This is a genomic window from Bradyrhizobium sp. 76 (assembly GCF_023073025.1).
Classification (GTDB): Bacteria; Pseudomonadota; Alphaproteobacteria; order Rhizobiales; family Xanthobacteraceae; genus Bradyrhizobium.
Map to the genome: position 1 here is coordinate 1 of NZ_JADPIS010000065.1, position 41,101 is coordinate 41,101.

34 protein-coding genes and 5 pseudogenes are annotated in these 41,101 nt (G+C 58.1%); 21 read left to right on the forward strand and 18 right to left on the reverse strand.

What is annotated here, in order from left to right; all coding sequences use genetic code 11:
• The first annotated feature begins 479 nt into the window (after positions 1-479).
• A complete protein-coding gene (locus IVB48_RS15605; protein ID WP_247400665.1) occupies positions 480-1,166 on the forward strand; it encodes a transglycosylase SLT domain-containing protein in 687 nt (228 codons plus the stop codon).
• 740 nt (positions 1,167-1,906) lie between these two features.
• Here the strand turns inward: IVB48_RS15605 and IVB48_RS15610 are convergent.
• Both IVB48_RS15610 and IVB48_RS15615 read right to left on the reverse strand, forming a co-directional pair.
• The gene (locus IVB48_RS15610; RefSeq protein WP_346658991.1) at positions 1,907-2,155 is read right to left on the reverse strand and encodes a PilZ domain-containing protein; all 249 of its coding nucleotides are present in this window, start codon (positions 2,153-2,155) and stop codon (positions 1,907-1,909) included.
• Positions 2,156-2,663: 508 nt separating this feature from the next.
• Complete coding sequence (locus IVB48_RS15615) at positions 2,664-2,891, reverse strand: hypothetical protein (RefSeq protein ID WP_247400667.1); 228 nt, start codon at positions 2,889-2,891, stop codon at positions 2,664-2,666.
• A gap of 516 nt (positions 2,892-3,407) precedes the next feature.
• Here IVB48_RS15615 and IVB48_RS15620 point away from each other — a divergent pair.
• Entirely contained in the window at positions 3,408-3,656 is a 249-nt protein-coding gene (locus IVB48_RS15620; protein ID WP_247400668.1) for a hypothetical protein, read from the forward strand.
• A gap of 2,220 nt (positions 3,657-5,876) precedes the next feature.
• Positions 5,877-6,068 (forward strand): hypothetical protein, encoded by a 192-nt coding sequence (locus IVB48_RS15625; RefSeq protein ID WP_247400669.1) that lies wholly within the window; start codon positions 5,877-5,879, stop codon positions 6,066-6,068.
• A 1,860-nt stretch (positions 6,069-7,928) separates the two neighbouring features.
• Here the strand turns inward: IVB48_RS15625 and IVB48_RS15630 are convergent.
• Positions 7,929-8,240 carry a hypothetical protein gene (locus IVB48_RS15630; RefSeq protein WP_247400670.1) on the reverse strand — a complete coding sequence of 104 codons (312 nt, stop codon included), beginning with the start codon at positions 8,238-8,240 and terminating at the stop codon, positions 7,929-7,931.
• A gap of 326 nt (positions 8,241-8,566) precedes the next feature.
• Here IVB48_RS15630 and IVB48_RS15635 point away from each other — a divergent pair, with 326 nt between their 5' ends.
• Both IVB48_RS15635 and IVB48_RS15640 read left to right on the forward strand, forming a co-directional pair.
• A complete protein-coding gene (locus IVB48_RS15635) occupies positions 8,567-8,731 on the forward strand; it encodes a hypothetical protein (RefSeq protein ID WP_247400671.1) in 165 nt (54 codons plus the stop codon).
• Between the two features lie 963 nt (positions 8,732-9,694).
• Positions 9,695-9,871 (forward strand): hypothetical protein, encoded by a 177-nt coding sequence (locus IVB48_RS15640; RefSeq protein ID WP_247400672.1) that lies wholly within the window; start codon positions 9,695-9,697, stop codon positions 9,869-9,871.
• A gap of 334 nt (positions 9,872-10,205) precedes the next feature.
• Here the strand turns inward: IVB48_RS15640 and IVB48_RS15645 are convergent, their stop codons facing one another.
• Positions 10,206-10,610: a hypothetical protein gene (locus IVB48_RS15645; protein WP_247400673.1), complete on the reverse strand. Its 405-nt coding sequence runs from the start codon at positions 10,608-10,610 to the stop codon at positions 10,206-10,208.
• A 4,515-nt stretch (positions 10,611-15,125) separates the two neighbouring features.
• Here IVB48_RS15645 and IVB48_RS15655 point away from each other — a divergent pair.
• The 3 genes from IVB48_RS15655 (at position 15,126) to IVB48_RS15665 (ending at position 16,722) form a co-directional block, all read left to right on the forward strand.
• On the forward strand, positions 15,126-15,629 hold the full coding sequence (locus IVB48_RS15655; RefSeq protein WP_247400674.1) for a hypothetical protein: 504 nt from the start codon (positions 15,126-15,128) through the stop codon (positions 15,627-15,629).
• Between the two features lie 254 nt (positions 15,630-15,883).
• A complete protein-coding gene (locus IVB48_RS15660; RefSeq protein WP_247400675.1) occupies positions 15,884-16,111 on the forward strand; it encodes a hypothetical protein in 228 nt (75 codons plus the stop codon).
• Between the two features lie 110 nt (positions 16,112-16,221).
• Positions 16,222-16,722, forward strand: coding sequence for a hypothetical protein (locus tag IVB48_RS15665; RefSeq protein ID WP_247400677.1), 501 nt, complete (start codon positions 16,222-16,224; stop codon positions 16,720-16,722).
• Between the two features lie 812 nt (positions 16,723-17,534).
• Here the strand turns inward: IVB48_RS15665 and IVB48_RS15670 are convergent.
• Entirely contained in the window at positions 17,535-17,723 is a 189-nt protein-coding gene (locus IVB48_RS15670; protein ID WP_247400679.1) for a hypothetical protein, read from the reverse strand.
• A gap of 768 nt (positions 17,724-18,491) precedes the next feature.
• Positions 18,492-18,797, reverse strand: coding sequence for a hypothetical protein (locus IVB48_RS15675; RefSeq protein WP_247400680.1), 306 nt, complete (start codon positions 18,795-18,797; stop codon positions 18,492-18,494).
• A 337-nt stretch (positions 18,798-19,134) separates the two neighbouring features.
• Between IVB48_RS15675 and IVB48_RS15680 the strand changes: the two genes are divergently transcribed.
• Positions 19,135-19,347 (forward strand): hypothetical protein, encoded by a 213-nt coding sequence (locus tag IVB48_RS15680; RefSeq protein ID WP_247400683.1) that lies wholly within the window; start codon positions 19,135-19,137, stop codon positions 19,345-19,347.
• Positions 19,348-19,391: 44 nt separating this feature from the next.
• Entirely contained in the window at positions 19,392-19,616 is a 225-nt protein-coding gene (locus tag IVB48_RS15685) for a hypothetical protein (RefSeq protein ID WP_247400687.1), read from the forward strand.
• A 28-nt stretch (positions 19,617-19,644) separates the two neighbouring features.
• Here the strand turns inward: IVB48_RS15685 and IVB48_RS15690 are convergent, their stop codons facing one another.
• Complete coding sequence (locus IVB48_RS15690; RefSeq protein WP_247400689.1) at positions 19,645-19,950, reverse strand: hypothetical protein; 306 nt, start codon at positions 19,948-19,950, stop codon at positions 19,645-19,647.
• A 1,285-nt stretch (positions 19,951-21,235) separates the two neighbouring features.
• On the opposite strand from IVB48_RS15690, the gene IVB48_RS15695 reads away from it, so the two are divergent.
• The 4 genes and pseudogenes from IVB48_RS15695 (at position 21,236) to IVB48_RS15705 (ending at position 22,380) form a co-directional block, all read left to right on the forward strand.
• Positions 21,236-21,532, forward strand: a complete 297-nt coding sequence (locus tag IVB48_RS15695; protein ID WP_247400690.1) for a hypothetical protein — start codon at positions 21,236-21,238, stop codon at positions 21,530-21,532.
• A gap of 75 nt (positions 21,533-21,607) precedes the next feature.
• Positions 21,608-21,739, forward strand: a pseudogene (locus tag IVB48_RS41365) (ATP-dependent DNA ligase); the annotation flags it as partial.
• Positions 21,740-21,957: 218 nt separating this feature from the next.
• Entirely contained in the window at positions 21,958-22,041 is an 84-nt protein-coding gene (locus IVB48_RS41370; protein ID WP_346658992.1) for a hypothetical protein, read from the forward strand.
• A 177-nt stretch (positions 22,042-22,218) separates the two neighbouring features.
• The gene (locus tag IVB48_RS15705; protein WP_247400694.1) at positions 22,219-22,380 is read left to right on the forward strand and encodes a hypothetical protein; all 162 of its coding nucleotides are present in this window, start codon (positions 22,219-22,221) and stop codon (positions 22,378-22,380) included.
• Here the strand turns inward: IVB48_RS15705 and IVB48_RS15710 are convergent.
• On the reverse strand, positions 22,377-22,790 hold the full coding sequence (locus tag IVB48_RS15710) for a hypothetical protein (protein ID WP_247400696.1): 414 nt from the start codon (positions 22,788-22,790) through the stop codon (positions 22,377-22,379). The genes IVB48_RS15705 and IVB48_RS15710 overlap by 4 nt on opposite strands.
• Before the next feature lie 19 nt (positions 22,791-22,809).
• Positions 22,810-23,031, reverse strand: a complete 222-nt coding sequence (locus IVB48_RS15715; RefSeq protein WP_247400698.1) for a hypothetical protein — start codon at positions 23,029-23,031, stop codon at positions 22,810-22,812.
• Positions 23,032-25,543: 2,512 nt separating this feature from the next.
• On the opposite strand from IVB48_RS15715, the gene IVB48_RS15720 reads away from it, so the two are divergent.
• Positions 25,544-25,774, forward strand: a complete 231-nt coding sequence (locus IVB48_RS15720; RefSeq protein ID WP_247400700.1) for a hypothetical protein — start codon at positions 25,544-25,546, stop codon at positions 25,772-25,774.
• 1,088 nt (positions 25,775-26,862) lie between these two features.
• Here IVB48_RS15720 and IVB48_RS15725 read toward each other — a convergent pair.
• Positions 26,863-27,045 (reverse strand): annotated as a pseudogene (locus IVB48_RS15725) (hypothetical protein); the annotation flags it as partial.
• 540 nt (positions 27,046-27,585) lie between these two features.
• Between IVB48_RS15725 and IVB48_RS15730 the strand changes: the two are divergent.
• Positions 27,586-27,849 carry a hypothetical protein gene (locus IVB48_RS15730; protein ID WP_247400701.1) on the forward strand — a complete coding sequence of 88 codons (264 nt, stop codon included), beginning with the start codon at positions 27,586-27,588 and terminating at the stop codon, positions 27,847-27,849.
• Position 27,850: 1 nt separating this feature from the next.
• On the opposite strand, the pseudogene IVB48_RS15735 reads toward IVB48_RS15730, so the two are convergent.
• Positions 27,851-28,949, reverse strand: a pseudogene (locus IVB48_RS15735) (IS3 family transposase).
• A gap of 124 nt (positions 28,950-29,073) precedes the next feature.
• On the opposite strand from IVB48_RS15735, the gene IVB48_RS15740 reads away from it, so the two are divergent.
• From IVB48_RS15740 to IVB48_RS15750, 3 genes are all read left to right on the forward strand, one after another.
• Positions 29,074-29,382, forward strand: coding sequence for a hypothetical protein (locus IVB48_RS15740; RefSeq protein WP_247400720.1), 309 nt, complete (start codon positions 29,074-29,076; stop codon positions 29,380-29,382).
• Positions 29,383-29,620: 238 nt separating this feature from the next.
• Complete coding sequence (locus IVB48_RS15745) at positions 29,621-29,785, forward strand: hypothetical protein (RefSeq protein ID WP_247400704.1); 165 nt, start codon at positions 29,621-29,623, stop codon at positions 29,783-29,785.
• A 1,101-nt stretch (positions 29,786-30,886) separates the two neighbouring features.
• Complete coding sequence (locus tag IVB48_RS15750) at positions 30,887-31,093, forward strand: hypothetical protein (RefSeq protein WP_247400706.1); 207 nt, start codon at positions 30,887-30,889, stop codon at positions 31,091-31,093.
• A 1,123-nt stretch (positions 31,094-32,216) separates the two neighbouring features.
• Here IVB48_RS15750 and IVB48_RS15755 read toward each other — a convergent pair.
• Positions 32,217-32,576, reverse strand: a complete 360-nt coding sequence (locus IVB48_RS15755) for a hypothetical protein (protein ID WP_247400708.1) — start codon at positions 32,574-32,576, stop codon at positions 32,217-32,219.
• A gap of 673 nt (positions 32,577-33,249) precedes the next feature.
• Positions 33,250-33,560 (reverse strand): annotated as a pseudogene (locus tag IVB48_RS15760) (DNA ligase); the annotation flags it as partial.
• A 263-nt stretch (positions 33,561-33,823) separates the two neighbouring features.
• Between IVB48_RS15760 and IVB48_RS15765 the strand changes: the two are divergent.
• On the forward strand, positions 33,824-34,150 hold the full coding sequence (locus IVB48_RS15765; protein WP_247400710.1) for a hypothetical protein: 327 nt from the start codon (positions 33,824-33,826) through the stop codon (positions 34,148-34,150).
• A gap of 68 nt (positions 34,151-34,218) precedes the next feature.
• Here IVB48_RS15765 and IVB48_RS15770 read toward each other — a convergent pair whose 3' ends face one another.
• The 5 genes and pseudogenes from IVB48_RS15770 to IVB48_RS15785 all read right to left on the reverse strand — a co-directional run.
• Positions 34,219-34,431 carry a hypothetical protein gene (locus IVB48_RS15770; protein ID WP_247400722.1) on the reverse strand — a complete coding sequence of 71 codons (213 nt, stop codon included), beginning with the start codon at positions 34,429-34,431 and terminating at the stop codon, positions 34,219-34,221.
• A 556-nt stretch (positions 34,432-34,987) separates the two neighbouring features.
• Positions 34,988-35,122 carry a hypothetical protein gene (locus IVB48_RS41175; RefSeq protein ID WP_256468894.1) on the reverse strand — a complete coding sequence of 45 codons (135 nt, stop codon included), beginning with the start codon at positions 35,120-35,122 and terminating at the stop codon, positions 34,988-34,990.
• A 713-nt stretch (positions 35,123-35,835) separates the two neighbouring features.
• Positions 35,836-36,201: a hypothetical protein gene (locus IVB48_RS15775; RefSeq protein WP_247400712.1), complete on the reverse strand. Its 366-nt coding sequence runs from the start codon at positions 36,199-36,201 to the stop codon at positions 35,836-35,838.
• Between the two features lie 1,095 nt (positions 36,202-37,296).
• Entirely contained in the window at positions 37,297-38,913 is a 1,617-nt protein-coding gene (locus IVB48_RS15780; protein WP_247400714.1) for a phosphoenolpyruvate carboxykinase, read from the reverse strand.
• A gap of 924 nt (positions 38,914-39,837) precedes the next feature.
• Positions 39,838-40,128, reverse strand: a pseudogene (locus IVB48_RS15785) (transposase); the annotation flags it as partial.
• A 292-nt stretch (positions 40,129-40,420) separates the two neighbouring features.
• On the opposite strand from IVB48_RS15785, the gene IVB48_RS15790 reads away from it, so the two are divergent.
• The coding region (locus tag IVB48_RS15790; RefSeq protein WP_247400716.1) for a GDP-mannose 4,6-dehydratase at positions 40,421-41,101 on the forward strand (681 nt) is incomplete at its 3' end.

Sequence of the window (41,101 nt, forward strand, 5' to 3'; positions counted from 1 at the left end):
CGAGCTCAGACTACTCGCTCGCTTCAATGCCTCGTTCCGCCCCGCTGCAGGGGCATGCTTCGAGCTATCAAAGTGCCCTCCGCAGCAGTGCCATGCACGTCCGGCCAGTGACCGATGCTTCCTCGCCTATGATCCCATCTCGACCAATACCTGACCGATCGTAACTAAGGTGGGGCGCAGTTATCAAGGAGCAACGAAGACGGTGCTGCTGCAAATTGGGATTTCCGACCTCCCTGGCGAAGCGCTAGCTATTGGATGAGGTCACCAGCTCCCTTCGCATCCCCAAGTTACCTAAAGAGACTTGTTTCCAAACAGGAGGTCATCGTAGCATTGCCTGACGCCCACAAAGTCGCCTGAAGCCGATGAAAGTCTGTGCTCGGTTCTGCTGGAATACACACCCGGCGCCGCTCTGTCTTACGGCACTAGTGCTTGTGACTATTCCAGTCCCAGCTAGGGCAGGGGACGGCGCCCCAGTCGACGTGGCCAGGAAAGCCGCCACACCGGAAGCAGTCGAAACTTTATCGGCTGGCGTTTCAGAGCGGTTTCCGGCTCGTGCATCCGTTCGTGCCCTGATCGAGAAGGAAACGGTAAAGACGCAATTGCCCGCCGACGTCGCCGAAGCGGTGGTCTTTGTAGAAAGCCGCTACGATGCCGGTCTGGTCGGTCGTGTCGGTGAGGTCGGGCTAATGCAGGTCAGGCCGGAAACGGCTGCCATGCTGGGTTTCGCCGGGCCACAGGCCGAACTGGCGGAACCGGAGGTCAACATCCATTATGGCGTGACCTATCTCGCCAAAGCTTGGCGGTTGGCCCAAGGCGACTTGTGTCGTGCCCTCATGAAATATCGGGCAGGGCACGGTGAAGAGATCATGACAACCCGCTCCACGACGTACTGCCACCGCGCGCGCAACCGCCTCATCGCCATGAATTCGCCATTCGCGTCCCCTGGCGCCATGCCTGCGGTCCCTCCGGGTCCGGAGCCCCCGCGGGTAACGGCAAGCGCGAAGCCCCAAGCACTATCGTTGCCTGCGAGCCCGGCCGATGTCTATGCAACGTACCAGCACGGCACGGCCGCGGCGAGCCGCGCATTCTGGGCGGTGCACGAAACTCGTGTCCGCGCGATCAATGCGTCGCTCGAAGCCAAATGGCGGCGCGTCGCTGCGCGGTAGGCAGTCATCCCTCACATCCGAACTCTACCAAGGCAAACCCGGTTAGATATCGCCGACGCGAGGCTGCTCGGTGTCCATGCCGCTCTACTCCACGACGCCGTCGAGAAGGCTTATGTCGCGACGAGACGTAGCCTGTTATAATCGAGGTGAGACATAACGACATTAAAACCCGAGCTGTGGGAAATGCGAGAGACATCTGATGCCGGTGGCAACGCCAGCGGCATAGGAGGAGGCGACAATCGCCACAGACGAGGGGGCGGCATCGGCAGGATGGCCGGCAGCTACTACGATGAGACTCGCAAGGAACTCGAGGCGGGATCGGCCACCAGCATGATCGTGTATTCGGGCAGAAGGGCTCAGGGTTGCAGACAAAGCTCCTCAAGGCCCAGCGGCGGTCGCTCGATACTCGGTGCCAGCAGGCGTAGCTCGCCGTTCGATCAACCCCCTGCCGAGGTGCGTATGTTTCGTTTTCGGCGAGTCAGGAACTTGAGAAGAGTGCACCCACTCTCCCCGCCAACAAGAAACTGCCGATGGAAAGAATTAAAGGTCGGGCGTGACAATGTTTCAGCTCGCTCCTTGCGGCGCGGTTCCTGAAGGGCACCTTCGACGATATGTTCATCTCAAGGCCGCATCTTCGCACCGTATTCTTGAAATTCGGTAGCCGAAGGGGGGGTGCTCAGTTGGCGTGATAGATGATTCGAGGCCGCTGATCCAAGTCCACTCGTAGCTGTAAAAGAACCTTAGTCGGTGAACTCGACCCCAATCCGACTCCCGCTTTTCCAGACCAACCTGCATTTCCGGATGACGCGGTCTTTCTCCAGGCTGAGTTTGAAGCGGTCTCGGAGGAAGCTCGCATTAGGGAGCTCGATGGCTGCGCCGTGAACAGAAATATCGATGACGCAGCATCTGATGCTGGATCCATCGCCGCAGATGTGCGCGGCCTCACTGACCGCGCTGCGCTCTACTCGCCGCCGTTCGTTCATCATCATCCTGAGGACGGCTACGCCGCCCTGCTCATCAGAGGTGAGCTCTCCCGCTGCACATTGCCTTCGATCAAGTATGCGGCGTCGCCGTCGAGCTCAGACAGCCGAGCGAGCAAATCCTGTAGCCGAGCAGGAAATCTTGCGTCAATGTGCAGCATTTGACCGAGCCGCTCGCCGATCTCGTTGCAGACTGCGTAGATGTGTTCTTGTCCCGCTGTGATAGGCGAAGCCGTGCGCATCCGCTGTCCCTGTCCTGCTTTTTCCGCAGTAAACAATGGGATCTCGTACGAGAGGTTAACGCGATTGGCTTAGTCGGCGAGCTGGTGAACAGGTGATGAAGGAGACGCTTTACTAACCGTTCTTTTTACCTTTCCGGCGGGTCGCCCGGCGCGGCAGACGCGCAGAGGAATTAGGCTGGCGCCCTCGCTGCGCAAGGCTCAACCTGAACTTCGCCCGCGCTGCGCTGGCAGGGGTAGAGTGCCACATCTTCTAAAGTAACACGCCGTCTTTGGCTCTATCTCACCTGCATCGCCTCCACCATCACATAGAGCAACATAAAGACCGGCAAGAAAACGAAGAACCAAACGACGTCAGGTTCAGGCCGAGAAAATTCGGGGTTGGGATCGGTCGCCGTCCCGACGGCACTGCCGGCATCGACAACTTTGAATGCATGCGCTTTGCCGGTCGGTTTAGGAGACGTCGGACCGCTGTTTCGCGGCGGGCGAACTGGTTTGCCACTCACTCTGTGTCCCCCATGACTTCGGGCGCGACCATGTGCAGGGTTTTGTGCACGAGCCACATGTCAACGTAACCGGTTTTGTTTATCCACTCGTGCGGGCAGGGAGGCCAGGCGGCATCGATCTCCAAGCGGCAATGTCAGGTCTCGGGTGCCCGGCCGCCGGCCCATTCTCTCTCGTTTTTGCTGCGATCATGGCGTGCCGCTTAATCAAAGCGGTGAGTTTTCTGGATTCGCTAAGCCACGGTGTTCCCGGTTGATAGGCCCAGTCGTGAATTGGGGGTTCACTCTGGCGAGCAGTGCCTAACTTTTCGCGTTTTTGATTTTGGCTTCAGTTATCCATTTCATTTTCGCAGGTGAACGGTGTCGAGGATTTTCCGAATAAGCACAGCGGTGGGAGCGTGTCATCGACAAACTGATCGGGCGAGCCGGCGGCTATCAGGGTGATACCCTCTGCCTGGAGAAGCTTCCATCCGTCTCCTGCACGATGAGTCGCGGGCAAAGCGGCTGGCAGTCTCCACGATGATCGTGCGAACACCATTGCTTGCGATCATTTCCGAGGGCGCCCATGAAGCCCGGCCGCACATCGATCATGTCGCTTCCGGCCACGGCGGGATCGTCGACCACGCGGCGATCTTGTACCCGGCTCGATTGGCGTGCGCTTGGATCGCCTTGCGCTGGCGCACCACGTTGTCTTTGTCCTCTCCGACGTTCGAAGCCGAACTCGTTCTGGTGTACCCCATTGCGGGCTTCCGCTGGCGTTTCTCCTGATCCGACATGGATTTGCATTTCATCTATGCAGATAACTTGAAAAGAACTGTACTGGCCGAGCGTCGCTTCAGCTCCACCAAAACAGGGATGGGAGACGGGTAGGGCCAGTTGGCCGATAATCGACGGATCACCGCTCCTCCGAGCCGGAGGAGCAAGCTATTGGATGATTTGCAATTTACGTTTGGCCCAGGCTCGGGTGATTAGCTACCGTGACAAGCTACATTGCTGCGACTTGCGACCACGCTCCACACTAAAGGGCAGGGGCGGCAGCGGGCGGCTCTGTTCTTAGCCTTTCATGGGAAGTCGAGCCTAAGTGGCGAGGCGGGCATCTGCCGCAGCACACCGCGGCCCGCGGCCTCCGCTGCTACCGTCCCGCGCGATCGGCGCGGCCAGCTAAGGTATTAGGATGGTTTGCGTCGTTGCTGCAACTGAGGTGCAGCCGGGCTAGGCGTACAATCAAATTGTGTTACCCATTGGGCGGTGGCAGTTCGGACCTCACGTAATAGATGAGATACCGGAAATCCTGCATCACCGAGTCGGGCGCGTCGCGCGTTGTCGGCATCAGTGGGCGGCATCAAGTTCGCCCAAAGCCGTCGATTTTGGCGCGAAAGAATCGTGGCCGGTTTCGGCCATCAACGATGGTCCGGAGACCGTTCCGGCCACCAAGTCAAGCTCTGCTCCAGGCGCTGGTCCGGCCCCGGCAGACGCCTCCGGGGCGGCGGAGGAGCGCAAGCGCACCGGGCGCGCCGGGGCTCACAACCGCTTCGAGCATTGTGTCCGGCAAGGTGACCCCTGGCGTGTTTCCGCTGATCTGACGGATCATCCCCGTGAATATTATGGCACCCACGAGGCAGATGGCCTGCAAGGCTTTCATTGGCCGAGCTCCGCGGGGAGAATGGCTGCGGCCCGCGGATGGTCAAACGAACCGGGAAAAAATGAGGTCAAATATGCGCTAGCGCCGCTCGGATCAACAATAAGCCAAAAACCTTCCGGCTGCGAATTGATCGAATTCGGTCAGGCGCTTTGAGCGAACGCATCGCCGGGGCTGGCCTGTAGCGGGCCTTCCCCCCAAGCACAAGGCCGCGTATGTTCCCCACGGCCCCCTCCCATCAGCTAGCTGCGCCGATTGCGTTAATGTCGGGTTGAAGCTCGCTGGTCACAGCCAGCGGGTGTTTCTATGTCTAGGCCGTCGCGCGAAAGCTGGGGATTGACTCTGGAAGAAGAGGGAACATGCTATTCCAGCGTCGAAACATTTTTAGGGGAGGATTCAATGCGATTGGTTTCTTTATCAGTTACATTGTTGCTCGCTTTGTTGTCGTCGCACACCCTAGCTCAGCAGTCTCCAGGAACAACCGGTGATACAATCGGTCGTCCTCCGCCGATCCCGGGCCCGCCACCGATTTCCGAACCATCATCAACGACGCAGCCTGCACCAGCGGCTTCGACGCCTCCGGCCAGCGATACGGCGTCCAAAGGCTACACCGGGGCATATGCGCCGGCCGGTCCGTCAACGCCATATTCTACCGGTCCATTACCAGAGATTGACACAGGAACCGGCCGAACCATCGTTGGACCTGACGGCGCAACGAAAATGGTGAGAGCCGTCCCATGCGGCAAATTCGCTCGTGAAACTGACGGCTTCACGACCTGCGTTGGGATTCCGGATACACGCGGGAAGGCGAAGAAGAACTAAAGCGCCGGCGCTGATCCAATGAGAACCCGCATCCGGCAACGACTGGCGGCGCAGCCGAGACGGCTGCGGCCTCTGCCACTTAGATAGGCTCGCGAACCGCCCATTGTCGCATAGGCTGCGAGCCGCGACCGGCACTCCCGGTTGCACAGTCCAAACAAACTCCCGCCGGCTCACCAGGTTGGCGGGTTTTCTTTGCACCTGGAAAATTTACGGGTGCGCCGGTTTACTCGGTAGCCGGCAGGCAGCGTGACCGAGCGGGGTTAGAGACGGCCTTACGAGGAGCCGATCCATGCAATTGGCCGCCAGCTGATGACACAGCTGGAAGCAGGCGAATACATCGAAGAAAGAGCACGAAGCGGCGGAATGGCGAGCGGCGATGGAAGCCTTGCTCCTGGTGGTGGAGCGCGGCGGCCTGACATTTTCGCGCGGATTGGCATCATGCGCGCATTGAACCGGCATCACGTCCCGGAGTTCAACCCGAAGGGCAAGGAGCCGCATTGGGGCGGGCGCAAGCTGAAGAGGGATCAATGACCGTCTGGATTTATGATCAGGGCGAGGACATGAAGGTCTTCGCGACCGAGGAGATTGCACAGGCTTGGCTCGACGAGAACGATCCGGATGGCGTCGCCTTCGAGTACGAGGTGATCGGCTCATCTGACGCTGAAGAACGCAGAACAGGTAGCGAAACCGCCGTGTGTATTCAATTTTTTTACACGTGATCAGAGCGAGTACATACCCGCTGACCTGAGCCAGTGGGCCTATGTTTGCGGGTTGCACAACGTTTCTGCGCGCTAGTGACGCGGATTCTTGGCCGACACCTCAACCTGAGCCTCGCTCTATCCACCTGCGCAGCCCCTGTCGAGTGCACCGGCAGGGGCTTGTTTCGAGGCCCACCAGCGCGAGTTGCTATTGCTGCTTAATCGAGACTCAGCTCTCATTCTGATCATCAAATTGCTCGCGGGGGGCAATCGTGAACGGCGAGGCCGGATGCACGGTTTGTTGTCAAGCTCGACTGCTCAGGGCTATTTTTCCTGTGGCCGAAGGCTACGAGCTAAAGTTTTATGAATGCGCGAGCTGCGGCAGCGATCTATGGCTGGTCACTAGATCGTCCAGATCATCCAAGCCCAAGCGGCATAGGGGGAGGTCTCTTCCAAATACACATCTGAAGACCTCTAGACTTCGCTAAAAGGTGCTGCTCGAGCCGCAGTTAATCCAAAGCCGAAAAGCCAGCCAGCGTGAAGGCCCATGCCACCGACAGGCCCTTTGGCGTTCCAGTTGAAGTCCGGACGCACGCGGGCGCCGATCGCGGAGACACGGCCGCGGTTTGCAGGGGTCGGGGGGTTATTGCCGGGGCCGCTCTGCCAAATGGGGGAAGCCAGCAAGTCAGCAAATAGCTGACTGGGAACACGGTTCCTACCGAGGAGGTGGTCCGGAGTGCTGGCACCATATTAATTGCTGGATTTAGTCCGTTGCTGACAAGGGCACCACATGTCTCTTACCCTTCCGGGAAAAGCCCATACATTGATGGTCGCAATCCCTTCACGCGGACTCTTGAGGGAAACGTAGGCTGGTGAATTCCACGAGCCGTGAATAGCCTCTATTGATGAAACCGAACAGGAAGACTGGTCCGTTGTCCTACTCGCCTTCGAACACTTCTACCGTGGCGCCCGACTTTGTCGCCGACCATCAGCGGAACGACCGCTTCTTGATATTTTGATAGTGCGCTTGGTCGCTGATCGTGACTCGGACGACGAAATAGGCGGTCAAGATACCGGATCCCGAGCGGGTGACGGCGAGCACGAACCCCAAGCACTACCGTTGCCCGTGAGCCGACGTCTGCACGGCACGGTCGCGGCGAGCCGCGCATTTCTGGCGAAGGTCATGTCCGCGCGATCGCTGCGAGACTCGAAGCCAAATGGCGGCGCGTCGCTGCGCGGTAGACAGTCAGACGTAAAACAGGTCGCACGGACGAAATGGTTTTCGCTGTCACCTCTGTCACAAACGCGAAAACCAGAATGGGCATAATGTCTTCGACTCTATTAGACGGACGCATCATAGATCGCGCCGTTCGCACGGCCATACTCTTTGCTCTCTTTCAGCTATGGTCGGCTCAAGGCAACAGTGCGGAGATTGAAGACAACGGGAATCGTCCTTGTTATAGGCAACGGTGCTTATGACCAACGCTCTTTCCAATCCCGTCAATGATGCGTAGCCGGCCGTCAAGGCATTCGCCGATAGTTGGCGAAGGCTGCGCCGGGTCGCCGCAGCCTTGCATACGCAACGACCATGCTTCGTCCTCCTCTCCGCCCGTCTCTTGGGCCGCGCAGCTATGATGCGGGAGCCGCGTGTGGGACCCGCCGAACGCTCTTAGCGTTGATGTCCCAAGCCAATGCCCAACACCAAGGCTTTCTGACGAAGAGCACCAATCGTGCGCATCATCTGCTTCGATACCTTCAGCACGGGTTTCCGTTGCTATCTCGCGGCCGTCTGGCATACGATCCGAGCGTCGAACGCGGCGGACCAGCCCATGCCTTCCCCAGCAAATCGTGGCCCCGGCATCATCAACCGCACATAGGTCCCTACGTGCAGGTCGAGCCCACCCTTCTTGACGGCCTAACTGATGCCGGCGCCAAACTCGTGCCTTTGCTGCCGAGCGTCATGAAGCGCGTGTCGATCTTTTCGATGTGCATACGGCCGTTCTGGACCGCCTCGAGGCCTGAAGTGAGCTGAAGGAGCTGGCGGGCGGCAGCTTCCGGATTGGCAAAAGGGCATTCAATGACGTGCTTCATGGCGCCTGACTCGCCGCGACTGTCGTGCCAGTTCGGGACGATATGCACAGATCCTGCGGCGCCGCATCCTGAGCAGACCAGGCGCAGGCCGATGCGCGACAACGGCTGATCTTGCGGAGTGTGTAGCTGCGCGTCGGCCCGGCGATAACAACGGCCATTCATGCACTGGATGCTGCAGGTCACATGGCCGTCAGTCAGCCATTCAGCAGGAGAGCGTGGCGGATAGTGGCCGGCCCATTTTGAGTAAGGGAGCAGGGATTACTCCTGCGAAGCGCAATCAAACTAAGTCGCCCTGCGGCCGGCTAAAGCGTCCAAGTTTACCAGACTTTAGGCCGACAGGGCCAGTGTAAGAACCTCGAGTAACATCTAAATCTTCTAGAATGCCACCACCGCCACCCAACGTTCCCAGCTATCTTGAACGAGCCGCCATGGACGCGATCCGCGGCGATCCGAACTATCACGCTAGTCGGGCGATTATTCTAAAGCTCATGCGCAAAGGTTGGGTCGAGACGAAGGCCGGAAAGGGGGTACGGAAGTACCAGATCACCTCCACGGGCGAAGAGGCGTTGAAAGCCAAGATGCGGACTTATTGACGGGAGGCATAGCGCCGTGTCAACGACGTATAATTCGCTTGTGTCTCTATCACTCTCTTTCTGCGACGCACCGGACTGCTCGCCAGCGGCTGCGCAGTTGGATCGGCCGAATGACTTGCATTACTTCAACAACTGAGCAAAGAGCTGCCCACTCCTTCTACTCGCTCGACCCTGCTGCTTTTTAAACCGCTGCAAGCGAGCGTAAACCGCTTGACGAGTTCGGCCCAGCCGCTCGGCAGCCAACTCAGCTGTCGCCCCTGCGTCGAAGAGCGAGAGTAACTCCGCTTCTTCGTCGGGCAACCACGGGCGTGTACCGGAACGATTGTTCGTCATTCGTGAGCCTGCAACACTCAACCGCGCGCCGGCGCCGGCCGCCGCGGTTGGTCAGGAATTCGGTTTGGTCGTTCGAGCCGCGTAGGTGTCGGCAATCGGCTGGGCTCTGGCAATCGATTATCGCGCACCATCCACGCCGCTAGCCGAGCATAGCTCCGCCTAAGGGCAGGTACGAACCAACCAAATGCGTCCTCATGATCCATGCCGCATGACAATACCCATGAACCATTTAGAAAAGATTGCCGGGTTGTTCCCGATCCGTAACTGATCGTTAACGATGCAGTGGCAACAAACGGCCACGGGAACCGAACGCCCCGCTTGAACGACACGTCAAGACATCGGTCGGCAGGAAAAGCGCGAAGTCGATCTTTAATCAGTATCACCGGTAAATGCTCGATCCTCTTCGTGACCGCGACTGGGTGTTTTCTCGAAGCTTCGCAATCACCCCGGAATAACGCTCGCATGGATGGACAAACGCTCAGCGGGCGAAGGTGTCGAATATCGTACGACCGAAACCGGTCTGACAGAACTTAGCCGGCCACGATAGCCCGCTAACCGGTGGGAAGCGGCGCACTTGTCAGGAGCTATTGAATTGATCGTCGCGAGTTACGTGAAGGTGCGGGACCGTGCGTGCTGACGGAATTGCTGGCACGTCGGCGCAAGGTGCTTGCTGAACTGCGAGCTGTATCAGGCATCAACCCCGAAAACGCGGTAAGAGCGATCCAAGATGAACTGGCGGTGATTGAAGCCGGTCTAGAAGAACTTAAACCTCCGCTCGGTTCATCGCCTGAGAACGAGTGGGGCTAGAGATGCGCGTTAACAGGATTAATGTGGACAAAATCGGCCGCATAACGGAGCCGGGTCGATATAAGTGCTTTTTCGGATATCTCACCGTCACGTCTGTCTGACGACTTCGATGGGGTGGGCGCGCTATCCGCACGCGTCATTCACGTTGGTCCCGGTGGCCCACACTGTTATATCCGTGGGCGAAGAATGTAGGTTGGGCACGTTCGAAAATCGTACCTGAACAGTAGGCAGTCTGCTGTCGTCGCCTACGCGTCGCCATAGCCATCGGAAGCGGTCAAGAGCGGGAGGCATTTCGTGCTATGCTTACTTGGGGGTACGAATGCGAGAGCCCTCTCTATCCAGACCGCTTTGCGACTTCGGCGATGAGCAAATCCCGTTCCTGCCACTGTGCCTTTTGGGTCTCGATCAGGGTGTCGAGGATGGAAAACGCGAGAGCGAGATCGCGCCCTTCGCGCTTCAGCTGAGCGATGACCCTCTCTTGATGACTGATGTGTTCATCGCCTTCGCGAAGACGGCGTTCGGCTACGACCAAACGCTTATGCAGGCGCGAAAGCGGCCGCTCCTGCGGCGGCTCCGGCTCAAAGCGGGCGAGACGCCGCGGACCGCACCAAACCTCAATCGGGTCGGTCGCCACCGCGGCAGAGCCAAGCTGTAGAGCCTCTTCGGCAGAATTGCAGTCGATCTCTTGCGCTTCCAGTGTCCTACCGCAGTCGTCGAGCGTGAAAATATAGCAGCGCATCAAAGCTTCGCAGCTGGTGTTTAGTCGGGAATTCGGTCGCGGCCGAGACGTTCCTTTTTAGGCATTCACCGCCTTAAACCTTCCGCCGTCCCTTCTCGTTCCGAAATTAATTCTGACGCGGATATCAAGCTTAACTTGAAGCTTCAGTTGCGGCGACGCTTGCGGGATAGCTTTTGCGCACCGCACATTGTCCCGTCCGGGAACACTTAAGGCGGAGCCGTCTCCATCATATTCGACGCGGCGGCTTCGTTTTACCCACCGAGGCCGCCTCATGCGCAGACTGCTATTGGTCATCTTCGGCGTCTAGTTTTTGGATCGCCCTACTGGTCGCAATCGTCACAGCGATCGCGCGTCTCGGCACCGAAGCGAAAGAGCGCCGCGCGCAGAGTGTGGCGGCTCAGCATTCCAAGCTCCGCTGAACTCCGATTCCACCTACATGAAGATTTGACTTTCCGCCGCGACATCAAGCTTAATTCGCGTCTTCGATTGCACCGGGGCGGTGGAACGCTAACGTCTGTACCGAACATTTGCCAGACCTTTGTTCACCAGGCGATCTTCAGCGCGCCTCCCGCTCGGCGCGTCGATCTTGTTGTTCAGAGCTAACGATGCGAATCCAGATTGGCAAAGCAGGCGTACCATGAACCGCTTGATCTGGTCGAGATGCGTCGACAGATTATCTCTCTGCGAAGCGGCACTCTGACAATCTCCTGGTTACGTACCTCCTGAACAGACTGCTGAACAAGATTGCCTGTCTCCTTGAGCCGGCGAGCCCCGCTCATGCGGAAAGTGTTACGCGAAGCGTTCGCCCGAACAATGAGCGATGTAGAGAGCATCACAGGAGACAGGAGATGGCCACAGCGCGCCGGATGGTAAGCCTAATGAATAGATCAGATTGCAGAAGGGGATCGGTAGGTGAAGCTAACCTGTAGTCGCTGAGGTGCCGACGTATCGCGTAAACGGTGCCTTCGCGGCAAGGGGTTGCCGCCGTCATAACTGGCGGCCCCGCCCGATGAGCGCCTAGTGAGCACGTTTCACTGGTCGGGGCAGGGATGACATTCTCGGAGAAAACCGGTGGGCAAACGCGAGCACTGCGGCTTCGTCGGTTTCCACGGCAATCTTCTATGCGAGGATCATATCGCCGACCGCCGGTGGACGTTCGGCAGCGAAACACCAGCCGATCGCGGGCTGCCCAGCTACGTTGAGCTCTGGTGTAGGCAAGGCTTCACTCGTCTTCCGCATTTTTCCGCGCACACTCGCCCCCCAAAAACCCCAAGGGCTAACATTTCCCATCAACTCACATGTGACGACGCTGAGCTTTGCTCCATTTCGGGAGTACTTCGCGCAAGGCGGCAAACGGTTTCGTTCATCAAGGCGTTATCCAGAGGGCACAGACCGCACGACGTAAAGGGGCCGCAGCAGGGGGACTGCTGCAGCCCAGCACGGTCAAAAAATTCCGGGTGAAAAGATCTAAGTGAAATATGGAGCCAGCCCCGGTGAATAGACCGTACCGCAGCATTTTTGGCTTGCAATATGATCTAGTTCACAAACGGCAGCAGGCTTGACAGGCATCCGAGTGTGGGAGGACCCGCCGGGGCTGGCTCAGCTGGCGGGCCTCAACCACATGCACAAGGCCGCGTATGTCCCCCACGGCCCCGTCCCAACTGCATTTTGGACTACCCGGATTAAAAAGCAGTGTGCAGCATGATCCGGCTGTCGACGCTTGTGTCGGCAGACCCCTCGGCCCCCGCGCTGGTTAGGTGCGGACCCCACGCTCGGGGGCCGACTTGATCACTGCGCAACCTGTCCGGCCTGGCTGCTGAAAAACGCTTGAGTGTAATGAACCTAACACTCCCCGCGTCGACACATGTTTAAGCAATTCATGCTTCGCTGAAAACGGTCACGGCCGCCCCGTGACCGGGCGGCCGTGTGCCGAGCGTTCCTCAACCTACCCCAGGCGAAGTGCACGGCCGCCACCTGTTACCAACACTTGCGCTTCAGCGCAAAGGGGACTTCCTTGGAATCGGTGGTGGTGTCTTCTGCGCAACAACTCACTGGTGCCTGGGACATTTAGGGGCAGCTACGCGCTCTAGAGGTCGCAAATCCGCGGGGTGCCGCTACTGAAATCCGGTTTAACGTCAGCACCTCGGTTGCCGCGTCCTGCGCGAACGCAGGGCGGCTCGATATCGGACAAGCGCACATCGTCGGGCGATCGGCGCAAAGAGCAACGTTATGGCTGCAATGGCAGTAGACCAGGATGCCGCGTAGGCCCATTTCGCGCATTTCGCCAAAAGTGATCTTGAGCGGTCAGCCGTCCGCTTGGGTAGGCGTGTGGCGTCGTTCAGGGCGAGACATGCCGCCATCAAAGCGGCACCGTGAGTACATCGCAAATTATCGATTCCTAGTAGGTCAGGCTGCGCTTCCACTACTGGCTTTTGTCGGGTGGATGGGCCGCATCCTCGAAGGATATTTACGATTTTTCTTGGTGGTTCTCTGGATCGACGGCTTCTCAGCCGGTTGCCAGTGCACGGCACTGGCGCCGGGAGTCTGAGAACGTGGCCAGAAACCATGCGCGACGGCCATTCCTTATGGATCTTGTATAAGCGGGGCTGCACAAACATGAACGTGGCCGCCCGAACAGAGACAGGTTGCTGTAAAAGAGGCGCTCGAACGGAATATGATCGCGCCGATCGCATGCGCTGGCGTTTCAAATCGGAAAATCGGACGGCCGGAATGATGATGGCCCGCAGCCGCTCAACGTGAGCAAGGGCGTATCGGCGACCGCGACGTCGCGCGCCGCCACAGGGTCCTTGCTCGGCCAAATCTACTGGTCCTGGAGCTGATCGTAGATGATCGCGATCCAGGACGCTGTAGTTGGCGAGCCGCAGCCGCTCGTTGACCATGCAGGACGGCTCGATCGAGCTGATCACTATGGCTGTTGAAATTCTTTGGCTGATCAGGAGGGCGGCACCGACCCGAGTTGCACTCTGTGGAAAAAACTACGGTTCTAAGGGTATCAAAATGACCGTTGTAAGGACCGCAGCATGAAGGCCGCAGCAGGGGTACTGCTACGGCCCAGCGCGCTCAAAAAAATCCGGTTGGAAAAGATCTAAGTGGATACGAAGCCAGCCCTGGTGAACCGATCATACCGGGCCACTGGGCAAGGGAAAAATGATCTACTTCAAATATCAAAACTATGCTGAGGGAGAGCGCCGCCGGGGCTGGCTTGCTGGCGGGCTCTCACCCCGAGCACAAGGCCGCGTATGTCCCCCACTGGCCCCGTCCCAAGCAACACGCTACGCAGCCGCCGCTAACAAAGTGTAAACCTAGTTCCGTTCATATTCTTCGGTCGCAATGGTGAACTCGCTGCGACCTTCGGCTGGAAGCCCGCTAGCTAACGCACCTGGCGGGCTTTCTTTCTTTTCGAACCAGTCTGATGAACCATCAAGCATTGCCTGCATGAAGAGAAACGACAAACCTAGAAAGTGGACCGATGCAGAGGTGCAACTCCTGCTCGAGCTCTCGCGCGAAGGCGCTGGCGCGGTTCAAATTGCGAGTGCGTTGGATAGATACATTTCATCAGTGAAGCGTGTAGCGGAAAACTTCGGCTTTCAACTGCGGGCTTAAAGGGCTGGTGAGCCGAGCATTCCCGGCGCTCTAATCGTGTTAGGTCCCGGCGAACCACCCGTACGGTTCGCGCCACTGTTCCACATCGAGCCGGCCAGGGTGCTGCCTGAGCTCTTCCTCCTCCAGAAGCTCTACCTGAACTACCTCCGCCCGCTTGCGCCGGCGCCGAAGTGCTAGTCAAAACGAGCGCCGCTACCAAGAGAAAATCTGGGAAATCTCATTGTGGCCTCCTATGCTGAAAGGAACAAACACCCAACGGCGGGGCTGGACGATATCGTATCACAATCTCTACCTACAAAACGCTACCCATGAGACTGGTCAGCAATGCTTTGCGACGGATGGTGCTCTTCTTGCAGAAATGCTCGGCCGACAATCGTCATTGATCGCCGCCTTCAAAGATGTCACGAGCATCCTTTCGTTCAGGCGGGACAAAACGATCTTCGTTCGACTGACGCTTCAGCGTGGCTGGCGGCATTTGTCGGTTATTTAGCCAACTTTCAGGAAGCAATTAAGTCCTCACGCAAAATCGTGCAGCTCGGAATCAGCACGCACAATGCCCGTAAGGAGACTATCTTCAATGTTAATCGGGCCGCCGCCGACGCAGCTCTGCGGCGTTTTCCAGGTGAAGGAAAGTGCGACTTTGTTGTCGATTGGGCTGCCGATCCGACCTGGGGCCCTGACTTCGCTGCCGCAAACCAAGCTTTATACCCTGACGGCGCGCATCCTTCGCAGGGCGGACAAAGCAACATGGAGGCAAATTACTTTCGACCTACGCTCAACTCCCTCTTTCTCTCACGTGATTCATCGTAGACTTCGTTCCTCATTGGCTACACCTGAGGTCGCGATCGACTTCGACATTTCCCAAGGGGCGCCGGGCGAACGAGCTCAAGAGTGCTGGTGGAACTTTATAGGCCCTTCGTCTTTGCGTTAGGCGTCAAAGTGAATAGGCAGACGATGTTCCGCTGGCTTAGCTCAGATCATCAAAAGATCCGAGGGGATCGAAAGCAGCTTGAAGTGAGGACTCGCCGCCTGCTGCAGAGTTACCTGACGGCCGACGAGTGGCAAAAGCGCCAACATTATCAGGCAATCGCCGGCGCGGCTTCTGCATGTCAGCCTGGTATTGATGATCCGAACTTAAGTAATGAGAAGCTCGCTGAATTAACCGCTCAGGCGGCGACGAAAGTCGTCCAAGTACGCGATCGGAAGGCAAAGGATGCGCGCGACCATTCAACTGTACTGATCACGGATGCATACGCAACCGTTGCAATCGCCTATCGACGAGCGGCTTCAGCCTACACTGCTGACAAGGAAATGGAGCAGCTGGGCAGGCCGCAGTACATCTGGGCGAATTCATTTATGAATGCTGAATCGGAGCGATCACCGACAGAAATGTGAATGTGGCTTCGGCAAGCCGACGTCCCTCTTCGCTCTGGCGTATACCTTGCGCAAACCCTTTCTCCTAAGCTGCATGTAAGGCTTTGCTTGTACCGTCGTCACCAAACAAGAAAAGGCGGGCGGCATGTCGATTGCATTTCGAATTTTTGTTCTCTTGTTCTGTGCTTACGCCGGTTGGGAAACCGCAAGCGTCCAATCCGGCGAATTGCGAGAGCCTCAGCAGCAAGGACGTTCTCCAACCGGATAAGTAAGGAATGAACAAAACAACCCGTCACCTGGAACGTCCGCAACCAAGCCAAATTCGGCGCGCTGACCTCGCGCCGGCCACCGGTTATGCGATGCTTGTCGATGGTCGTTTCAAGACCGAATTTCTTGATCAGGACGACGCGACTAAAGCGGCCCTTGAATTGTCAGCCAAGTATCCGATGCTGAAGATCGAGATCTACGATGCCGCATCGAAGTCACGGACGCCCGCGAGATAGCCACTTCTGCATCGCAACATGCGTAATAACCATTTCTTCCCTTTTAATCTACCTTTAGCTTTTTTTGCTAACAAGCGGGGTCGCAAGGTCGTCGCCAACGGAGGCGGCCTGTGCCTTTGATGAAATACTTCGGATTCGTCGGTAGCGCTCTCGTCTTGTTGCTGATCGCAATCGGCGGGCGCCTGCCGCAGCAGGCGATGGGCCCGGGTTACAGTGACCTGGAGCGACCGGTTATCAGGATCAGCTCGGCCGAGCGGGCACCTGAACGGGTCATAATCGATACCAGCTTACCAACTATTCCGGCCCCCTCGGACGTCAGTCCTTTTACATCGATAACGGTACAATCTGCTGAGCTTCTGCAGAGGGCTTCTTCTGAACCCGACGTCGGCCCGAAGCCGGTCACTCCGAAATCAGGCAGCGAGGTCTTGAAGCGGAAGCATGCTGCAAAAGGTGAATCTGGGAAAAAGGTCTCTAACAATCGAGCAGCGAAACCGCTGAATATTGTTCCCGCACCCGCAGCGGGAGCGCAAGCTGCGGCGCCTGATACAAGACTGTCGTTACTGGAAACGCTCAAGGAGCGGCTAGGGCAGACGTTTTTCAAGCTGAACTGATGACGGTGCCGACTATAGGACCTCGGCGAGCGCCATTCACCGCGGACGCGCCCCAGGCGCCGCCCCGCAGAGGCGAGGAGCTCGGACGTACGCCTTTCCCCGAGCTAAAATTCGAGCCACGCTCATGCGGCGACGCCACAGCGGTCTCGTCCATTGCAACCACAACCTTGATGGTTGAAGAGTGTTGCGTGATCTGTCCGGTGCCACCTAGGTGTATTGGCTTATTGATTTCGGAGTGCTGCCCTGATCGATTTGGCACTTGAAATCGGCAGTACGGTGAACCTCTTCGTCGTCTGCCCAGTAGGCCGCTATTCGGCCTGAGCGATAACCCAAGCACTGGGGCGTTCGAATGGGAGCTATTTTGTCTCAAAGAATGCAATTCTGGACCTCCTTTTCATCGACGCAGCCTTGGAGGAGAAGGGCCGAAGAGCCGAGGACCGCGAGGAGAGGGTAGAACAGGCCGCCGCGTTCGGATTGATTCTCCGTGGACTGATGCTGCCGGGACGCGCGGGAAAGCTCGCAACACTAAGGTGGCGCGACGTACAAGCCTTTAGGCTCGATGGAATTCCACTGCCCGCTGTTTCAGTGAAACTCTGGCCGTGAAGCCTGCCTGCAGCCACGCCATCGCCTGCGTGTGCCCAGCTTTGCGCGAACTCTCATTTCCCCACCAGGCACTGAATTTGTAAGCTGACGGCGGTAACGGCCTCCCAAGAATTCCCTCGATCTCCGAGAACGTGAGCCGAATAGTTTGCGCCCTTGTGCGCACCAGCTCGCTCAATAGCGGATCGTAAACGGACATGACGCTCGGCTGGTCACGTTGGTCTATCATCGCCGCTCGCGGGGATGTTGAACCCCCGGGCGGCAAGTTCCAGCTCGAGCTCAGTGATCCGCTCGAAGATGCGAGCAGCAATCGCCTCGGAATCTTCAACGCTTAATGATTGCATGCCCCTTGAAGATAGCTCGTCCCTGAGAACCTTCGCCACAAGCAATTGAATTGCCATTAGATCAAATCCTAAAAAGGCGATCCAACCGCAACCGAAGGGCGATCGCAAGTGTTTAGGTGGTGCTGCTGTGCTTCGGCTAGTTGTCTCGTCGGCTCCGAATGCTGAAGCTGCGCAGCTGCTCGCACCAGCCTTTCCGCCGCAGCCCTTAACAGCAAACCCGTGTGCTCCATCGGGTGTCCTACCCTGCGTGATCTGTAGCCGATTGGCCGTCTCCTTTTGCTTGAGCACGAGTCGTTAGCCTATCCAGCTTCGATTGCTCCTCGCTCAGACGTCTTTCGACATACTGCCGTTCGAAGTCCGTCAGAGTGGTTTGCAATAAGAGGTGATAGCGTTGAATATTGTTGCGATGTGCCCGGACCAAATCGTCGTCAATCATCGTCCTCGCCTTTTCCGCTACCGAGACAACAAACAATTCATCATCAAGCCGGATGGGCAGACGACCGAGCAACAGCAGGCCGGAGCATCTCCGCCGCTCTCTCCATGGTAGCGAGCTTTTCTTTCCCAATCTGTGAACTATTTCACACGGCTGCGATCGTAGCCTAGGTGGCAGCAGATGCAGTCCAGCGGTTTAGCGCGCGTTAGTCGGCTGCATCCAGGCCGATAACAGCGGTATGGATACCTAGCACAGTGGGGCACGCCGGCTCATGGAGCTTGGCTGAAGGCCAGATGGGTTTCCTATGAAGTCCAAGTCGATCAAAAGCGCAGGCAAAGAGGTGCCAAGTCTATGCGTCTGACGACTGTGGCGCCAATGGCATGGCGGTTTGATCACTGCATTTTCTGCCCGAGGTCTCTCAGCAGCGTGTGAAGAAAGTCGCTGGCATGGTCGTATTGTGCGTTGCCGTTCGTGATTTGACGGACGCGTGGATCCATTAAGCGACCAACGGTTTCGGAGCCGAGCAACTCGGCTCTGTCCGACCACTGCTGCAGCAAAGCATCGGGTATATCGTCCGCAGATCCGAACATCCGCAAAAGGGAATGTTCGGCCTCGGGTTTGCGGTCGTGATGAGCCTTCGCCGCATAGAAAGCGAATAGTCCCCGGAAGGCATCACGGGAAACGGCAGGTTTTCCCATCGCAATGTCCCTGAAAAAATTAACTTCTCAATGGACGCAAGTTTGACGCCCCCGTTCGGTAAAAGCTAGAAAAACTAAAACCCTGTGCTCAACCGTTTTCGAAGAATTTGCCGTTGGACGCTGAGTGCAATGCCAACCCGTCAATGATCTTGACCGGTTTTGACGACGGCCTGGTTGGGCATTCGAGGGGCTCTCTGGCTCTTGTTGTTCCCCAGCCGCCTCATTGGCTGAAGCGTAAGCCGGCTTTTGTACAAAGCCAGCGCAGAAGTTGCGCCGAACGGGCGGCTTGCACTAAGCTTTATTCGATTAAATCAGAATGTTTTTGTGGAGTAGCGTCATGTCGAGTGCGATTGAGTTGATTGTGGATGGCTACGCAAGAGTGAAAGACCGCCAGTCGCTTGAAGAGCTGAGGATCCATCGCCGGCGACTTGCCGGAGACCTGAAGGCCTGGGTGGGCTTTGACTGCAGGTTGTCGATTGCGCAAATCGAGCAGGACATCGCGGCAATAGAGGCGGGACTGCAGACGTTGTCGGGGCCGGTCGGCGGCTAGGATAAGGAGTCAACCCGATGACGGCGTGCGCGCAAGGAGGGCAAGTGCTGCGATTGTTCGTAATGGCTGCCCTCGTACTGGTCTGGGGATCCTCGTCCGCGCTCAGCCTGACGTCGGAGGAGATCATCGCCAAGCTTCGCGCCGCAGGCTACTCGCAGATCCAGGAGGTGCCGGCCGGAAAGATCAAGACTTACAAGGCCGTCAGAGAAGGTACCGCGCGCTCGCTAATCGTCGACAGCACTGGTCACATTGCAGAAGTGGCAAGGTAGCTAGACGAGCAGACGTAGCCGGACGTCTTTACTGGACAGCGTGCCTGTTGGCGTCGCAATCTCCATATCGACGACGCGAAACGAGCCATGACTTTCGTAAACGTAGCGAAGGTGCCAGACGGGGCCGGGTTCCGGCGAGATGGCGAAGTCCGTCCAAGGCAGACGCGACGTATCGAACGGCATCGCGTCGCTCAACCGAGGCGGAGAACATCGCCTCGATCAGCGCGGCCAGGCTCATGCCGCCGACCAGCATGGCTCGTGCCGTTTCGTCGCCGTAAGTAAGCCGCAGCGCAGTCACGTCTGCCGCAATAGCGTCGGGGTTCTTCAGAGCCACGGTAGATCCGCTTCGCCCAGCAAAACCATAATGCGGATTCCGCCCCTTTCGTGCAATCGGCATCGATTCGGGGCCACTGTCCCAATGGCTAATGCCCAGGGCGAGCCGCTCCTGCGAAGCTCAATCAGCGGAGCAGACGGGAAAGCTGCGGCTGGAGACGCTTGAGCCGTTCTCACCGGTCCTCCGACTCTGAGGCGCCAACGACAGGGCGTACCTTGAGGGGCGCTCGTCGGTTCACGCTGGCCTGCCGTGCGGCGAAGGCCGCAGCGGGAGGTTAAATCGCTGCGGCCCACGCGTCGTCAAATGAAGCCGGGTCAAAAATACCAAGTGAAATATGCAGCCAGCCCCGGTAGCAAAAATTCTGCCCCAACTTTGTCTCTTTTGCAAACACAATTTCGGCGGAACCGAAATCAACCTAACGGGCATTCTGTTCCGAGGCCGGAACAATTCTGCTCTCTGTTGCTGCCAAGCGAGAGGGGAGCTGCACCGAGACCCATCATGGTGGGTCGGTGAGACCCGGCTACTGGCATCTCGCCGATAGGACCGACTGCGGACGCAAGAGTTGCCTCGAGTCCTCAGCCCATCGCTGAAATTAAGCTTTTCGGCGACTTGTTTTTGACTGTGCGCGTTTGAGCGCGTTCACTCCATAATGTTGATGGAGACGGACGTGATCAGTTGGTTGTTAGTGATCATAATCGCGGCAAGCGTTGCGGTTCTAATAGCTCACGCGATTGACGCCATCCGCTCCTGAAGACGAGCGCACCGGCGGAAGGTGGCGCCTCATCTGACGACAATTTAAGGACGCGGCATCAGTCGGCTTGCTTGTAACGATCCGATTGGAGACGGTTCTAGACTGATAAAGATTGTCGGCAAACTTCGTCAGTCAGCAGCAGTTGTTATTCGACAAAATCCGGGTGGCGCATGCTCGGCGAGAGCGCCCCGTCTGCGTCTCGGATCAACTTCGCCTGAGTTAAGCAGAACGGCCGCAGAAGCTAGATGTGACCAACTCAAGGCACTCCGGAAAGTTTCCGGTTTTTCCCGCTGGCTTATCCGCTCGAGAAGGACGCCTTTGCTCGGCTCTTTCGCGCGCGGCCCGACCGAGCTGCAGGCGTTGGCTTCGGCCGGACCTTTTGAATGCAAGCGGGGCGGGCTTCGCAGTCACGGCGGCGGGCTCCGTACTGGCGCATCGCGCGCCGTCTCCGGCGGCGAGGATTCCATGGCCCGCGCCGCCCGGGCAGCTGCAACTATTGCCGCTTTTTCCCGTTATCGGTAGGGCGCGAGCAATGTGAAAGGAATCTCGATGAAGAAGATCGCCATGTCGGCGCTGATGGTCGGCGCTCTTGGTCTGTCCTCGGTGGCCACCACCTCTCCTGCCGAAGCCCACTGGCGAGGCGGCTGGGGACCGGGCATCGCCGGCGGTCTGCTGGCCGGCGCCGTAATCGGCGGGCTCGCCTCGTCGGCTTATGGATGGGGACCTGGCTACGGCTACTACGGTGGCTCAGGTTACTACGGCGCAGGCTATTACGGCGGCCCCTATGTCTACGACTACGGCTACGATGAGCCCTATCGCTCGGGGTGGTAGTTACGCGACCACGACCTACTACACGGCGACTTCGCCTTTGATCTCCTCTGGCTGGACGGCAAGGACCTCCGCAGATTGGCTCAGCTCGCCCGCAAGGAGCTTCTCAAGCAGTTGATAGATGAGAACGGGCTGGAGGCACCGATCTTCTACAGCGAGCATCACGAGGGTGACGGGCAGGCTCTGTTTGAGGCGGCCAGCAAGCTGATCTACGAGGGCATCGTCTCCAAGCGGGTGGATGCGCCATACCGATCGGACAGGAGGGGAAAGAGCTGCGCTTCATGGGAAAAGTCGGCACGGGCTGGAGCCGGACGAAGTCGGCCGAGATCCGCAAGGCGCTCGATACCGTCGTCAGCCCGAAGTAGAAGCTCACCAAGCCTGTCAGGAAACCGAAGGCCACATGGGTCGAGCCACAGTTCTACGCCGACATCGAATACCGGGACATCACCTCCGAAGGCCTGCTGCGCGCCAGCTCGTTTAAAGGGCTGAGCAAAGGAACGGGGCGTTCTTAGCTGCGTTTCAGCCCCAGTGATTGGAGTACCGGCATGCCGGATCGGAAGCCGTCAAACAGGCCTAGGCCACTCTCGCTCGCTACGTGGAGCCGGGGCCTCGCGACTGCAACAGAACAGTCAACGATCTGCTGGATGTTCTCGATGATGAAAAGCTAATCGAGGCCATGGAGAGGGAAGATGCGCAAGGCGCTGGCAGAACTGAGTGACGACTTGCGCCTGCTGCCGGCGGCGCGGATGCTCGATGCAGTCGCTAAGTCGTCCTCGTCTTGCGTACTGACGCCTTCGCGGCAAGGGGCCGCCGCCGTCACAAGCGGCGGTCCCGCCCATGATCAGCTCTAGTGAGCGCCCTGCACAAACGGCAGTCTCGGAGAAAACGGCTTTGCAATCGCGAGAACTGCGGCTTCGTCGGTTTCGAGCGCGATCTTCTGGGCGAGCATCACATCACCAACTGCCAGGGCTCGTTCGGGAAGGAAGCACCAACCCGTCTTAGGCTCTAGTGCTTCATTCAGCTCCAAAACATTACTCATGGTGCCTTGATGAATTCGGTATCTCCGGCCGGTGAGAGAGCCAGTGACTTCGAAAAACCCGTTGGCATCAAACTGCGCCCGTTGCTCTGAAGATAACCATTCTCGCAAAAGCCGACGAGCGCAAGCGTCCGGGCCATTTTGCTCGTTGAAGCTCCGATAGAGGGCACGCAGGGCACGCAAGCTCGCGCCCCGGGCAACGCCGTTGCGTCTGAACAAAAACATCTTCCGTGCTGCGACCGTTCTAACCGCCGACCAAGTGCGGATAGAACAGCGTTTCCTCCGCGGTTGGATCAAATGACCGTACCAGTTTGAGATCGCCGGCCGCCGTCCGAGTGGCAGCAGTATAGCCCTGGCCGGTAAACTTCTTGAAGCGCCGCTCAGCCTCGGCGAGCTGCTTGGGGTCGTCTTGCTCAAAGAAATGTCTGCTGTCGCCTGTGCTGTCCATTACGATCTGGGTAGCCATGGAAGACAACTCCGCGATGCCTAGCCTCTGATGAAGAACAAACCTCGTGCGGATGAATAGTGTTCCTGCCTCTCGGCAAATTTCATTGTGCCTTGGTCAGCCGCCGCCTGGCTCGCTGGGCTGGACGAAAACCCGATCCGCCCCAACCTGGCGGCGGCGCAACGGGCGAAGCTGATCGCGAAGCGAAAGCCGGCTATGAAGCAGTGCATCCGGAGGCGCCGCAGGTCAGCCCTCCCGGCAAGGCCGGCGGCGGAAAGGCGAAGGTGGCCAACTTGGCGAGCTTTGTTAGGCCCCGATCTTGGACCATGTTTCAACACGTCGCGTACCAATCGTCAGGAAATGGAAGGAGCAGCCAGGGTCCGTCCTCATTGTTATCGTTTGCAGCTACGGGTCCGCCGGTCGCTAGGGGCTCGGCGGCGAACTCTTCCACCTCAGCCGCACTCGCCGCGTTACGCTCGGCGCACCATGAATCGCTTTGCATGAATAAAACTCCCCACCGGGGCACGATCAATTTGCAGCGTCTTCGAAAAATATCGATCAAAAGTTTAGGCGCGAACAAGATATCAGGCCCGCTTAGCAAGCGATAGGAGCGCGGCCCTGTCCTTTTGCACGCTAGGGCATACTTACTAGCGCTGCCGACTGATGTCCGGTTTACCGCCAACAGTGGCCGAAAAGTGAATGGTCTGCGAGGTCGCAGACGGGCCAGAACCGGACTTCGTCCACCTCGCAGTTTCACTTGCCTCCCCAAGCGACACAGGCAACTCCGGCAATGGCTCCGGGCAAACTTCCGAGTAAAGCTCCCGGGTTATTGAGACCGAGCGGGAGAGGAACGAAGTAAAACAGAGCTATCGAGAGCACGCCACCCAAGAGCAGACAGGCGATGCTCCTCGACCAGAGAGGCAATGATCTATTTATCATCTCGCGATCAACGCAATAGATGAGGACCGCAAGGGGAAGTCCAAACAGATAGATGAACGGCCAACCGACCAAGGTGCCGATCACTAGCAAGCCTGGCTTTCCGAGCATGACACAAAGAACGACCCACCCGATCAGCGGCCCAGCCAGAGCGAAGATGTATTGTCGGCGAACTTGTCCAGCATCGATCATGAAGGAGACGGTACTCGCGTTGCACCAAACGTGCCCTTTTCTCATCCGCTGGAAACGCCCGGTCTTAATTAGGACATTGGCAACCACATATGACCCGCGTCGGGTCAAAGGGCCGCCTTACTTCAGCTTTGGGTCAAAATGCGAAGAACTCAACCCGAGCAACTCTGGTCCGCCTTGCCCCAATGAGCGGACGCCAGCGGAGTGCGCGGCCACTTCGCGGATCGGCCACAAGCGGAATTGGCGATGCGCCGCATTGCACGCCAACGTAGCGCCTCTATCAGGGACAATGTCTCCGCCGATGATCGGTCTCAAAGCCTGAACGGTTTGCTCCCCGTGCGGGCTGATCGCGGTATAAGCACAAGCCTGAGTCCAGCTGCGGCTCCAAGCGGGCAAGCCGTCGATCACCGCACCAAAATTCTACGGGGTGCTCGTCCGCCGCCGCAGCTGCCCTTTCTCTTTGCTTCGACCTCCGTCGCGCAGTCGACCAGATCCAAACTCAATGCATTGCCAAGCTCGTCGAGCACGTAAATCTGATAGATCTTAGTTATCCCTCGCTCGCAGAAGGCCGGGTGATACGTCAATTATCCTAACTTAAGTTTGGGATTGCGAGAATTTCCCGGCATTGGTTAGATTCTTGTTGGCAGAACCGAACCGTCTTGGCATGCTCCTGTAACCGGGCTGGCCCGTTCATCTTTCATCTATTTACACCCGGGTCCTGAAGCAACGGCAACGCTGCGGCAGGATTTCAGTACTAGTTGTTTTGGGTCAACTTATCGAACTTCTGAGGCCGCCTTTTGGTGGCCTCTTCGTTGAGCACTCAATTCTGCCGAGACATTGCAATGGCAAAACCAGCCGTTTCCAGTTGCTTTTCGTGGATTATTCGCATTCTACGCGGCGAAAGCTCATCACGACCATAAAGCCAAAGGCGAAGAATCACTTTTGAGGTTGTTCGGGTCTGCGGAATGCATTCCTGATCGCCTACTGCAGCAATGGTCTGAAACAGTTGATCTAGTCGGTCTGGAAACGGTTGGAGGTGCAGTGGGGCCGCGCGCCCGTGAACTCGCGAGCGGCGGCGCGCCTCTCGATTTCAACCCGCGTCTTCTCCCTAAGTTTGGGGAGGTGCGTGGCGCCTCACTCTTCGAGGAGAGCGACCAAGCTGCCGTGAGATTTGATTTCGATACGGAGCCGCCAAGAGCATTTGGAAGATTTCCCTGCTGGCCCTGTACCGAGCTGCAGCCCTGCTGCACTCGCTGCCCATCAACAAAGGGGTGCCCGACCAATCAGTGATTGACCATCAGCGTCTCACGCGCTGACAGCCAACTGCGCGAGTTGACGAGGTGCAGGAGCGAGACTGGGTGCGGCGATCGCTGCGGCTTTGACAAGCCAATCTACGGAGGGTTGAGCCATGGCGAATATCACTAAGCTCGAGGTCCAGAACGTTCGCAAGAAACGGCACTCGGAGGCTTATTTGAAAATGGAGGGGCCGCTCCACGATTGCGTACTGATGGCGCGGATCACGGCGAATCTGATGAATGATGTCGACAACGGTGAAAACGACAAGCTAGTCTTCGCCGTGTATCACCTGGAGATGATCGAACGCCTGCAGGAATGGTTGCCGGCTCGTGAAGACGGTTGACCGTTCGTTATCCGCGCGAGAATCCTCGATCGTCGCTCGCGGCAGCTCGCCGCCCAGAAGGGGCGCCGCGCTGGAAAATCAATTGAAATGGCTAGAGACTACGGTGGCCAACAAGAGTAAGGCCGCCTTAGTTGCATAACATCATGTTCAAGCAGGCCGCCATTGCTCTGTGCCGCCGTACGATTAGGATTTCACGGCCGGGAAGATAGGGCGCACAGATAGATGGCGGCGCCAATGCGATGCAGCGAAGCGCTCCTGCGCCTTACCGACATCGAGAGGGTCTTCGGTACCCTCAAACTAACGCCGGCCAAGCCGATCGAATTTCAAATTCGGGTGGGCCATGTAGTAGAGGCGTCATTGCTGGGTTTCCTCGCGCGCTCGGTCGATCATAGCGGGTCAAGGAATTTGAGCGCGCAAAGCTGCTTCGCCAGCGGGCGTGATCCGATAGCAGGCGCTCGCGTTCCCTCGTACAATCCACCCTTTCGCGATCATCTTCAGAATACTGCTGTGCCCCGTCGGGCTTAATTTTCCGAGCGCTAGCTCCTGTCCATTCCGTAATTTCAGGAGCGCATTGCGCTCAACATAATCTCAATGTATGAAACTAGACCGCCTGAGCTGGGATTGGGCTGATGCCTGATCATAGGCGTTTGTGAAGACGGATGACGCGCCAAAAACCAGCTGCCCCCATTACTGCTCTCGTAAATCAACCGGCCGCTCATCTCGAGATAATCGCTGTAGTGCCTGTACGTTCCACCTTCAGGGTTTTTGGACACAATGACTGTATGAAACCCCGCTCCGGCACGCTCTTTGAACAGCTCTGCCTCTTCGACATATCCGCGCAGCTTATGGACCGTGCTGCCAAAGCAGAGGCAAGCTTGCTGCGGAAATTTCGCCTCGACTTTCCCTGGTCGATCATTAGGCTCGTAGCAGATCGGTTCTCGGATCTAGGCCTCCCTTTGTGCGATCAGCTCGGCTATTCGTTTGTCGTCCTTCGCGCTGATCGCTTCGCGAAACCCGCTCCTAGGCGCACGGGCGCGAGACGCCGCGCCCGTCGCCAGCTGCCCTCTGCGCCCAGCGGTCGCCGCTCGTCAGCGTTTCGGGGGTGGGCCGCTCTTGTTGCCTGGCAGACCCTTAACATTGCTTGGATCCTGCTGTTGCACCGTGGAGTCACCTGCTGAGCCGACGGTGCCCTGACCGGGCGGCGGACCGCTCTTCCCGCCGGGTGCACCGCTGATGCCCGCGCCGGAGTTCTGCGCGCTAGTTGCCGTTGACGCTCCACCTGTAGCCGGTTGGCCGGGCGGGTGAGCTGCCGCACCAGGAGACTCCTGGCTTCCGACATTGCCCGAGGCGCCAGAGTTATGGGTCTTAATGCCCTTATCGGCTTCGTTCTGCAGGTTCTGGTTGGGTGTCGCTTGCTGGGCCAGGGCAGGGCCTACTGTTAGGGCAGAGGCCACGAGGACGGCTGCTGTCAGTTTCTTCACGAGCTTCCTCCTTGTTATTGCCCCCACCGCCACAACGCGCGGTTAGCCTGACATTTCCGGCGAACGCCAAATAAGCCGTGCTCCCGCCGCGCGGTGCCGTTCGAAAGTATCCAAGAGCCAAAGACAACGCTTTATCACACCGCGTTCCCGAGCCCTTCGAGAGGTGTTCTCACAAACACAACCTAAAAAGGCATCTGCGGTTGTGCTGGACCGCATGCGTGTATTCGCCGGTGGAACACCAAAGTCTGTCCGAGAGTTAGGAGACTCGTGAACTGAGGAAGATAGACTGCCGATGTCAGCCCTGACGGGGCTTTTTGTGAGTTGCGTAGAGTGGCGAAGCGTACCAAGGCACCCCCGATGCCGGGTTTTATCAGCCCACAGTTGGCGACCCTGAAGATGAGGGCTCCTTCAGGCGGTCAGTGGATTCACGAGATCAAATACGACGGCTACCGTATCCAGATCCATATTGACGGCGACGACCGCATGGCATTGAAGTGCTCCCCAAAACTAGGCCAGCTGATGCTGGAATTTTCCGGGGTTTTGAAGTGCTCCCCAAAACTAGGCCAGCTGATGCTGGAATTTTCCGGGGTTTAGCTCATGCCGGCGGGGGCGCCGATGAGCCATTCAACAGCGATATCGGCGCCTTGTTGCCGATCGCGCTATGGGGCCGGACTTCGTTGTAGTCTCTACGCCAATCCTCCATTTTCTGCCGGGCGTCGTCAAGGCTCAGGAACCAGTGCATGTTCAGGCATTCGGTTCTGAACTTGCCGTTGAAGGATTCGATGAAGCTATTGTCCGTCGGCTTGCCGGGACGTGAGAAGTCGAGCACAACGCCTCTTTGATAAGCCCAGATGTCGAGATCGCGGGAGATGAACTCCGATCCCTGATCCACACGAATGCTCTTCGGGTAACCGACGGTTTTGCAGATGCGCTCCAGAGTCAGCACAACGTCCTCGCCTCGATAGCTGAACCGCGGTCGACCGCCGGCGAGAAGCGGCTGAAGATGTCGACAATCGTCAGCACGCGGAGTTTGCGGCCGGTGGCCAGCTGGTCGTGAACGAAGTCCATGGCCCAGGTCTCGTTGATCTGTTTGGCATCGGTTCGATCTTCTCGCAGCTTGGCCTTGACGCGGCGCTTGGGCGTTTTGTTGCGTAATTGCAGGCTCAATTCCCGGTACAGGCGATAGACCCGTTTGACGTTAACGGCCCAGCCCTCCCGTTGCAGCAGTACATGAATGCGCCGATAGCCGTATCTCACCCGCGTCGCGCAGATGTCCTTGATCCGGTGTTTGAGAGCAGCCTGGTCGCCGCGCTTCGACTTGTAGACGTAAAGAGCGCGATCAACCCGAAGCGTGGAGCAGGCCCGCCTGACTGACACGTTCCAGTCACTTCGCACCTTGTCGACAAGCTCGCGCTTGCGGCCAGGCCTCAGAGCTTTTTTGAGAGCACATCCTGAAGCATGGCCTTGTCCAACGACAGGTCGGCGACAATCCGCTTCAGCTTCGCGTTCTCTTCCTCAAGCTGACGCAGCCGCTTCATCTCCGAGGGCATCAAGCCTGCATACTTCTTCCGCCAGTTGTAGAAGGTTGCCTCGCTGATCCCGGCCTTGCGGCAGACCTCGGCCACCGCCGAGCCGTCTTCAGCCTGCTTCAGCACGAATGCAATCTGCGCCTCTGAAAACTTCGATGCCTTCATGGAATTCCCCTCTCCCCATCAGGGGATCATAAGTGGAAAATTCCAGTTCAAACTGGCCTAATTTGGCGGGGGCACGTCAGCATTCACGAGGAACGGGCACAACTGGGTCAACCGGTTCGCCGACATTGCCGGTGCCCTCAACATCCCAGGTCAAGCAATCGTGGACGGTGAGGTCGTCGTCATCCACGAGGAACGCACCAACTTTTCTGAGCTGCAAGCGGACCTCGGGAGAGGGGACCAAGACCGCTTGCTGTACTTCGCTTTTGATCTCTTATGGTTTGATGGTCAGGACCTTCGCAAAATCTCCCAGCTTGCCCGTAAGGAGCTTCTCAAAGAGCTGATCGAGGGCAACAAGCTGAAGCAGCCTATTCTCTCTATAGCGAGCACCATGAGGGGGACGGGCAGGCGCTGTTGGAGGCGGCAAGTAGGCTGAACTACGAGGGTATCGTCTCAAAGCAGGTGGACGCGCCCTACAGGTCCGACCGGGTTGAGGCCCGGCAAAAAATCAAAACTGTTCAGCGGGAGAAATTTCCGGTCGTCGGTTTCATCAAGGATCCGACCGGCGCGCCCTCTACCTGGGCAACAGGAAGGCAAAGAGCTTCGATATATGGGCAAGGTCGGGATAGGTTGGAGCCGGAGACCTCCGAAAGATAAGGGAACTCGACACGGTAGTGAGCCCGAAGCAAAAGCTCACCAAGCCTATCAGGAAGCGAAAGGCGACATGGGTTGAGCCGAAGTTCTACGCCGATGTGGAGTACCGGGACATCACATCCGAAGGGTTGCTGCGGGCGAGTTCCTTCAAAGGATTAGGGACGTCGAAACGTCGCAAAGGTTGAGTCTATGTCTTCGGCCCGCGAGCTGGCTTCTTCCTCAGCAACGGCCGCATGATCTCGGTTGCCGTAAAGCTGGTCTCAAAGCCTTTCGGCAGTACAGGGAGTACGTTCGATCCCGCGTTGTTGCAAACGGGGCAGGGCTCTCCGGCTCCGCCAAAGCCGCACGCTGTCGCCCGTCCCAGGGACGATCAGGGTGGTTCTCGCAAACCCAACAAGTGCCGTCACAGCGAGCGCTTGTCACTTGCCATCGTCAATGCTTGGTGGGCTCTTCCTCGGTCTCTTGGCCGTGCAGATGGTCCATGACCTCGCCCAAGTCGCGCATGTCCACCATCTTGCCGCAGATGGGGCACCGACTGAAATGATCTCGCTCGGCTTCCGGCTGCCAGCCGATTGGCTTTCACAGTTTCAGCCATGCGCCGCAACCTTAAGCCGAAGGCTGAGTTGCACGCCGACTGGCGCGCCAATCAGGAGCAAGTAATGGGGTCGACTTCAACAGCCGCGACAGATCTGTGTCTTCCTCTTGATTTGTTGATTTTCCTCATCTCGCGCTGCGGAGTTTTCGAGCGTCCAGGATGGAGAGGACGAATCGGCAGCGGAAGCAGTTGAGGGAATGGATCCGGTCGTCGTTGGATGAACTGCTTTCGGGCGTGCGCGATGCTTGGATGGTTGCACGATGACGTGCGGATCTTGGCCGAGACCGTCCCATGCTGGGTGTCTAGGTAAAAATTGCGCAGCCGTGCTGCCGGCATAGGCCAAGAGCGTAAGTGCCGTAGCAATCCTGATCATGAGAGTTCTGTCCGCAAGCAGGTTGGCAAGGACCTCAAGTCGCATAACAACCGGCGCGAATTGTGGCTGAATGGACCATCTCGCGGCGCTCGTTCCGTTGCAGCGGCGCCTTCAACGGAAGCGGTGGACACCGCAGCGAGCGCCGGCAAGTTCAGGGATGCCGTAGAAGTAGCACCTGACACCGAGGAACCACGGCCGGCGCCGAGAGTCGTCCCTGCGCTTGATCCCCCTGCCAAGCAATCTCCCCCAGTGAGTCAGCGCTGCACCGCGCTGGGGCCTTCATTGCCCGCCGGTTGACGAAAACAGCATGGGCTAAAGATGATGTGGTTCTACGCTTTCGCCGTCGATATCTACAGCACGGTTCAAGCTCAGTACACGCTCGCCGCAAAAGACCCGGAGGCAGCCAGGCGTGAAGCCGAGCGCCACCTCCAGCAACACGAGTTAATCGAGGTGTGGAGTGAGGATCGGCGCAGGAGTCGCCCGGCTGGTCAGAAGGGTGAGTTCAGCACCGAGCTTTCGTTATGAGACGCACGCGACAACGGCCAGAACCACGTCCGCGCCAAGCTCACCCGAACACATCGCAAGAATGAATGCGGCACCGACAACAAGCGCAATTGCTTTAAGCGTGATCATTTTGGAATCCACCTCAATGAGCGGACGTTGGACCCCGACTATTTCGGGAGTGCTTCGCGCAAGGCGACAAACGGTTTCTTTCACCAAGGCATTATCTGGAGGCCGAGGGAGGCACGACAAAGGCCGCAGCAGGGGGATACCGCTGCGGCCCGCGCTAGGTCAAAAATCCCGGGTCAAAAGGTCTAAGTAAAATATGGGGCAAGCCCCGGTGAGTGATCGTACCGTGGCATTTCCCCTTGCAGTATGATCTATGTCACAATCGGCAAGCAGGCTTAAAGTGCATCAAAGGTGTGGGAGGGCCCGCCGGGGCTGGCTGAGTTGGCAGGCCCTCAACCACAAGCACAAGGCCGCGTATGTCCCCCACGGCCCCGTCCCACGCACAACCTGGCAGATTTTCGCTTACGACTCGCAAAGATCGCGCCCGTTCGCACCACTAAAGAAAACGGTCGATATGCAGGAACATCGATTGCGCCTTGGAGTCGTTCTGATTCCTGGTGTCCCTCCGGCCCGCTGAGCCAGGCGCGCAAGTGAGGCCTCAGCTCCCCCCCGCTGGGGCCTCCTCTTTGTCCGCCGGTTCATGGGCTAAGATGACGCGGTTCTACGCTTTCGCCGTCGATATCTACGCACGGTTCAAGCTCACTACACGCTCGCGGCAGAAGAGCCGGAGGCAGCCAAGCGAGAAGCCGAGCGCCACCTGCAGCAACGCCAGGCAATCGAAGTCTGGAGTGAAGATCGGCGCAGGACCGCCGGCTGGTCAAAGGCGAGGGTGAGCGGCCTCTGTTCTAATCCGCGATATGCTCCGACTGACTAGCCTCTGGCCGCATATCAAACATTTTCGGGCGGACTGGGCGGCGGGAGCCCGTAATCCTTTGCTCGCTTTGCCGCGAGCTTCCGATAGGCCGTAGCCTGTTGCAGAAGCTGTTCTTTGAACGTGGAGTTCGGTTGCCGCTCGCCAATTGTTCGAGCTGGACGGCCCGTTCGAGATATTCCGTTAGCAATTTCACTGAAGCGCCCTTCAACGTCCGGTACGGATAAATCCCCGTGTTTTACCGCCTGAGAACAAAGTTCCCAGATTGTGGGGCATTTGCATTGAACTTTCGGCATGGACGGTCATCATATATAAATGGATCGTGAGCGGGAAAAAGTGGCACTTCAGGCGCGGCTGGATCTCTGCCGCGAGTTGCTTGCAGAGTTCCCTGGCGGGCTTACTGCCCAGCACATCCGTTTGCTTGAGGCCTCCTTCGTGAACAACCTGCGAGCCCTGGAGCAGTCCACTGGAGAGGATGCGGCACGGCGACTGATGCAAGACTTCGCCGACGACCAGCGAGCTATAGCCGAAAAGCTGCGACGCAAAATGAACTAGGGAACTCTTCACCCGACTCTTCGCATGCTGCGACATGCAGAAGACACTTAAGCAGAATGAGGATTGGACCGCGAACCGAAGCTGAGCAGCTGATCCGGCCGGCAAAAAAGAGGGTAACCGCCACGAGCGTAGCTCGGTTGCTAGGTCGTCGGGTCGGATCGGTGCCCTCGACGTCCTCCTCTACAAGGAATAGGCCCGCCGCTGCCGTCGGAACGGGGTCTGACCGCCAGCGTTAAATCGGTATGTCAAAGCAAGCCGCTATTGCTCTGTGGTCTCTGGGCGCTGCCTGCGTCATTGCATTTGGTATGGCTGCGCTAGTTTCTCCTCACTAGTCTGCCTGAGAGGCCGCTCAGTGGGCGGCCTTTTCTCGTTCATTTCTGTAGCCGTGCGGACATCAAGCAGCGCGGCGGCCGCAGGAGCAGCCATTTAGACGTTCCTGCGACCTTCACCGTCGAAGCTCCGGCGCTCTAATCCGCAATTGGATCGGGTGCCGGGAGCATGGGGCTGGAGAGCGAGCCATGCCATGTTCCCCCTATAGCGACAATGCGTACAAAAGCGGACTCCGGTAGTTTTACCGACTCCAATATCCATCAGCTAGCGATGTGCAGATGCTCCGTCTTGGTTCCAACTCCCCGCGACTAGCCCGAGTCAATTTGGGAATTGCCAGCATTGCGACGGCCGCTTGCACGGAGAAATCCGTCGTGCCATCTGCGGCGGGCACCACGATCTCGCCGTCTATGATCGCGGCACTGCTTTGACGTGCCAGGCATCGGCAGCGACCTTCCGGAAACGATTAGTCCAATCGTGGCCGCGGCGCGTGAAGACCTTCACCGCTTCGTTGGCGAGGTGGACCTGGACACGATAGCCGTCGAACTTATTTCATGGATCCATAGCTCGCCCGAGGGAACACGCTCGATCGAGGTGGCGAGCGCTGGCGCAATGAACCCGGGGGGCCTTGATCCCCGGCGCTTCCGGCTTTTTTCGCTGGAAGGCCATCGCTTCAACCAGGCGAAGGGTGAATTGCTGCAGGTCCTGAGGGGCAACATGTTAGCGTAAACGCGTCTCTAGGTCCGGATGGCGGCTCCCTATCGGAAAACATCAGAGAACTCCTGCGGACTCCACCCGTGCGCTTTTGGCCGGGCTAGGTATCCAACAGCGGGAGCGGCAAACTGCTCTCAACAAGCTCGCCAGATTCAGGAAAGAGGCATCCGCAGAGATCACCCGCTTGATAGCCTTCCTGGACGCCTCAGACCTACGTCATGACCGAGCTCGAGGACGACATATCGGCCGACCTGGAGGACGAAGACCCTGCTGAGGATGACTACCCGGCAGAGAACGACCTCGAAGAGGAGCCGTCCCTTGGCAGCCTCGGTATGGGGGAATGGTCAGATCAAACGAAGTGGGCCGCGGGCAATCGAACCGACCTTGAGGACGCGGCATCGGCGATATGGAAGGCCTGCTCGAGCAGGTTGGCTCGCAAAGCTGGCAATTGGATGGGTATGTCTGATGCGACTGATCCGAACACTATGGGCACTCCAGCGGCTCAGGTGGGCTCGCTCGCGCTCAGGCTCCAAGCTGCGATCTAAGTCCGGTCGCTAAAACTCCAAGTCCAAACTTCCGCCGGCTCCCCAGGGTGGACGGGTTTCTTGTTAGATTAGCCGTCTTTGCAAGGAATGCCGAAGCTGTCGCAAGTGAGTGCGAATGACTCTTTTGCCTTAGCATCTTCAAAGCAAAAGCGCGTTCCGACCTCGGCACGATCAATCCACCAATCGGCTTTGGCTCCCCTTGCGATGCGGGACGCTTCACCGCGCAGCAAGTCCAATTGTCGGCCCGCGGCAACAACGATCAAACAATTTTCCTTAGGCATAATGCTGTCCATTATGGGCAATCAAAACGACCGGCACGAAGGCCGCAGTGGGGGGCCGCTGGGGCCTTATTGTCAAAACATTCGGTAAAAACGATCTAAGTGAAATATGCAGCCAGCCCCGTCAGCAGAAACATACAGCACCTGTGCCAACGCACAACGTCATTTAGATCACACTTTGAAATCGCATTTTACGCGCGTGAGAGAAGGTCCGCCCGGTCTGGCTGCTGGCGGGCCTTTACCTCTAAGCAAGGCGGCGTATGTCCACCACGGCCCGTCCCGGGAGGCACTCTGACACATCGCCCATTAACTTAGGTTAAGAATCAATCCAGTCGGTGGGGCTTTGACGCCAGCGTTCTAACCGGGTCTGCCACGGCAATTGCATGAGGCTAGGAACAACAGCGGTGCGCTAGGAACAACAGCGGTGCGAGAGAGTCGTCCCAGCGCTTGGTCCCCCGGCCAAGCAATCTCCCCAAGTGAGGCCTCGGCGCTTGCCCGCGCTGGGGCCTTCTTTTGGGCCAGCCGGTTCACGCTGGCAGTCTTTCCGCTCTGGCGACACTCACATACCGAGCAACCGTTGCGCGTGACGCAGCACAGATACGGTACTGCTGGTGTAGTGGCCATAATTCCAATGCTGGTCCGCTGCATAGGCGGCGGCAGCGACCAGAAAAATAACCAACCCGATCTTGCTCATCGTTGGCCCTAGTAGGTCGTTTCGGACCTGCGCATCTCCTGCAATCGAGTCCGGCAGTACTCCCGTTATTGGCGCGGCTCGAGGCACGCGCACCCGTAAAGGCCGCTTCGGTTGACGGGCCCTCTCAGTTCACGCTGGCGGGCCTTCTCGTTATAAGAGGCAAGCTACAATAGCGAGAACAACGTCAGGGCCCAGCTCACTCGAATACGCCACGAAGATAAACCCGGCACCGACGACAAGCGCTATTGCTTTGAGCGTGATCATTTTGAAATCCCCTCGTTAATAAGCAGACGTTAAACCCGGACCATTTCAGGAGTGCTTCGCGCAAGGCGACAAACGGTTTCGTTAGCAAGGCGTTATCTGGAGTCCGCGGGAGGCACGACAAAGGCCGCAGCAGGGGGATACTGCTACGGCCCGCGCTAGGTCAAAAAATTCCGGGTCAAAAAGATCTAAAAAATATGGAGCCAGCTTCGGTGAGTGATCGTACCGCAGCATTTCCCGCGTGCAATATAATCTATGTCACAATGGGCAAGCAGGCTTAATGTGCATCAAAGGTGTGGGAGGGCCCGCCGGGGCTGGCTGAGTTGGCAGGCCCTCGACCACAAGCACAAGGCCGCGTACGTCCCCCATGGCCCCGTCCCGATGTCAATCCTAAGCCAGCAGACTTAATAATCGGTGTGGCCCGCCGGTTCTCGTTGGCGGGCCTATCGTTCTCAGTAGGCGCTGCTCGAAGATTTGCACTCGTAGCCCAATGTCACGGGATTTTGTCCGCACTTCATTTCAGATGTCGAGCGGCTGCTGCTCCCGAACAAATTGACCTGGGATTCGTGCGAGCACTTCAAGTCGCCGTTGATGTCTGTCTTGCAGCCGCCGGAGCTTGTATAGGCAGGCGTTCGCTCAGCAGCATTCGCGGTTTTTGATGGCGGCGGCGCGTTAGCAACGATCATGAAGAGCGAGGCGATCACGCCACAGACCGCCACCATGCGATTGGGTATCATAAGAAAGCGCAGCGGATAGATCACCGAGATTGCACAAACCAGAAAAAGCAGTACCCCGAAAACAACCATGATTTCCTCCAATGGCTGCATCCTGTCTCTCACAAAAATTGCAAAGGCTGCTTCAAACAACCTCTAAAATTTGAGGCGATTGTCCGTTTAGTAGCCGGTCCACGGTGGCAGGCTTTCAAACCGAGTTGCGGCTCCGCCTTTGATCACGATGAAACCATCGGCCATCATCGTGGGATGTGTCGGAGTGTGAGCAGTTCGAATCCTGCCATGCCCGGGGAACACGAGGCCCGGCTCGCATACGAACTCCTCCTGCAGGCGAGCCAGACCAAGTGCGACGTGGTGCGCATGGGACGCCAGCACGTTCGCAAGGGGCTGATGACGATGCGTAGGCAAAAGACCGGCGTACCTTTCAACTTCGAAGTCACGCCGAGGCTGCAGGAAGCGATCGACGCTAGGCCATCGAGTAACGGCTCACGTTTCTGATCACCGGGGAGGGCAATCCATTCACCGCGGCTGGCTTTGGCAACTGGTTCCGGGATATGTGCCGGAAAGCCAAGCTGCCGGCGCGCTGCACCTCTGCAGTATCGTTTGCAACCTCCCGGATCGGTCTGCTTACTTCTATTCCGTCGTGAAGGTAGGCCGGGGCTAAGTCTGCCATTCTGGCGGACAGCAAGCTCGAGGCAGAACCAGGGCTGGCTAGCTTTCCGGGTGCGCAAAATGCCGTATTCTAGCAATATTTCATCATTCTAGCATCATTTCATCGACCCCATGGATCTGAAGGGGTAACGTTTTGATCATCAGAGAGGGAAAGAAATTGTTCCCAGACCAGGAGCATGGAATTCGCAAGGCAGGCTGACGCCGAGGCGGAGGCTGCTCGCACGTTAGTTCAAATGGCGCAAGACACTTCGGAGTTAGAGCATAGACAGGATATTGCCCTCGAAGTCCGACCGGCTACGAGAGCAATCTTCCAAGTTGCACACTCGTCTTTGACACATCACGCCATGGCGGGGCGACGTGCATGGAAGCTCCACGAGCGGCCCAGACAGCGATGCATCTTCGCGCTTGGCGACCAAAGATCCACTTCGGTTGCGGGAATGTCATATGCAAGGAAGAGCGTTCGTGGAGTGAGAGTGAAGAGATCGCTGCAAAGGGACGAGATGCGAAGCCTTACTCCGCCGCGAGCTTCACGTCCGGTGCAGCGGCGCGGACCTCGGCGTCGACCTGGGCTTCGAACTTGGCAAAGTTCTTCTGGAACATGCCGACCAGCGCGCGGGCGGTCTTGTCGAACTCGTCCTTGTCCTTCCAGGTGTTGACCGGGTTGAGGATCTCGCTCGGCACGCCCGGCAGCGCGGTCGGGACCGCGAAGCCGAAATATTTGTCGGTACGGAATTCGACGTTGCGAAGCGAGCCGTCGAGCGCCGCGGTGAGCAGCGCGCGCGTTACCTTGATCGGCATGCGCGAGCCGGTGCCGTACTTGCCGCCGGTCCACCCCGTGTTGACCAGCCAGCAATCGACATTGTGCTGGGCGATCAGATCGCGCAGCATGTTGCCGTAGACGGATGGATCGAGCGGCAGGAAGGGTGAGCCGAAGCAGGTCGAGAATTCCGGCTGCGGTTCGTTGCCAAGACCGCGCTCGGTGCCCGCGACCTTGGCGGTGTAGCCCGACAGGAAGTGATACATCGCCTGCGCCGGCGAGAGCTTGGCGATCGGCGGCAGCACGCCGAAGGCGTCGGCGGCGAGCATCACCATGTTCTTCGGCTGCGACGCGCGGCCGGTGCGCGAGGCGTTCGGGATGAATTCGAGCGGATAGGCCGAGCGCGTGTTCTCGGTCTTGGAGCCGTCGTCGAAGTCGACCACGCGGGTGTCTTCGTCGAGCACGCAATTCTCGAGCACGGCGCCGAAGCGCGTCGAGGCGGCGTAGATCTCGGGCTCGGCTTCCTGCGACAGCTTGATGCACTTGGCGTAGCAGCCGCCTTCGAAATTGAAGATGCCGTTCGGGCCCCAGCCGTGCTCGTCATCGCCGATCAGCGTTCGGTTCGGATCGGCTGACAGCGTGGTCTTGCCAGTGCCGGACAGGCCGAAGAAGATCGCGGCATCACCCTTGGCGCCGACATTGGCCGAGCAATGCATCGGCATCACGCCACGCTCTGGCAGATAGTAGTTCAGCGTGGTGAAGACCGACTTCTTCATCTCGCCGGCATAATAAGAGCCGCCGATCAGCACGATCTTGCGGGCGAAATCGATCGCGACGACGTTCTCCGACTTGCAGCCATGGCGCTTGGGATCAGCGCGGAAGCTCGGCATGTCGATGATGGTGAGCTCGGGCACGAACGCCGAGAGCTCGATCGCCTCGGGACGTATCAGCAGCGTGCGGATGAACAGCGAGTGCCATGCGAGCTCGGTGAAGACGCGGGTCTTGATGCGATAAGCCGGATCGGCGCCGCCATAGAGGTCCTGCGCGAACAGCGCCTTGCCTTCGGCGTGCTTGAGGAAGTCCTGGTAGAGTGTCTCGAACTGCTCTGCGGTGATCGACTGGTTGCCGGCCCACCACATTTTCTTGTCAGTGGTGGCGTCACGCACCGTGAACTTGTCCTTGGGGCTACGGCCGGTGAAATCGCCGGTGTCGGCGCAGAGCGCGCCATCGGCCGACAGCACCGCCTCTCCCGCGGAGAGCGAGTATTGATAGAGTTGCGGCGCACCGAGGTTCCAGTGAACCTGCTTGAGATTCTTTAAGCCGAATTTGTTGGCGCCGAAGGCACCGTTGCGCACGCCAAGATTCTTCATCAGGTACACACTCGCAATCAACGCCTCAAAAAAAGAACAAAACAAAGGTACGACGGCAAAAATCATGCCAGTCTAGTGGACAACTCCCGCTGCAACCAAATGCTGAAACAGTTACGGAAAGTTGCACGACAATAGAAACATCCTAGCACAGCCGACAAATCGCTCAAGAGGCCGATCTGAGAGCCGAAACAGGAAGGTATCGTGACTGCGACTGCCACGTCGCCACGATGGTGCCGCTCCGCAGGGCATATGCAAAAGCCGCAGGCTGGAATGCTCTGAGCATCCCGAACGCTTCGTGCACTCACTTTGTACTTTGAAAAACTTACATTTCACAAGGGCATCCTGCTGTGTTCAGTTCAGCGTCTAAATTCTGTCAAGACTCATAGTTCTAATATGCTTGCGTACTTGCGAATGCGAGGTCCAGATTGCCTTCCCCATGCAGCTAACTCTCTTGCACTTATGCCAATAGTGGATTCACGCGACCTAAATGTTTCTGCCGACGAAGAGGACGGCCAACAGAAGCTTCCGCGGTCAGTTCATGGACGTCGGCGCCTATTTGCTGTCATCTGGGCGATAGCCGTAACCGTAGCATCTCTTGCTTGGCTATTTCTAATTGCGGCTGCAACGTGGGCGGTGGCTAGCAAACTTCTGTTCTAGATCCAGTGCGAGCAGTCGAATTTGCGGCATTCGCTTTCGAACAGATTGTGGCCTCCGTTGCAAAGGCCTAGATCTTTCCGTTCTTGCCGGGATATCGAACGGGAGAGCGTGCCCTGGCGTGCTGTAGCTGGCGCGTCACCGTTCTCGCCGGCGAGAGCCGGGCTGATCAGCGGGGGATAGCCGGAAGGCTAACGATCGGAGCATTGTTCGATGGCGCGATGGATTCCAAGTTATCGTCGACCGAGTGATTGAAACGCCCTGCACTTAGGCTTCCTGGAGCACCGCGGTGAGCGCCTTCTCGGCCACGTCGCGCGGCTTCAGGAAGCCGGGGAAGTAAGAGCCCTTGGGCCGCTTGGGAATGCGCAGCTCGACTGCGCCGGCGCGGGTCTCCTAGATCCGCTCCCAACAGCCCTTGCGCTGGGTCAGGCGTTCGGCAGTTATCTCGCCGTAAGCCGCCCCGGTTTGGCCTCCCACTTCCGGCTCCATCAGAAGCTGAGCGGCAAAGCCGATCATCTCGCGCAGCAGATCGGCGTCGGTCAAGATGCTCAAGAAGATCATCGCCAGGCTCGCGACCGAAAGCTGCTGCCAATCAGGCCGGCGACGTTCTGGAAACGGGTTCGACTTTTCACTCTCCGGTTTTGCGCCGTCGATGTGATCGCGGACGGCCTCGGCCGCTTCCTCGCATCGAACCGGAAGCACCACGGCGACTGAACCGGTGGCCGGCGATACATCCGTGTTGCCCGGGAAGGCTGCGGTTCGCTCGCTTTTCGCCTTCAGGGACCTTGTCACGGCACGCGAACGGTGGTTATCCGTTCTCTGATTTCCTTTAGCAGGAACCAAGGCATAAGGCATGGCTGAGCGGATCGCTCTCATCACCGGTGTGACCGGCCAGGACGGCGCCTATCTCGCCGAATATCTGCTGTCGCTCGGCTATGTCGTGCACGGCATCAAGCGGCGCTCCTCCTCGTTCAACACCGCGCGGGTCGATCATCTCTACCAGGACCCGCATGTCGGCAACGTCCCGTTTTTGATGCACTACGGCGACATGACGGATTCGACCAATCTGATCCGTCTGGTACAGCAGATCCGACCGACCGAAATCTACAATCTCGCTGCCCAAAGCCACGTCGCCGTCAGCTTCGAAAGCTCAGAATACACCGCCAATGCCGACGGCATCGGCGTCCTGCGCCTGCTGGAAGCGATCCGCATCCTCGGCATGGAGAAGGAGACGCGGTTCTACCAAGCCTCAACCTCGGAGCTCTACGGTCTCGTCCAGGAGATCCCGCAGAAGGAGACGACGCCGTTCTATCCGCGCTCGCCTTACGGCGTGGCAAAGCTTTACGGCTACTGGATCACGGTGAACTACCGTGAGGCCTACGGCATGTTCGCGAGTAACGGCATCCTGTTCAACCACGAAAGCCCGATCCGCGGCGAAACCTTCGTCACCCGCAAGATCACGCGCGCTGTCGCCCGCATCGAGGTCGGGCTGGAGGAGACGCTCTATCTTGGCAATCTCTCGGCCAGGCGCGAC

Excerpts from the sequence above, each read along its gene's own strand:
- IVB48_RS15610 (WP_346658991.1), bottom strand. The coding sequence starts at position 2,155 with ATGATGATGAACGAACGGCGGCGAGTAGAGCGCAGCGCGGTCAGTGAG.
- IVB48_RS15620 (WP_247400668.1), top strand. The coding sequence starts at position 3,408 with ATGATCGTGCGAACACCATTGCTTGCGATCATTTCCGAGGGCGCCCAT.
- IVB48_RS15625 (WP_247400669.1), top strand. The coding sequence starts at position 5,877 with ATGACCGTCTGGATTTATGATCAGGGCGAGGACATGAAGGTCTTCGCG.
- IVB48_RS15635 (WP_247400671.1), top strand. The coding sequence starts at position 8,567 with ATGGACGCGATCCGCGGCGATCCGAACTATCACGCTAGTCGGGCGATT.
- IVB48_RS15645 (WP_247400673.1), bottom strand. The coding sequence starts at position 10,610 with ATGCGCTGCTATATTTTCACGCTCGACGACTGCGGTAGGACACTGGAA.
- IVB48_RS15660 (WP_247400675.1), top strand. The coding sequence starts at position 15,884 with ATGAACAAAACAACCCGTCACCTGGAACGTCCGCAACCAAGCCAAATT.
- IVB48_RS15670 (WP_247400679.1), bottom strand. The coding sequence starts at position 17,723 with ATGGCAATTCAATTGCTTGTGGCGAAGGTTCTCAGGGACGAGCTATCT.
- IVB48_RS15675 (WP_247400680.1), bottom strand. The coding sequence starts at position 18,797 with ATGGGAAAACCTGCCGTTTCCCGTGATGCCTTCCGGGGACTATTCGCT.
- IVB48_RS15680 (WP_247400683.1), top strand. The coding sequence starts at position 19,135 with ATGTCGAGTGCGATTGAGTTGATTGTGGATGGCTACGCAAGAGTGAAA.
- IVB48_RS15705 (WP_247400694.1), top strand. The coding sequence starts at position 22,219 with ATGCGCAAGGCGCTGGCAGAACTGAGTGACGACTTGCGCCTGCTGCCG.
- IVB48_RS15710 (WP_247400696.1), bottom strand. The coding sequence starts at position 22,790 with ATGTTTTTGTTCAGACGCAACGGCGTTGCCCGGGGCGCGAGCTTGCGT.
- IVB48_RS15715 (WP_247400698.1), bottom strand. The coding sequence starts at position 23,031 with ATGGCTACCCAGATCGTAATGGACAGCACAGGCGACAGCAGACATTTC.
- IVB48_RS15720 (WP_247400700.1), top strand. The coding sequence starts at position 25,544 with ATGGCGAATATCACTAAGCTCGAGGTCCAGAACGTTCGCAAGAAACGG.
- IVB48_RS15750 (WP_247400706.1), top strand. The coding sequence starts at position 30,887 with ATGATGTGGTTCTACGCTTTCGCCGTCGATATCTACAGCACGGTTCAA.
- IVB48_RS15765 (WP_247400710.1), top strand. The coding sequence starts at position 33,824 with ATGACCGAGCTCGAGGACGACATATCGGCCGACCTGGAGGACGAAGAC.
- IVB48_RS15770 (WP_247400722.1), bottom strand. The coding sequence starts at position 34,431 with ATGCCTAAGGAAAATTGTTTGATCGTTGTTGCCGCGGGCCGACAATTG.
- IVB48_RS41175 (WP_256468894.1), bottom strand. The coding sequence starts at position 35,122 with ATGAGCAAGATCGGGTTGGTTATTTTTCTGGTCGCTGCCGCCGCCTAT.
- IVB48_RS15780 (WP_247400714.1), bottom strand. The coding sequence starts at position 38,913 with ATGAAGAATCTTGGCGTGCGCAACGGTGCCTTCGGCGCCAACAAATTC.